The 56,588-nt window shown below is 58.8% G+C and carries 51 protein-coding genes and 1 tRNA gene (2 of these 52 cut by a window edge); 32 read left to right on the top strand and 20 right to left on the bottom strand.

Annotated elements, in window-relative coordinates; genetic code table 11:
• A protein-coding gene (locus tag OKW98_RS00485) for a DUF433 domain-containing protein (protein WP_265389858.1) crosses the window boundary here: on the bottom strand, positions 1-259 show its beginning. Its footprint begins 329 nt before the window's first position; only the first 259 of its 588 coding nucleotides appear in the window; it begins with the start codon at positions 257-259; the stop codon falls past the left edge of the window.
• A 436-nt stretch (positions 260-695) separates the two neighbouring features.
• Here OKW98_RS00485 and OKW98_RS00480 point away from each other — a divergent pair, with 436 nt between their 5' ends.
• Positions 696-1,112: a glycine zipper domain-containing protein gene (locus OKW98_RS00480; protein WP_265387532.1), complete on the top strand. Its 417-nt coding sequence runs from the start codon at positions 696-698 to the stop codon at positions 1,110-1,112.
• 243 nt (positions 1,113-1,355) lie between these two features.
• Here the strand turns inward: OKW98_RS00480 and OKW98_RS00475 are convergent.
• The 4 genes from OKW98_RS00475 to OKW98_RS00460 all read right to left on the bottom strand — a co-directional run bounded on the left by OKW98_RS00475 (position 1,356) and on the right by OKW98_RS00460 (position 5,276).
• Positions 1,356-1,431: transfer RNA gene (locus OKW98_RS00475), tRNA-Phe, on the bottom strand.
• A gap of 102 nt (positions 1,432-1,533) precedes the next feature.
• The gene (locus OKW98_RS00470) at positions 1,534-1,806 is read right to left on the bottom strand and encodes an oxidative damage protection protein (RefSeq protein ID WP_265387531.1); all 273 of its coding nucleotides are present in this window, start codon (positions 1,804-1,806) and stop codon (positions 1,534-1,536) included.
• Complete coding sequence (mutY, locus tag OKW98_RS00465) at positions 1,803-2,870, bottom strand: A/G-specific adenine glycosylase (protein WP_265387530.1); 1,068 nt, start codon at positions 2,868-2,870, stop codon at positions 1,803-1,805. Before mutY ends, OKW98_RS00470 begins: the two co-directional genes overlap by 4 nt.
• Before the next feature lie 177 nt (positions 2,871-3,047).
• Positions 3,048-5,276: an AsmA family protein gene (locus OKW98_RS00460; protein ID WP_265387529.1), complete on the bottom strand. Its 2,229-nt coding sequence runs from the start codon at positions 5,274-5,276 to the stop codon at positions 3,048-3,050.
• A gap of 330 nt (positions 5,277-5,606) precedes the next feature.
• Between OKW98_RS00460 and OKW98_RS00455 the strand changes: the two genes are divergently transcribed.
• The 7 genes from OKW98_RS00455 to OKW98_RS00425 all read left to right on the top strand — a co-directional run bounded on the left by OKW98_RS00455 (position 5,607) and on the right by OKW98_RS00425 (position 11,713).
• Positions 5,607-7,268, top strand: coding sequence for an OFA family MFS transporter (locus OKW98_RS00455; RefSeq protein WP_265387528.1), 1,662 nt, complete (start codon positions 5,607-5,609; stop codon positions 7,266-7,268).
• A 269-nt stretch (positions 7,269-7,537) separates the two neighbouring features.
• Positions 7,538-8,131: an imidazoleglycerol-phosphate dehydratase HisB gene (hisB, locus tag OKW98_RS00450; RefSeq protein ID WP_265387527.1), complete on the top strand. Its 594-nt coding sequence runs from the start codon at positions 7,538-7,540 to the stop codon at positions 8,129-8,131.
• The gene (hisH, locus tag OKW98_RS00445; protein WP_265387526.1) at positions 8,131-8,772 is read left to right on the top strand and encodes an imidazole glycerol phosphate synthase subunit HisH; all 642 of its coding nucleotides are present in this window, start codon (positions 8,131-8,133) and stop codon (positions 8,770-8,772) included. The genes hisB and hisH overlap by 1 nt, the downstream gene beginning before the upstream one ends.
• The gene (locus tag OKW98_RS00440; RefSeq protein ID WP_037016295.1) at positions 8,769-9,029 is read left to right on the top strand and encodes a DUF2164 domain-containing protein; all 261 of its coding nucleotides are present in this window, start codon (positions 8,769-8,771) and stop codon (positions 9,027-9,029) included. The genes hisH and OKW98_RS00440 overlap by 4 nt, the downstream gene beginning before the upstream one ends.
• 92 nt (positions 9,030-9,121) lie before the next feature.
• Positions 9,122-9,859 carry a 1-(5-phosphoribosyl)-5-[(5-phosphoribosylamino)methylideneamino]imidazole-4-carboxamide isomerase gene (gene hisA, locus OKW98_RS00435; protein WP_237253314.1) on the top strand — a complete coding sequence of 246 codons (738 nt, stop codon included), beginning with the start codon at positions 9,122-9,124 and terminating at the stop codon, positions 9,857-9,859.
• Between the two features lie 121 nt (positions 9,860-9,980).
• Complete coding sequence (gene hisF, locus OKW98_RS00430; protein ID WP_265387525.1) at positions 9,981-10,751, top strand: imidazole glycerol phosphate synthase subunit HisF; 771 nt, start codon at positions 9,981-9,983, stop codon at positions 10,749-10,751.
• 206 nt (positions 10,752-10,957) lie between these two features.
• Positions 10,958-11,713, top strand: coding sequence for a substrate-binding periplasmic protein (locus OKW98_RS00425; protein WP_265387524.1), 756 nt, complete (start codon positions 10,958-10,960; stop codon positions 11,711-11,713).
• A 34-nt stretch (positions 11,714-11,747) separates the two neighbouring features.
• On the opposite strand, the gene OKW98_RS00420 is transcribed toward OKW98_RS00425, so the two are convergent.
• The 4 genes from OKW98_RS00420 to gpmI all read right to left on the bottom strand — a co-directional run bounded on the left by OKW98_RS00420 (position 11,748) and on the right by gpmI (position 16,908).
• Positions 11,748-12,548, bottom strand: a complete 801-nt coding sequence (locus OKW98_RS00420; RefSeq protein ID WP_265387523.1) for a divergent polysaccharide deacetylase family protein — start codon at positions 12,546-12,548, stop codon at positions 11,748-11,750.
• Position 12,549: 1 nt separating this feature from the next.
• Positions 12,550-13,881, bottom strand: a complete 1,332-nt coding sequence (locus OKW98_RS00415) for a S41 family peptidase (protein ID WP_108122742.1) — start codon at positions 13,879-13,881, stop codon at positions 12,550-12,552.
• Between the two features lie 30 nt (positions 13,882-13,911).
• A complete protein-coding gene (locus OKW98_RS00410) occupies positions 13,912-15,234 on the bottom strand; it encodes a murein hydrolase activator EnvC family protein (RefSeq protein WP_265387522.1) in 1,323 nt (440 codons plus the stop codon).
• Positions 15,235-15,372: 138 nt separating this feature from the next.
• Complete coding sequence (gene gpmI / locus OKW98_RS00405; protein ID WP_265387521.1) at positions 15,373-16,908, bottom strand: 2,3-bisphosphoglycerate-independent phosphoglycerate mutase; 1,536 nt, start codon at positions 16,906-16,908, stop codon at positions 15,373-15,375.
• A 161-nt stretch (positions 16,909-17,069) separates the two neighbouring features.
• On the opposite strand from gpmI, the gene OKW98_RS00400 reads away from it, so the two are divergent.
• The 3 genes from OKW98_RS00400 (at position 17,070) to secB (ending at position 18,311) form a co-directional block, all read left to right on the top strand.
• A complete protein-coding gene (locus OKW98_RS00400; RefSeq protein ID WP_265389857.1) occupies positions 17,070-17,483 on the top strand; it encodes a rhodanese-like domain-containing protein in 414 nt (137 codons plus the stop codon).
• 1 nt (position 17,484) lies between these two features.
• Positions 17,485-17,739 carry a glutaredoxin 3 gene (gene grxC / locus OKW98_RS00395; protein WP_065987377.1) on the top strand — a complete coding sequence of 85 codons (255 nt, stop codon included), beginning with the start codon at positions 17,485-17,487 and terminating at the stop codon, positions 17,737-17,739.
• A gap of 77 nt (positions 17,740-17,816) precedes the next feature.
• Positions 17,817-18,311 (top strand): protein-export chaperone SecB, encoded by a 495-nt coding sequence (gene secB, locus OKW98_RS00390; RefSeq protein WP_065987376.1) that lies wholly within the window; start codon positions 17,817-17,819, stop codon positions 18,309-18,311.
• 78 nt (positions 18,312-18,389) lie between these two features.
• Here the strand turns inward: secB and OKW98_RS00385 are convergent, their stop codons facing one another.
• Complete coding sequence (locus OKW98_RS00385; RefSeq protein WP_037016260.1) at positions 18,390-18,845, bottom strand: tRNA (cytidine(34)-2'-O)-methyltransferase; 456 nt, start codon at positions 18,843-18,845, stop codon at positions 18,390-18,392.
• Between OKW98_RS00385 and OKW98_RS00380 the strand changes: the two genes are divergently transcribed.
• From OKW98_RS00380 to OKW98_RS00350, 7 genes are all read left to right on the top strand, one after another.
• A complete protein-coding gene (locus tag OKW98_RS00380) occupies positions 18,844-19,284 on the top strand; it encodes a hypothetical protein (protein WP_133773570.1) in 441 nt (146 codons plus the stop codon). The two genes, OKW98_RS00385 and OKW98_RS00380, sit on opposite strands and share 2 nt — an antisense overlap.
• A 994-nt stretch (positions 19,285-20,278) precedes the next feature.
• Entirely contained in the window at positions 20,279-21,670 is a 1,392-nt protein-coding gene (locus OKW98_RS00375) for an OprD family outer membrane porin (protein WP_265387520.1), read from the top strand.
• A gap of 142 nt (positions 21,671-21,812) precedes the next feature.
• Positions 21,813-22,451, top strand: coding sequence for a peroxiredoxin (locus OKW98_RS00370; RefSeq protein WP_265387519.1), 639 nt, complete (start codon positions 21,813-21,815; stop codon positions 22,449-22,451).
• Positions 22,452-22,850: 399 nt separating this feature from the next.
• Positions 22,851-23,816, top strand: coding sequence for a sulfonate ABC transporter substrate-binding protein (locus tag OKW98_RS00365; protein ID WP_265387518.1), 966 nt, complete (start codon positions 22,851-22,853; stop codon positions 23,814-23,816).
• 23 nt (positions 23,817-23,839) lie between these two features.
• Positions 23,840-24,628 (top strand): aliphatic sulfonate ABC transporter permease SsuC, encoded by a 789-nt coding sequence (gene ssuC / locus OKW98_RS00360; protein WP_265387517.1) that lies wholly within the window; start codon positions 23,840-23,842, stop codon positions 24,626-24,628.
• Positions 24,625-25,434, top strand: coding sequence for an aliphatic sulfonates ABC transporter ATP-binding protein (ssuB, locus tag OKW98_RS00355; RefSeq protein WP_265387516.1), 810 nt, complete (start codon positions 24,625-24,627; stop codon positions 25,432-25,434). Before ssuC ends, ssuB begins: the two co-directional genes overlap by 4 nt.
• Positions 25,435-25,485: 51 nt before the next feature.
• Positions 25,486-25,701, top strand: a complete 216-nt coding sequence (locus OKW98_RS00350) for a TOBE domain-containing protein (protein ID WP_037016233.1) — start codon at positions 25,486-25,488, stop codon at positions 25,699-25,701.
• Positions 25,702-26,709: 1,008 nt separating this feature from the next.
• Here the strand turns inward: OKW98_RS00350 and OKW98_RS00345 are convergent.
• Entirely contained in the window at positions 26,710-27,348 is a 639-nt protein-coding gene (locus OKW98_RS00345) for a TetR/AcrR family transcriptional regulator (RefSeq protein WP_265387515.1), read from the bottom strand.
• Positions 27,349-27,506: 158 nt separating this feature from the next.
• Entirely contained in the window at positions 27,507-28,883 is a 1,377-nt protein-coding gene (locus tag OKW98_RS00340; RefSeq protein ID WP_237253295.1) for a glutamine synthetase family protein, read from the bottom strand.
• A gap of 651 nt (positions 28,884-29,534) precedes the next feature.
• Here OKW98_RS00340 and OKW98_RS00335 point away from each other — a divergent pair.
• The 7 genes from OKW98_RS00335 (at position 29,535) to OKW98_RS00305 (ending at position 37,889) form a co-directional block, all read left to right on the top strand.
• Positions 29,535-30,893 carry a glutamine synthetase family protein gene (locus tag OKW98_RS00335; RefSeq protein WP_037016227.1) on the top strand — a complete coding sequence of 453 codons (1,359 nt, stop codon included), beginning with the start codon at positions 29,535-29,537 and terminating at the stop codon, positions 30,891-30,893.
• 92 nt (positions 30,894-30,985) lie between these two features.
• Positions 30,986-32,350 (top strand): aspartate aminotransferase family protein, encoded by a 1,365-nt coding sequence (locus OKW98_RS00330; protein ID WP_265387514.1) that lies wholly within the window; start codon positions 30,986-30,988, stop codon positions 32,348-32,350.
• 73 nt (positions 32,351-32,423) lie between these two features.
• Positions 32,424-33,521, top strand: a complete 1,098-nt coding sequence (locus OKW98_RS00325) for a polyamine ABC transporter substrate-binding protein (protein WP_265387513.1) — start codon at positions 32,424-32,426, stop codon at positions 33,519-33,521.
• A gap of 270 nt (positions 33,522-33,791) precedes the next feature.
• The gene (locus OKW98_RS00320; RefSeq protein ID WP_265387512.1) at positions 33,792-34,886 is read left to right on the top strand and encodes a polyamine ABC transporter substrate-binding protein; all 1,095 of its coding nucleotides are present in this window, start codon (positions 33,792-33,794) and stop codon (positions 34,884-34,886) included.
• Between the two features lie 56 nt (positions 34,887-34,942).
• Positions 34,943-36,085: a polyamine ABC transporter ATP-binding protein gene (gene potA, locus OKW98_RS00315; RefSeq protein ID WP_074889771.1), complete on the top strand. Its 1,143-nt coding sequence runs from the start codon at positions 34,943-34,945 to the stop codon at positions 36,083-36,085.
• Complete coding sequence (locus OKW98_RS00310) at positions 36,082-37,002, top strand: ABC transporter permease subunit (RefSeq protein WP_265387511.1); 921 nt, start codon at positions 36,082-36,084, stop codon at positions 37,000-37,002. Before potA ends, OKW98_RS00310 begins: the two co-directional genes overlap by 4 nt.
• Positions 36,999-37,889 (top strand): ABC transporter permease subunit, encoded by an 891-nt coding sequence (locus tag OKW98_RS00305; protein WP_265387510.1) that lies wholly within the window; start codon positions 36,999-37,001, stop codon positions 37,887-37,889. Before OKW98_RS00310 ends, OKW98_RS00305 begins: the two co-directional genes overlap by 4 nt.
• 441 nt (positions 37,890-38,330) lie before the next feature.
• Here OKW98_RS00305 and OKW98_RS00300 read toward each other — a convergent pair whose 3' ends face one another.
• On the bottom strand, positions 38,331-40,730 hold the full coding sequence (locus OKW98_RS00300) for a penicillin acylase family protein (RefSeq protein WP_265387509.1): 2,400 nt from the start codon (positions 40,728-40,730) through the stop codon (positions 38,331-38,333).
• Between the two features lie 165 nt (positions 40,731-40,895).
• Here OKW98_RS00300 and OKW98_RS00295 point away from each other — a divergent pair, with 165 nt between their 5' ends.
• The gene (locus OKW98_RS00295) at positions 40,896-41,837 is read left to right on the top strand and encodes an alpha/beta hydrolase (RefSeq protein WP_265387508.1); all 942 of its coding nucleotides are present in this window, start codon (positions 40,896-40,898) and stop codon (positions 41,835-41,837) included.
• 135 nt (positions 41,838-41,972) lie between these two features.
• Here the strand turns inward: OKW98_RS00295 and OKW98_RS00290 are convergent, their stop codons facing one another.
• On the bottom strand, positions 41,973-42,713 hold the full coding sequence (locus tag OKW98_RS00290) for a hypothetical protein (protein WP_265387507.1): 741 nt from the start codon (positions 42,711-42,713) through the stop codon (positions 41,973-41,975).
• Between the two features lie 195 nt (positions 42,714-42,908).
• Here OKW98_RS00290 and OKW98_RS00285 point away from each other — a divergent pair, with 195 nt between their 5' ends.
• Both OKW98_RS00285 and OKW98_RS00280 read left to right on the top strand, forming a co-directional pair.
• Positions 42,909-43,547 carry a 2OG-Fe(II) oxygenase gene (locus tag OKW98_RS00285; RefSeq protein WP_265389856.1) on the top strand — a complete coding sequence of 213 codons (639 nt, stop codon included), beginning with the start codon at positions 42,909-42,911 and terminating at the stop codon, positions 43,545-43,547.
• A 179-nt stretch (positions 43,548-43,726) separates the two neighbouring features.
• Positions 43,727-44,164, top strand: a complete 438-nt coding sequence (locus OKW98_RS00280) for a DUF4399 domain-containing protein (RefSeq protein WP_265387506.1) — start codon at positions 43,727-43,729, stop codon at positions 44,162-44,164.
• A 117-nt stretch (positions 44,165-44,281) separates the two neighbouring features.
• On the opposite strand, the gene OKW98_RS00275 is transcribed toward OKW98_RS00280, so the two are convergent.
• The 3 genes from OKW98_RS00275 to OKW98_RS00265 all read right to left on the bottom strand — a co-directional run bounded on the left by OKW98_RS00275 (position 44,282) and on the right by OKW98_RS00265 (position 47,000).
• Complete coding sequence (locus OKW98_RS00275; protein WP_265387505.1) at positions 44,282-44,734, bottom strand: DUF411 domain-containing protein; 453 nt, start codon at positions 44,732-44,734, stop codon at positions 44,282-44,284.
• 203 nt (positions 44,735-44,937) lie between these two features.
• Entirely contained in the window at positions 44,938-46,329 is a 1,392-nt protein-coding gene (locus OKW98_RS00270; protein WP_265387504.1) for a heavy metal sensor histidine kinase, read from the bottom strand.
• A complete protein-coding gene (locus OKW98_RS00265) occupies positions 46,326-47,000 on the bottom strand; it encodes a heavy metal response regulator transcription factor (RefSeq protein WP_265387503.1) in 675 nt (224 codons plus the stop codon). Before OKW98_RS00265 ends, OKW98_RS00270 begins: the two co-directional genes overlap by 4 nt.
• Before the next feature lie 518 nt (positions 47,001-47,518).
• On the opposite strand from OKW98_RS00265, the gene OKW98_RS00260 reads away from it, so the two are divergent.
• From OKW98_RS00260 to OKW98_RS00250, 3 genes are all read left to right on the top strand, one after another.
• Complete coding sequence (locus tag OKW98_RS00260; protein WP_265389855.1) at positions 47,519-48,745, top strand: TolC family protein; 1,227 nt, start codon at positions 47,519-47,521, stop codon at positions 48,743-48,745.
• 66 nt (positions 48,746-48,811) lie between these two features.
• Positions 48,812-50,053 carry an efflux RND transporter periplasmic adaptor subunit gene (locus OKW98_RS00255; RefSeq protein WP_265387502.1) on the top strand — a complete coding sequence of 414 codons (1,242 nt, stop codon included), beginning with the start codon at positions 48,812-48,814 and terminating at the stop codon, positions 50,051-50,053.
• Positions 50,054-50,077: 24 nt separating this feature from the next.
• Positions 50,078-53,215, top strand: a complete 3,138-nt coding sequence (locus tag OKW98_RS00250; protein WP_265387501.1) for an efflux RND transporter permease subunit — start codon at positions 50,078-50,080, stop codon at positions 53,213-53,215.
• A 57-nt stretch (positions 53,216-53,272) separates the two neighbouring features.
• Here the strand turns inward: OKW98_RS00250 and OKW98_RS00245 are convergent, their stop codons facing one another.
• Positions 53,273-54,190 carry a cation diffusion facilitator family transporter gene (locus OKW98_RS00245; protein ID WP_265387500.1) on the bottom strand — a complete coding sequence of 306 codons (918 nt, stop codon included), beginning with the start codon at positions 54,188-54,190 and terminating at the stop codon, positions 53,273-53,275.
• Between the two features lie 192 nt (positions 54,191-54,382).
• Positions 54,383-54,592: a hypothetical protein gene (locus OKW98_RS00240; RefSeq protein ID WP_265387499.1), complete on the bottom strand. Its 210-nt coding sequence runs from the start codon at positions 54,590-54,592 to the stop codon at positions 54,383-54,385.
• A gap of 242 nt (positions 54,593-54,834) precedes the next feature.
• Here OKW98_RS00240 and OKW98_RS00235 point away from each other — a divergent pair, with 242 nt between their 5' ends.
• Entirely contained in the window at positions 54,835-55,164 is a 330-nt protein-coding gene (locus tag OKW98_RS00235; RefSeq protein WP_265387498.1) for a DUF2790 domain-containing protein, read from the top strand.
• A 177-nt stretch (positions 55,165-55,341) separates the two neighbouring features.
• On the opposite strand, the gene OKW98_RS00230 is transcribed toward OKW98_RS00235, so the two are convergent.
• Positions 55,342-56,588: the 3' portion of an OprD family porin gene (locus OKW98_RS00230; RefSeq protein WP_265387497.1), read on the bottom strand. The gene runs 79 nt beyond the window's last position; 1,247 of the gene's 1,326 nt are visible here — the last part of the coding sequence; its start codon lies off the right edge, out of view; it ends in the stop codon at positions 55,342-55,344.

Below are 56,588 nucleotides of genomic sequence, written 5' to 3'. Positions count from 1 at the left end.
CGTCAAAGACGGTGGCGAATATGCTCCTGCCGTCAGTCTGGAATCTTCTGCATGTGAACGGATAGTGCTGGTCAAAAATTTCCTTGGCTTGCCTGGATGCTGCGCGAATAGATTGAAGGCTCACGCCGTGCTTTCGAAAGGCATGGACAAATCTGATCTCGAGCAGGTCGTGGAAGCCAAGCAGCTTGTCGTCGCCGATACCCATTTCAGGAAGCCACAGACCGTAATGCTCCACACCATCCGCCTTATAGCCGAACAGCCATCTGCGAATATCCTTGGCGGGGATGCCCGTGTAGAGGCCAGCTTCTGAGGGGGTATATACGCCGACTCCAATGAGGCGGCTGAACGTATCGATAGTCTTCATGCACGCCTCCCCTGTCCGTGGTTGTTGAAAAAAATGCATTCTGAGGTTGATCAGGGTCTCGTTCAACTGATCTTGGGTGAGCGCTCACGGGAAAATTGTAAAAAAGCCGGTGCGTGGCGAATAGGAACTCCGTGTGGCTCCCCATCCTGGCGCCGGCCACCCGCCAGTAGTTCTACCCTATCAAGATTTACCCACAGCAGCCGATGTATGGGTATGAGCTTCCCGTTGGACATACTCTGAGTTGAATCTCCCTAGCCCAGTCCAGCACCGCCGTTTTAGTCCTGCTCGATGTTCCTCCGAGGGACTACTTCACCCACTTGAGATTGAATCCATGCGAATAACTATACCGGTACTGCTTTTAGGAATGCTTGGCGCTCAATGCGCGCTGGCGGCTGGGGATGGAACATCTGCAGTGGGCGGAGGCATAGGCGGTGCGCTCGGGAATGTCATTGGACAGCAAATGGGTGGAAGCACCGGCGCCGCGGTTGGTGCTGGTGTAGGTGGAGCCGCTGGCGGAGCTTTAGGCGCCAAAAGGGGAAGCAAGACCGAAGCGGCTATCGGCGGGGGGCTGGGATCAGCGGGTGGGTCTGTCATTGGTAACCAGTTGGGTGGCTCAACAGGGTCAACCATAGGTGCCGGCTTAGGCGGCGCTGCCGGAGGTGCAGTGGGTAGCAACCTGGCAGATGACGGCGGCAAAAATCGATCTAACGGCAAGCGACATGGGCACAAGAAAAATAAGCATGATTGATAGCCCGGCGATCTGTTCCCATACCTCCAATCAAGCGATTTGAGCGACGACGCAGGCGTTTGTCGGAAACGTCGGCCACCACCTGGGCGTTTTCACGCAGATCCGGCTCTGAGCTCACAAATCTATTCACATCTATCCGGGCTTACAAGGAAACGGTGGGGAACCGTGAAAAGCAAAAAGCCCGCACGAGGCGGGCTTCTTGTGTGTTTTCAGGTGTGCTTGGCATCACCTGAAAACGAAAGGTGGTGCCCAGAGACGGAATCGAACCGCCGACACGGGGATTTTCAATCCCCTGCTCTACCGACTGAGCTATCTGGGCAACGGGGCGCATTAAACGTGTTTTTCAGGAGGTCGTCAAGCAGGGTGTCTAAAAAAATCTGAATTATTTCCTCCGCTTACGACGAACACGGTCTGAGAAGGGTTATTCGGCAGGTGGAACGTAGCCGTCGGCCTTGGCGTATTCCTCGCCGGACAGGTATTTGTCCATCTCGGTCTGCAGGAATTTGCGATCTTCGGCGTTCATCATGTTCAGGCGGCGCTCGTTGATCAGCAGGGTCTGGTGTTTCTGCCAGTCGCCCCAGGCTTTCAGCGAGACATGGTTGTAGATGTCTTCACCTTTGGCGCCCGGATACGGCGGACGGTCCAGGCCAGGCAATTCTTCTTTGTATTTGCGGCACATCACGGTGCGGGTCATGAGGACTCTCCTGCATTCAATACGTCGGCTGCGTTTTTCAGCAGTTTCTTCACCGGGGCGGCAAGGCCCAGGCGCGGCGGGGTGGCGAGGTTATACCAGAGCCAGTCGTCCTCGGCCACGTGATGGGCGGACGCGCGGACCCGGACCAGCCACGGTTCGATGGTCAGCTGAAAGTGGCTGAACGTGTGAATCAGGCCCGGCAAGGCTTGGTGCTCGCCCATCTCAAGAGCGTGCTGGTTGGCCAGATGCTGCATGTCGTTGAAGTCGTCCAGTTCCGGCAAGCTCCACAGCCCGCCCCACAGCCCGGTCGAAGGGCGGCGATACAGCAGAATCGCGCCTTCGTGGTTGGCGAAGAGGGGCATCAAGGTGCGTCTTTGCGGCACGACCTTGCGCGGTTTCGGGATGGGATAGCGGGTTTCCTGACTGAGCATGTGCGCTTCGCAGCCGCGCTCAAGGGGGCAGAGCAGGCAGCTGGGTTTGGTCCGGGTGCAGAGCGTGGCGCCCAGATCCATCATCGCCTGGGTGTAGTGATTGACTCGGCTTTGCGGCGTGTAGCGCTCGGCCGTGGCCCACATCTGCTTCGCCACCTTGGGCTCGCCGGGGTAGCCCTCCTGCGCAGTGAAGCGGGCGAGTACACGCTTGACGTTGCCATCGAGGATCGGCGCGCGCAGCCCCATGCTGATGCTGGCAATCGCGCCTGCCGTCGAGAGGCCGATGCCCGGTAGCTCAACTAGCTTTTCCACGTCGCGGGGGAATTCACCACCGTGCTCGGCCACCACGATTTTCGCGGCTTTCTGCAGGTTGCGCGCGCGGGTGTAGTAACCCAGCCCGGTCCACAGATGCAGGACCTCATCTTCCGGCGCTTCGGCCAGAGCCTGCACGCTGGGCAGCGCTTCCATGAATTTATCGAAATAGCCCAGCACCGTGCTGACCTGGGTTTGCTGCAGCATGATTTCCGACACCCACACGCGGTAAGGGGTGATGTCGTGTTGCCAGGGGAGATCATGACGGCCGTGGCGGTCGTACCAGTCGAGAACGGCGGAGGAGAATTGCTCGGGTTGCATCAAGGGTTCCGGTGATAAGAGAGAGTCGGGTTGCATCGCCATGTCTGGATTAACGCTTGCCCGCGAGTGCGTTGTGTCAGCCACCACAATGGTTTCTGACCTGACGCATTCGCGGGCAAGGTGGAGCGCCACCCCGGTCGCTCCTACAGTTCGTTCTGCAGCGCCTGTTGAGTGGGGTTAACGCTTGAACAATCCCTTGATCGCATCCTTGAGCTCGGGACTCACCTTGTCCCCCAGCTTTTCATCGATCTTGTCGCCAATCCGGTCGCCTGCCAGTTTCGCGGCGACCTTGCCCAGGCCGTCGTTATCCAGACGGCAGGCCTTGGCGCCCATTTCCAGCGGGCCACGGCAGAGCACCGGCCATTCGATGCCGACAAAACGCGGGTTCACCTCGCAGGCGGGGTCCGGCATGTCGCTCTTGTCGCCTTCGATGATCACGCCGACGCGGTAGTTCATGCCCATGACGCGCAAGTCGATGTCGCCATCGCCGTTGATGGTCAGGCCCGGCGTGCGGACTTTCAGGTCCGGGTTGCTGGCCACGCCGTTGCGGAACACCAGATTGCCATTCAACTGCTGGAAGGGCGTGTCCTTGCCGCGTGGCTCACCACTCAGGCTTTTGCGATTGAGCGTCGAGATGCCCCGGCAAAGTTGTTGTTCGAGGTTGGCATTGACCAGCACACCGTCGTTCAGTGCAAAGCTGGCGGTACCGTTGAGGCTTTCGACCAGCGCCTTCTCGCTGTTGCCCTTGGCGGTCACGTCGCTGGTGAGGTTGAGCAGGCCGCGCAGAGGCGGCGTGGTGCCCTGGCTCTGGATGAAATGCTCCACCGGCACCTTGGCAATATGCGTCTGCACGCTGGCCAACGGCACTTCGGGCCGCGCATCGAGATTGCCTTTGACCTCGAAATTACCGTTGTACAAATCGCCGCGCAGGCTGTTAACCGTGATCACGCCGTCAAGCGCCGACGTTTTCAGCGCCGCGTTCTGGATCGGTAGCTTCTCCAGGGTCAGCTTGCCGAAGCTCAGATCGGCATCGACATCCAGTTTGCGCAAGCGCTCAAGGGGCAGCAGCTTCGCGTCGCTCCAGGCGCCTTGGGTCGGCTGGTTCGGCAGCGGCGAGGTGCCCGACGCCACCATCGCTTCGGCCTCGGCACCCTGAACTTCGGCTCTGCGAGCCGCGCCTGCGCCCTTGGATTGTTCACTCTCTGGCATGCGATAGCGGTCAGCGTTGAACGTATCGGCCTTGAGTTGAAGACGCAGGGACTGTTTGGCGAAGTCTTCAACGGCGACGTGGCCGGTGATGGTGCTGTCGTCGAGTTTCACCGTCAGGTCATCCAGCGAGACGCTATTGGGCGTCGCTGCGATGCGGGTGACCAGTTCCAGTTTGTTCAGGCTGCCATCGCCAAGGGTTGGCGCGGGCTGACCGATGTTGTCGAGGAAGTCGCGCAGGTTGAACTGGGCAATCGAAATGCCGCCCGTGAGCTGCGGCGTCTTGTCCAGATCACGTACATGCAGTTCGCCGATGGCGCGCAGTTGATTGGCTGACAGCTTCAGATTGGTCCATTCGGCGACGTTGGCGGACATGTCTGCCAGCAATTGGCCCTGGGCCGAGAACGTCAGCGTCTTGCCCTGAAGTGGATCGCCCGTCACATCACCCGAGAAACGCATGTCGTCGAGCTGGTAACGCTTGAGCACGCGATCAAAACGCAGCTTGCCGGTCAGTTCGGTTTTGGTGCGCACGACGGGTTGATTGGTGCTGAGGAACGCGGTCAGTTTCAGCGGGATGTCGGTCGCGTTGTGGATCGGTCCGGTGCTCAGCTGAATGCTCTCGGCGCTGAACTGCCGGGCCTTGGGAATATCGTTGAAATCGATGCGCGCGTTGTTCACGGTCAGGCTGTCGATGTCCAGCTTGAGCGGCTGCCATTGCTTATCGGGCTTGGCGGATGCGGTATCGGCTGGCGAAGGCGGTGTAGCGGGTGGCTGGGCAGGAGTGGCCGCAGTGGCGGGCACTTTGCCGATGTCCTCCCAGTTGCCGTGGCCGTTTTCGTCACGGGTCAGCGTCAGGTTCAGGCCCTCGACGCGCACGTCGCTCATCTGCACTTCCTTGCGCAACAGCGGCAGCACGCGTACTGACAGCCCGAGCATCTGCAGGTCGGCGAAGGGTTTGGACGGCTCGCTCAAGGTGGCCACGCTGGCGTCGTGCAGCTCCAGGCCCAGCCACGGAAACAGGCTCCAGCCGATATCGCCATTGAGCGTCAACTCGACATGGGCGCGATCGCGAACCAGTTTTCGAATCTCGTCTTTGTAATCGTTGGGATCAAAAAAGTGGGTCAGGGCAAAGCCAAGAGCCACGATGATCAGCAACAGCCCGAGAAGGGTGAGCCCCAGGATTTTGCCGAACGCTTTCATGGGCGAGTCCTTGTGTCGAGTCGTTCAAAATTTAGCCCGCGAGTATAGCGTTCTCACGCAAGCACCGGGTTTTGGATCGCCACAGACGCCGCCGATCAAATGGGCGGCGCCCTGCACAGTGACAGACGGCGCTAAAAAGGTAGTAGCAGAATGCTTTCTTTTTACTCGCAAATGGTAATCTCGCGCTGTTCACCAGCTTTGCTGCGTCGAATTGTCACGTAAAGAGATGTTCTGCCGATAAACCACCAAGGCCTGCGTGCTTTAAGAGTGGTGGCGGAGCTATATCGCTGTTCTTGCGGGATAAAACTATAAATTGGGGGCAACAATAAGATGACTACGAGCACTGCTCTGGGCGGTACCGCCGCTCAGCCTGCGTTCTTGTCCAAAGAGCGCATTATCGCCAAACGCGGTTTCAACCGTTGGCTGGTTCCGCCAGCTGCATTGGCAATCCACTTGTGTATCGGCATGGCCTACGGCTTCTCGGTGTTCTGGCTGCCGTTGTCCAAGGCAATCGGCATCAAGACTGCTCTCGCCTGCCCGGCAGACATGAGTTTCTTCGAGCAAGTCTTTTCGTCCAGCTGTGATTGGCCGATCTCCATGCTCGGCTGGATCTACACCCTGTTCTTCATTTTCCTGGGTTGCTCGGCAGCCATCTGGGGCGGCTGGCTGGAACACGCAGGCCCACGCAAGGCAGGTGTCGTATCGGCGCTGTGCTGGTGTGGCGGTCTGCTGATCTCGGCGCTCGGCGTTTATACGCACCAGATCTGGCTGATGTGGATCGGCTCGGGCGTGATCGGCGGTATCGGTCTGGGCCTGGGCTATATCTCGCCGGTCTCGACGCTGATCAAATGGTTCCCGGACAAACGCGGCATGGCGACCGGCATGGCGATCATGGGTTTCGGCGGTGGCGCGATGGTTGGCGCTCCGCTGGCAACCGCACTGATGAGCCACTTCGCCACGCCTGACAGCGTCGGTGTCTGGCAGAGCTTCGCGGTGATGGCGGTGATTTACTTCGTCTTCATGATCGGCGGTGCACTGTCCTATCGCGTTCCGCCGACCGGCTGGAAACCTGAAGGCTGGACCGCTCCTGCGAAGAAAGCCAACAGCGCGATGATCACCAACCGTCACGTGCATGTGAGTGTTGCGTGGAAGACCCCGCAGTTCCGTCTGGTCTGGCTGGTGCTGTGCCTGAACGTTTCGGCAGGCATCGGCATCCTCGGCATGGCTTCGCCCCTGCTGCAGGAAGTGTTCGGCGGCAAACTGCTGGGCAACGATCAGCCTTTCGGGCAGTTGGATGCCTCGCAACTGGCGGCCATCGCGGCCATCGCGGCGGGCTTCACCGGTCTGCTGAGCCTGTTCAACATCGGCGGACGTTTCTTCTGGGCATCGTTCTCGGACTACATCGGCCGTAAAGCCACCTACTTCGTGTTCTTCGCGCTGGGCTTCTTGCTCTACGCGTCGGTACCGACCCTGGGTCACTTGGGCAGCGTTGCGCTGTTCGTGGCGGCGTTCTGCGTCGTGCTGTCGATGTACGGCGGCGGTTTCGCGACCGTTCCGGCTTACCTTGCTGACCTGTTCGGTACGCAGATGGTAGGCGCGATCCACGGTCGTCTGCTGACCGCATGGGCTGCCGCTGGCGTGCTGGGTCCGGTGCTGGTGAACTACCTGCGTGAGTATCAGTTGAGCCACGGCGTTGCACGGGCCGACGCCTACGACATCACCTTGTACATCCTCGCGGGTCTGCTGGTGTTGGGCTTCATCTGCAACCTGCTGGTGCGTCCGGTAGCCGACAAGTACTTCATGACCGACGAGCAATTGAAGGCTGAGCAAGCCTTCGGTCACGATGCCGGCGCCGATCACAGCACTTCGCTGGAATGGAAAGCTGATCCGAGCACCAAGCCACTGGCGATTCTGGCCTGGCTGGCAGTGGGCATTCCGTTGGCATGGGGCGTGTGGATCACTCTGCAGAAAACTGCGGTGTTGTTTCACTAAAACCCTCGCGGAGTTGGCCTGAAGATTTCAGGCTGACCCCGCACCCTGTAGGAGCCAGCTTGCTGGCGAACCTTGATGCGTCAGGCAAAGTATTGAGCTGACGCACCGCGTTCGCCAGCAAGCCGGCTCCTACAGTCCATTTGTACAGACATGTACATCCCCGTCAGTGCCATTCCCCCCGGTCCGGCATTGCTCGCTTCATGTTTCTGTTTCCCCGCCACACGCCTATAATGGCCGCCTTTTCGCCCAATGATTTAGCGGAGCTGGTGATGGCCGAACGTATGGTGTTCGTCGAGCGCGACACTCTGGAAACCCAGATCAAAGCCTCGATCAACCTGGATGGCACCGGAAAGGGCCGATTCGATATCGGCGTCCCTTTTCTTGAACACATGCTCGACCAGATCGCCCGTCACGGGCTTATCGATCTGGATATTGAATGCAAAGGCGACCTGCATATCGACGATCACCACACCGTGGAAGATGTCGGCATCACGCTGGGTCAGGCGTTCAGCAAAGCCATCGGCGACAAAAAGGGCATCCGTCGCTACGGCCACGCCTACGTCCCGCTGGATGAAGCGCTGTCACGCGTGGTCATCGACTTCTCCGGTCGGCCTGGCCTGCAAATGCACGTCCCGTACACCCGCGCCACCGTCGGCGGCTTTGATGTGGACCTGTTCCAGGAGTTCTTCCAGGGCTTCGTCAACCACGCCAACGTCACGCTGCACATCGACAACCTGCGCGGCCACAACACCCACCACCAGATCGAAACCGTCTTCAAGGCGTTCGGCCGTGCGTTGCGCATGGCGGTAGAGCTTGACGACCGCATGGCTGGCCAGATGCCGTCGACCAAAGGCGTGCTGTAATGCAGACCGTTGCCGTTATCGACTATGGCATGGGCAATCTGCACTCAGTGGCCAAGGCGCTGGAGCACGTCGGCGCCGGTCGCGTGCTGATCACCAGCGATGCCGACGTGATACGTGAGGCTGATCGTGTCGTGTTCCCCGGTGTCGGTGCGATTCGCGACTGCATGGCGGAAATTCGTCGCCTGGGCTTCGATACCCTGGTGCGTGAAGTCAGTCAGGACCGTCCGTTTCTCGGAATCTGCGTGGGCATGCAGGCGCTGATGGAGCGCAGCGAAGAGAGCGGTGGCGTCGATTGCATCGGCGTATTGCCCGGTCAGGTGCGCTTCTTCGGCAAGGATCTTCACGAAGACGGCGAGCATCTGAAAGTCCCGCACATGGGCTGGAATGAAGTGGCGCAGGCCGTGGATCACCCGTTGTGGGCCAACATTCCGGACATGGCGCGGTTCTATTTCGTACACAGCTACTACATCGAATCGCCGAACCCGCAGCAGATCGTCGGTCGTGGCCACTACGGTCATGACTTCGCCGCCGCATTGGCCGACGGCTCGCGCTTCGCCGTGCAATTCCACCCCGAGAAGAGCCACACCCACGGCCTGCAGTTGCTGCAGAACTTCGCGGCGTGGGACGGCCGCAGGTTATGAGCAAGAAAACCAAGCCGCCGATCCTGACCCTCACTCCCGAGCAGGAGAGCGAGGCATGTCACACGATCAAGCGGTTCATGGAAGACCGTTTCGAGCTGGACCTGGGTTCGTTCGAAGCGGCTGAAATTCTGGAATTGTTCACCCGCGAGATCGCGCCGCATTACTACAACCGGGCGATCTTCGATGTTCAGACGCACCTCAAGGAGCGTTTCGAAAGCATCGAGAGCGATCTGTGGGCGTTGGAGAAGAGCAGCTAGAAGCGGCAAGTTTCAAGCTGCAAGAATTGTTAGATGCGCAGACTTGCAGCTTATAGCTCGCGGCTCGCAGCTCTTTTGACGAAGGAAAAAGAATGCTCATTATTCCCGCGATCGACCTCAAAGACGGCGCCTGTGTACGCCTGCGCCAGGGTCGGATGGAAGATTCCACGGTGTTCTCCGATGATCCGGTGAGCATGGCTGCCAAATGGGTCGAAGGCGGTTGCCGCCGTTTGCACCTGGTCGATCTGAATGGCGCGTTCGAGGGTCAGCCGGTCAATGGTGACGTCGTGACGGCGATTGCACGTCGTTACCCAAACCTGCCCATCCAGATCGGCGGCGGTATCCGCTCGCTGGAAACCATCGAGCACTACGTCAAAGCCGGCGTGAGTTACGTGATCATTGGCACCAAGGCGGTCAAGGACCCTGACTTCGTTGCCGAAGCCTGCCGCGCGTTCCCGGGCAAAGTGATTGTGGGTCTGGATGCCAAAGACGGCTTCGTCGCCACCGACGGCTGGGCTGAAGTCAGCACCGTGCAGGTGATCGATCTGGCCAAGCGCTTTGAAGCCGACGGCGTCTCCGCCATCGTTTATACCGACATCGCCAAAGACGGCATGATGCAGGGCTGCAACGTCCCGTTCACCGCCGCGCTGGCCGCCGCGACCCGCATTCCGGTAATCGCCTCGGGTGGCATTCACAACCTGGGCGACATCAAGGCGCTGCTCGACGCAAAAGCACCCGGCATCATCGGTGCAATCACCGGCCGTGCGATCTATGAAGGCACGCTGGATGTGGCTGAGGCCCAGGCGTTTTGTGATCAGTACTCGGTCTGACTTGTAGGAGCGCGCTTGCCCGCGATGGCGGTGTGTCAGGCGCTCTAAATAGAGGGTCTGCCGACGCAATCGCGGGCAAGCGCGCTCCTACAGGTGGACAATATTTCGGAGATTGACCCTCATGGCCCTCGCCAAACGCATCATCCCTTGCCTCGACGTCGACAACGGCCGCGTGGTCAAGGGCGTGAAGTTCGAGAACATCCGCGACGCCGGTGATCCGGTGGAAATCGCCCGTCGTTATGACGAGCAGGGCGCCGACGAAATTACCTTCCTCGACATCACGGCCAGCGTCGATGGCCGCGACACCACGCTGCACACCGTCGAGCGCATGGCCAGTCAGGTGTTCATCCCGCTGACCGTGGGTGGCGGCGTGCGCACGGTGCAGGACATCCGCAATTTGCTCAACGCCGGTGCGGACAAGGTATCGATCAACACCGCAGCGGTGTTCAACCCCGAGTTCGTCGGTGAAGCCGCTGCCCGCTTCGGCGCGCAGTGCATCGTCGTGGCCATCGATGCCAAGAAAGTCTCGCTGCCCGGCGAAACCCCACGCTGGGAAATCTTCACCCATGGCGGTCGCAAGCCGACCGGCCTGGACGCGGTGATGTGGGCCAAAAAGATGGAAGAGCTCGGTGCCGGCGAAATCTTGCTGACCAGCATGGACCAGGACGGCATGAAGAACGGCTTCGACCTGGGTGTCACCCGCGCGATCAGCGATGCCCTCGGCATCCCGGTGATCGCCTCGGGCGGCGTCGGCAATCTTGAGCATCTTGCTGCCGGCGTGCTGGAAGGCCACGCCAGCGCGGTGCTGGCGGCGAGTATTTTCCACTTCGGCGAATACACCGTGCCCGAGGCCAAAGCGTACATGGCGGCGCAAGGGATCGTGGTTCGCTAAGCCTCCGGCCGCTCCGCCACTGAATCTCCAGCGGCTGAGCCTTCGTGAGCAAGCTCACTCCCACAGGGGCGGTGTTCGCGTTGCGACGAGAGGATCCGGCGCGTCGCAGCAACCTGCGTTGAAAACGACCATGCCCGCCGCCGAACTGGACTTTGCAGAGCGTTAGCGGCACTCTCATGCCGTCGTCAGGATCGGGTGCCAGGGATATGTTCAAAGGTGTTTTTCTCGCACTGGTCAGCGTCGCGACATTGCTGTCAGGAGCCGTCCGGGCCGACGATACGTCGGCCTATTCAATGGTGCTGCTGACCGAAAACTTCCCCCCTTACAACATGGCCACCGACGGCAAGAATTTCGCCCAGGAAGCCAATATCAAGGGCATCGCCGTCGAGGTGGTGCGCGAGACTTTCAAGCGCGCCGGTATCGGCTACAGCATGACCCTGCGCTTCCCCTGGGACCGCATCTACAAACTGGCGATGGAAAATCCCGGCTACGGCGTGTTCGTGACCGCGCGATTGCCTGAGCGCGAAAAGCTCTTCAAGTGGGTCGGACCGATCGGCCCGGACGACTGGATTCTGCTGGCGCGCGCTGACAGCCCCATCCAGTTGAGCACGCTTGAGGCCGCGCGGTCTTACCGAATCGGCGCCTACAAGGGCGACGCCATTGCGGTGGAGCTTGCGCGTCAGGGCATGAAGCCGATCACGGTGCTCAGCGACAAGGACAACGCCAGGAAGCTGGTCGACGGTCAGCTCGATTTATGGGCCACCGGCGATCCGGCAGGGCGGTTCCTGGCGCGCCAGGAAGGCATCACGGGATTGAAAACCGTGCTGCGTTTTAACAGCGCCGAGCTGTTCCTGGCATTGAACAAAGACACCCCGGACGCAGTGGTCCAGCGGCTGCAGGGTGCGCTGGATAAACTGCGCAAAGAACGCGTGGTCGATTCGATTTTCGCCAAGTACCTCTAATTGCCTCTAGCACCTCTGCCGAATCGCCTTCGGCCTAGCGATAACGCCCGTTCTTGCCATGGCCGGCCATTGCCTCATTTCCGCGCTCAGTGACCATGTGGCGGATCTCGATCAACTCTATCCCTTGGGATTTAAGCGTGGGCAGCTCGCGCTCAAGCACATCCAGTGTTACCGGATAGGGATGGCCGATCATCACGGCCGAGCCTTGCTTATGCGCCAGTTTAATTGCCGTCTGAAGCTGGCCGCTAATGGCCTCTGCGGTGCGCTCGTCGTCGAGGAAGACATCGCGGGAGACACTGGCCAAACCGATTTTCTGAGCCTCGGCGGCGGCAACGGTTTTTGCGCTGGTGCGGCTGTCGACCAGGAACAGATGGCGGCGCTGCAATTCACCCACCAACCAGCTCATGGCCACCGGTTCAGCCGTCATGCGGCTGCCCATGTGGTTGTTGATGCCAGCGGCATAGGGGACTTTCAGCAGCGCGGCGTTCAGACGCGATTCGAGTTCAGGCAGCGGCAGTTCGGGATGCCAGGCGTACGGCCCGGTCGCCGGGTCCATGGGCATGTGCAGCATGACCGTCTTGCCAGCCTTGTGCGCCTGACGGGCAAACTCGGTGGCGTGGGGCGTGTCGGGCATGATCGCCAGCGTCACGGGGCCAGGAAGGGCCAGCGCGCGGCTGTCCCTTTCAGGATTTTGTCCGAGATCGTCGATGATCAAGCTGAGATAGGCGAGCTTCGGCGCTTTGCCGCCGGACGCCGCAGATTCGGCGGGCGCTGCGTGTGCAGCACCCGTTGTGACGGCAAGGGCCCAGATGAGCCCGGTCAACCAGACGCGCATCTCAATTGCCGCGCGTGACACTCAAACCCTTGAGCAAGCTCAGCGCCTGGTTCATCTGGTAGTCATCGTCCTGCGGACGCGCCTTGCCAGCCTTGGCCTTGGTGGTCGGCTTGTCCGCGCCGCCGTTGCCGTTGCCCAAGTGACCGAGCAGATCGGCCTCTTTGTAGTTGTCGCCGTCGGCTTCGGCGGTGAGCTTCGCGCGTTTGACTTCGATGTCCGGGTTGATGCCCTGGGCCTGGATCGAGCGGCCGTTCGGCGTGTAATACAGCGCCGTGGTGATCTTCAGCGCGCGGTCGTTGGCCAGCGGCAGAACGGTCTGCACCGAGCCTTTGCCGAACGTGTCAGTGCCCATCAGGATGCCGCGCTTCTGGTCTTGCAAGGCGCCTGCGACGATTTCCGACGCCGAGGCGCTGCCGCCGTTGATCAGCACAACGAGCGGCACGCCTTCGCTGGCGTCCGCCGGGTCTGCCGAGAAGCGCAGTTCGGAGTTGGCGATGCGGCCTTTGGTGTAAACGATCAGGCCCTTGGTCAGGAAGTGGTCAGCCACTTCAACCGCCGCCTGCAAGACACCGCCCGGGTTGTTGCGCAGGTCGAGGATCAAGCCGCTCATCTTCTTGCCGTTGTCTTTGCGCAGCTTGGCCAGTGCCTTGCCGACTTCCTCACCGGTCTTGACCTGGAACTGGGTGATGCGGATGTAGCCATAACCCGGCTCCAGCATCTGCGCTTTCACGCTCTTGACCTGGATGGTCGCGCGCGCCAGCGTCACGTCGAACGGTGTGCCGCCGTCACGCACCAGCGTAAGGGTGATCTTCTCGCCGAGCTTGCCGCGCATCTTGTCCACGGCTTCCTGCATCGTCTGGCCCTGGGTCGGCGTGCCGTTGATCTTCACGATCAAGTCACCTGCCTCGATACCGGCCTTGGATGCAGGGGTGTCATCGATGGGGGAGACGACTTTGACAAAGCCGTCTTCGACGCCCACTTCGATACCCAACCCGCCGAACTCGCCGCTGGTGCTTTCCTGCAGCTCCTGGAAATCTTCCGGGCCCAGATAAGCGGAGTGCGGGTCGAGGTTGCTGAGCATGCCTTTGATGGCATTTTCCAGCAGGGTCTTGTCATCAACAGGTTCGACGTACGCGGCTTTAATCCGGTCCATGACCTCGGCGAAGGTGCGCAGCTCGTCGAGCGGCAGCGGCGCCTTGATGTTCGCGGCATTGGCGGGCGCAGTGGCGGCGGGCGCAGGAGCAGGGGCGGCGCCGGCAGCCTGGGCCAGAGGAGCGCCGATAACAACGGCGATAGTCAGGGCCAGCGAGGTGAGGCGGGACGAAAACAGCATGTCTTACGAACTCCTGAGTGAGGTGTCGACTTATCCTTGAGTGCGACACCATTGGGCCGGATCACTAGGGCGACCCTGCTGACGAATAGCGAAATACAACGCCGGAGTGTCCTGACCACCACCACTGCTACCGACAGTGGAGATCGCTTCTCCGGCTTTTACGACGTCACCGGCCTCTTTCAACAGGCTCTGGTTGTGACCGTACAGACTCAAATAACCATTGCCGTGGTCGAGGATGACCAGAAGCCCGGCGCCGCGCAACCAGTCGGCGAAGACCACCCGACCACCGTGCACCGCGCGGACCTGGCTGCCTGCAGCAGCACTGATCATCACGCCATCCCACTTGGTGCGTTCGTCATCGCCACGGCTTTCGCCGAATCGCGCCAACAATCGACCATCGACCGGCCAAGGAAGTTTTCCCTTCGCTTGTTCAAAAGCACCGCCGTACGACTGACCGGCACTGGAAACCATCGCGCCAGGCGATTTGATCGGGCGACGCGGGGCTTCATCGTTGTCGTCCCTCGCATCGTCTTTGGCACGGTTTTTCGCCAACGCTTCCTGCTCGCGCTGCCGTTTCTCGGCCTCTTGCTGCGCCAACAGTGCTTTCTGGCGAGCCTCTTCGGCTTCGCGGGCCTGGCGGGCGAGGGTTTCTTCGATGGTCTTGAGGACCTTGGTCAGGTCGGCTTGATCCTGCTGCCGCGACTGCAGCTTCTGGTCGCGCACCTTGTAGTCCTGATTCAGCTTGGCGAGCGCGACCTGACGCTCTTGGCGGACGGTGTCGAGCTGGGCTTTCTGGTCATCCAGCGAACTCTTCTGCACCAGGAGCTGCGCCTGCTGCAGGTCGATGTTTTTCTCGACACCGGCCAGCTGGCGCAGGGTTTCATTGAAGCTGCGCAACTGCTCCAGGCGGGCCTTGCTCAGATAATCGTAATAGGTAAGGGTACGGGCGAATTTCTCGGGGTTCTGCTGGTTGAGCAGCAGTTTGAGGTATTCCTGGCGGCCGCTCTGGTAGGCAGCGCGGGCCTGAATGGCGATCAGTCGTTGTTGTTCAACGCGTGCGCTCTGGAGTTTTTTTTTCTCCTGGTCGAGCCGTTGCAGCTCGCTTTCACTCTTTTTTAGTTCCTTTTGCAGGGCCTCCACCTGCTTTTCCAGCTTGCCCATTTCCGTTTCAGTGGAGCGCAGGTCTTTCTGGACGCCGGATTTTTCTTCCTGCAACTGGCCCAGCGCTTTCTTCAGTTCGGTGATGTCCTGACGCGTAGCATCCAGCTGTTTCTGCGTTTGTGCACGATCATCGTCGGCGAAGGCCGGATTGAGCATACAAATCAAAGCGAGGGTGATCAGGGCGCGAAGCATGAGGTTGGGCGATACCAGGAGTGAAGACGGGCCTAGTATGCCCGGCGGTGGCTGCAAAAAAAACGCTCGGACGACGTGGCCGTCAGACATTTCATACAAAACCGGCCCGCCAGCGACTGGCGGACCGGTTCGAGGGGCTTACTTGGCGACCAGAATCGGCGTACCGGTCATTTCTGTCGGGATTTCCATCCCGAGCAACATCAGCATGGTCGGCGCCACGTCTGCCAGCACGCCGCCTTCGCGCACCTTCAGGTCACGCTTGCCTACATAAACGAACGGCACCGGCTCGGTGGTGTGAGCGGTGTGAGGCTGGTGGGTCTGCTCGTTGGTCATCTGTTCGACGTTGCCGTGGTCGGCCGTGATCAGCGCTTCGCCGCCGACTTTTTCCAGCGCTTGAGTGATCCGGCCAACGCACACGTCCAGGCACTCAACGGCTTTGACCGCTGCTTCCATGATCCCGCTGTGGCCCACCATGTCGCCGTTGGCGTAGTTGACGACGATCACGTCGTAACGCTGATGCTCGATGGCGTCGACGATTCTGTCGGTCACTTCCGGCGCGCTCATTTCCGGCTGCAGGTCGTAGGTCGCGACTTTCGGAGACGGGATCAGGATGCGTTCTTCGCCGGGGAACGGTTCTTCACGGCCGCCGGAGAAGAAGAACGTTACGTGAGCGTATTTCTCGGTTTCGGCGATGCGCAGCTGCGTTTTGCCGTTGTTCGAGAGGTATTCGCCGAGCACATTGTGCAGGCCGGCCTTTTCGAACGCCGCCGGTGCGTCGATGGTGGCTGCGTACTTGGTCAGCGTGACGAAGCCGGCCAGTTTGGCCTGACGACGACGGGCGAAGTCTGCGAAATCGTCTTCGACGAATACGCGGGTCAGTTCGCGGGCACGGTCGGAGCGGAAGTTCATGAACACGACTGCGTCGCCGTCTTCGACACTCACCGGTGCGCCGATGCTGGTGGCTTTGACGAATTCGTCGTTTTCCCCACGTGCATAAGCGGCGTCCAGCGCAGCTTTGGTGTTGTCGGCGTGGAATTCCGAAGTGCCGTCGACGATCAGGTTGTAGGCGGATTCGACACGGTCCCAGCGATTGTCGCGGTCCATGGCGAAGTAACGGCCGATGATCGTGGCAGTGCGACCCTTGCCCAGGCGCGCGTAGGCCGCTTCCATGGTCTGCAGGTATTGATGGGCGCTGCGCGGTGGCGTGTCGCGACCATCGAGGAAGGCGTGCAGGTAAATCTTGTCGGCACCACGTTTGACTGCCAGCTCGACCATCGCCACCAGGTGATCTTCATGGCTGTGCACGCCGCCGTCGGACAACAGGCCGAGGATGTGGACGGCCTTGCCAGCGCCAACGGCCAGATCGACTGCTTTGCAGATGTTGGGGTTTTCGAAGAACTCACCGTCGCGGATCGCTTTGGTCACGCGGGTGAAGTCCTGATACACCACGCGGCCGGCGCCCAGGTTCATGTGGCCGACTTCGGAGTTGCCCATCTGCCCGTCAGGCAGCCCGACATCCATGCCGGACCCGGAGATCAAGCCATTAGGCATGGTTTGGTACAAGCGATCGAAGACCGGCATCTTCGCTGCGTAGACCGCATTGCCGTGGTGGCTGTCGCTGTGACCGAAGCCGTCAAGGATGATCAGAACCAGAGGTTTAGGCGTGGTAGTCATGAATCCCACTCTTGGCTAATAGGTGAAGTAGAAAAAAGATCGACAGTTTAGGGACAAGTTCAAATCAGCAACAAGCTAAACGACGTCACTGCCGTACGGGCTTTGGCCGACCTTGGGTGCTGTGTATACTGGCCGACATTTTAACGCCCTGGAACCTGATGATGGTTGCTCACCTGATTGAATTTGCCACGAATCACTATTTGCTGACGGGTGCTTTCGTCATCCTGCTGGGCCTGCTGATCGCAACGGAGCTTAGCAAAGGTGGCCGCAGCCTGAGCACCGGCGAATTGACCGCTCTGGTCAACCGCGATGAAGCCATTGTCATCGACGTCCGCACCAAAAAAGACTTCACTGCCGGCCACATCGTCGGCGCCGTGAATTTCCCCCAGGACAAAATCCTGACCCGCACAGCGGAGCTGGAGAAATTCAAGCCTAAAACCCTGATCATCGTTGACGCCGCTGGCCAGCACGCCGGCCATACCGCCCGTGAACTGCTGAAGGTGGGCTTCAACGCCGCCAAGCTGTCCGGTGGTATTTCGTCGTGGCGCGGTGACAACCTGCCGCTGGTGAAGTGAAATGACCGACGTCGTCGTCTACTCCAGCGATTACTGCCCTTATTGCTCCCGCGCCAAGTCGCTGCTGGCGGGCAAGGGTGTCGGCTTCCAAGAGATCAAGGTCGACGGCAAGCCACAGATTCGTGCTGAAATGACCAAAAAATCCGGGCGTACCTCGGTTCCGCAGATCTGGATCGGCTCGGTCCATGTTGGCGGTTGCGATGACCTGTTCGCGCTGGAGCGCGCCGGCAAGCTGGATAAGCTGCTGAGCGCCTGAATTCGAACCGGGCTGTGGGAAACGATCGTTTTTTGCACAGCCCGGAAGCCTACAAGACCCCAATGTAAGGATCTGAGATGACTGATCAACCGAATAACGGCGCCATTTCCAACGAAGAAGAAGCACCGCAGTTTTCCCTGCAACGCATCTACGTCCGCGACCTGTCGTTCGAAGCGCCAAAAAGCCCGGCGATCTTCCGTCAGGAATGGACCCCGAGCGTCAGCCTGGACCTCAACACCCGCCAGAAGCAGCTGGAAAATGACTTCTACGAAGTCGTGCTGACCCTGTCGGTCGAAGTGAAGAACGGCGAAGAAATCGCCTTTATCGCTGAAGTCCAGCAAGCCGGTATTTTCCTGATCAAGGGCCTGGATGCCAGCTCGATGAGCCACACCCTGGGCGCGTTCTGCCCGAACATCCTTTTCCCGTACGCTCGCGAAACCATCGACAGCCTGGTTGTCCGTGGTTCGTTCCCTGCGCTGATGCTGGCCCCGGTGAACTTCGACGCCCTGTACGCGCAAGAACTGCAACGCATGCAGGAAAGTGGCGAAACGCCAACGCCTACCGTTCAGTAAGCGTTGTCGCTGCAATAAAAAAGCGCCTGTGATGGGCGCTTTTTTGTGGGCGGCGTATGACTTTCTGCAGCGTGGCTGCTACTTGAACCCCAGCTGCCGCCAGCCTTCATACACCGCCACCGCCACGGTATTCGACAGATTCAGACTGCGGCAGCCTTCGCGCATCGGCAGGCGCAGGCGTTGGTCGCTCGACAGCGGATCCAGCACCTCCGGCGGCAACCCTCGGCTTTCCGGGCCGAAGAGGAAGGCATCACCTTCCTCGAATTGCGCATCGTGGAAAACCCGCGAGCCCTTTGTGGTAAAAGCAAACAGCCGCGGGTGGCCGATGCTTTCAAGGCAGCTTGGCAGGTCGGCGTGACGATGCAGCGTGGCGTATTCGTGGTAATCAAGGCCGGCTCGACGCAGGCGCTTGTCATCCAGCTCGAAGCCCAGCGGCTCGATCAAATGCAGGCTGCAGCCGCTGTTGGCGCAGAGCCTGATGATGTTGCCGGTATTCGGCGGAATTTCTGGTTGAAAAAGGATCACGTGAAACATGCACGGCTCCGAACGAAAGGACGGGATGCATTCTACCCCTGAAGAAGACCCCAGACCGAAGCTGTGGCCCAAGTTTCTGGGCTCGGTGGCGATCGTTGGCGTGATGGTCGGTCTGATGATCGGCCGCGTGACAACCCCGGACCCCATTCAGCTGCAAACCATTGAAGTGCTGCCGGATGGCGTTGCCGTGTGGTTCAACCGCGAGCCGCAGCTCCACGGCGAACACATCGACGGCGCGGTCGCACTTCTATTCAACGCCCAGGGCCAGCCGCAAAAAGGCGAGCTGAAGCTCAACGGCAAAGACGTGCGCTGGAGGGTGCAACGAAGCGATAAGGGGTTGTTGCTGAACCTGCTGGCGGCCCGTCCTCTGCACGGCGACTGGCGCGGTGCAACCCAGGACGGGCGCTGGAGACTGGAGGTCAGTCTCCGGGAGGAATAAAAGAGGGGAATCCCCGGCCTGCCTGTACCAAGGTCCCCAAAACTGGTGATGTATAACCTATTGCAGCGTGCGTGCCAGTTTTGAGAATTATCCGTAGGAATATTTGTAATGTCCTGCAAACGGCGGATTTAGGGCCTTGTAGATCGCGCCATTTCCCTGCCTACCCCAAGCTGAGGTTCGAATCTGCTTTCGGAGTTGGATATTTAGTGAGCATTTTTGCACGTTATTCGCGCATCCGATGGTGGCGAGTGACCAAAGTGATGCACGTACCTCTGAAATCACTGACCTCCTGATTTGATTGGCGTGGTTCGCACCTAGCGCTTCACGCTGTGCTTCATCGAAAGAATATATTCCCTCGCTGGCGTTTCATCGAAACGTCACAATTTGTAAATACGATCGCGACGCCCGCTCAAAGATGCATCTGGCCTGATTGGAGGCTGCCCTGCGGGCAGATCTGGAGCGGGGCAGGTATCAAGCGGCGAATGTGCGGTTCGATTCGCACGCGGAAGACATTTTTCGAGCCGTTTTTAGAAAACAGACGGACTGCAGGGTGACAACTGCAATATTTCCGACTACCAAAGTAGAAATATCAGTGCTTTCAGTAGGTTAGAACTGCATTTCTCACCCGGTTTCGCATGCGGACCGTGACTTGCCGGTCAAGTTCCGGTTGTACGACAGCTCTAAACGTATCGATCTGACGAACGGCACTGAAATATGATTTGGGAATTACGGATTAGGGCCGATACACTCCGCAACGGACGGCTGAAACGGCTTGTGACATATAACTGCCTGGCATAAAGGCAGGTCTTAAAAGTCGTTTTGGGTTTAAAGGATTTACCTTACCTCGCAGCCAGTTGTAACGCGGTCTAGTCAATTAGTCTTGGGGCCATTGACTCACCGAGTCAGGTCCGGCGCTAATCGCGCATCCTCGGTTTTGAGCCTTAGGCTCGGGCCCGGGAACTACAAAAATTAGATTCATGAGGAGCGATACACAATGAAGAAGTCCACCCTGGCCTTGGCCGTATACGCAGGTGTCTTGGCTACTCAGGCTGGTGCAGCTGGTTTCCTGGATGACAGCAAAGCGACACTCAGTTCCCGTACTTTGTATTTCGAACAAGATCCGCGTCAGGCTGCGTCCAACGGTACGAAGGCGCAAGATCAGCGCCAGACCACCCAAGGCTTTCTGTTCAACTTTATCTCCGGCTACACCCCTGGCACCTTCGGCTTCGGTCTTGACGTGCAGGGCATGTACGGCATTAACCTGAGCGGCGGCATCGACAATCGTCAGGCAAACACGGTGAACACTGTTTCGCCTATGAGCTCCGACGGTACTCCTGACCACGATTGGGCTCGCGCCGGTGCCAACGCCAAGGTCAAGATCTCCAAGACCGAGCTTAAAGTCGGTAATGCCCTGCAGCCTAACCTGCCAATCCTGGTGTCGAACGACGGTCGTCTGCTGCCGCAGACCTTTGAAGGTGGCATCATTACCTCCAAGGAATTTGACGGTCTGACCCTGACCGCCGGTAAGCTGACTCAGGCTGCTGGCCGTGCTTCCACTAACTACGCTGACCTGTCGGTTCAAGGTGGCACCAAAGGCTCCAACAACTTCCAGTTCGCGGGTGGCGACTATAAAGTCACCAAAGACCTGACCGTTCAGTACTACTACGCCAACCTGGAAGATTATTACAAACAGCAGTTCCTCGGTCTGGTGCACGTCCTGCCAATCGCTGAAGACCAGTCCTTCAAGACTGACCTGCGTTACTTCCATAGCACCTCCGACGGCAAAAACGGCGACGCTAACAACACAGGCTACAAGCTGATCGGCAACGGTTATGCAGGTACCGGTAGCGACAACGGCGAAGTTGATAACGATCTCTGGACCGCAATGTTCACCTATACCCTGGGTGGCCATGCGCTGATGTTGGGTTACCAGTCTTCCAGCGACAGCGGCGCCATGCCGATCATCAACAGCGGTAACGTGACCAAGAACGGTAACGCGTTTGTTGCGAACAGAAACAGCTTCGAAGGGGAAGGTGGTAACTCCGTTTACCTGTTCACCGACAGCATGATCACCAACTTCACCCGCGCAGGTGAGCAGACCAAGTTCGGTCAGTACTCGTACGACTTCGCACGCCTGGGCGTTCCAGGTTTGAAGGCTGCGATCGCTTACCTGTACGGTGATCAGATCCGTCTGCAGACCGGTGGCCGCGGTTCCGAGTGGGAACGCGACATGCGCATCGACTACGTGTTCCAGGACAGCCTCCTGAAAGGCTTCGGCGTTACTGTTCGTCGTGCCAACCTGCGTTCGGATGACGATCTGTACTCGCTGCAACAGAACATCGACCAGACCCGTGTGGTCCTCAACTACACCTACGCCTTCAAATAAGCGTGATGTGTTGAACAGAGCCCCGCTTCGGCGGGGCTTTTTTATGCCTGAAACCCTGCCATTCAGCACGAATCGTTCCTTTTGTTTTCAGATGTCGGGATGCACAGTGATTGATAACTCATTATCCAAGGAGCACGACTAAATGGGCCTTAAACTCGGCGACATCGCACCCGACTTCGAACAGAACTCCAGCGAAGGACCGATCAGGTTTCACGAGTGGCTGGGCGGCAAATGGGCGGTATTGTTTTCGCACCCCGCTGACTTCACCCCCGTCTGCACCACCGAGCTGGGCTTCACCGCAAAACTGAAAGACGAATTCGACAAGCGCAACGTCAAGGCGATTGCCCTGTCCGTTGACTCGGCCGAATCCCACACCAAGTGGATCGGCGACATCAACACCACGCAGAACACCATCGTGAACTTCCCGATCCTGGCGGACGAGGATCGCAAGGTCTCCGAGCTGTACGACCTGATTCACCCCAATGCCAGCGAAACCCTGACGGTGCGTTCGCTGTTCGTGATCGACCCGAACAAGAAGATCCGCCTGACCATCACCTACCCGGCCAGCACCGGCCGCAACTTCCACGAGATCCTGCGGGTAATCGACTCGCTGCAGCTGACCGACAACTACAAAGTCGCGACGCCGGCTAACTGGAAGGATGGCGAAGACGTTGTGATCGTGCCGTCGATCAAGGACGAAGCAGAGATCAAAGAGCGCTTCCCCAAAGGCTATAAAGCCGTTACGCCTTACCTGCGTCTGACGCCACAGCCGAACCGCTGACACACACGTTTCAACCACGACATGAGGGCCGACTTGTCGGCCCTTTTTCATGAGTCCTGTGTTCGATCAACTGCGTTCAATTAAAGAAGCCGCGTGATGCTCTCACCTGTAGGAGCGCGCTTGCCCGCGATTGCGGTCTTCCTGTGACATGAGCATCGTCTGGAAAGATGCGTTCGCGGGCAAGCGCGCTCCTACAAGGTAAAGGCGTCTAATCACGACAATTCTTATATTCTTTTTGGTGCTAACCAAATGAATAAATATGATTTTATAGAATAACCATCCCCTGTTATGGTCTTTCCGTCCTGGCGAGATCGCCGGCCATGAATCCCTTTCTGCCTTACTGGTCCGCCATCGGACGAGCAGGTGCCACCTCTTAGCTACACACCAAAGGAGCGTGCCATGGGCACCGTTATTTTGCGTCGAGGCCTGGTCGCTCTGTTTGCTGCGGCGGTTTCCTTCGGCGTCCTTGCTCAGGCGCAGGCAGACACCTTGCGCATCGGTTATCAGAAATACGGCACGCTGGTGCTACTCAAGGCCAAAGGTTCGCTCGAGAAAAAACTCGCCGATCAAGGCGTGCAGGTCCAGTGGACCGAGTTTCCCGGTGGGCCGCAGCTGCTTGAAGGCCTGAACGTGGGCTCGATCGACTTCGGCGTAACTGGCGAAACCCCGCCCGTGTTTGCCCAGGCTGCCGGCGCTGATCTGCTGTATGTCGCCGCCGAACCGCCAGCGCCCACCAGCGAAGCGATCCTGGTGCCCAAGGATTCGCCGATCACTTCGGTTAAAGACCTCAAAGGCAAGAAAGTCGTCCTCAACAAAGGCTCCAACGTGCACTACCTGTTGGTGCGCGCCTTGGAAGAAGCCGGCTTGAAGTACACCGATATCCAGACCGTTTTCCTGCCGCCCGCCGATGCCCGTGCAGCCTTCGAACGCGGGAGCGTCGATGCCTGGGTGATCTGGGATCCTTACCAGGCCGCCGCCGAGCAGCAACTTCAGGCCAAGACCCTGCGCGACGGCAAAGGCATTGTCGACAACAACCAGTTCTACCTGGCGACCAAACCCTATGCGCAGCAGCACCCCAAGGTGATCCAGACCCTGGTGGAAGAAGTGCGCGCTGTCGGCGAATGGTCCAGGGCCAACCCGGAAGAGGTCACCCAACAGGTCGCGCCGCTGCTCGGCCTGCCGGAAGACATCGCTCGCACGGCGGTGACACGTCAGGGCTACGGCGCCTCGTTCATCACGCCAGAGACCGTCGCGGCGCAGCAGAAAATCGCCGACACCTTCTACCAGCTCAAGCTGATCCCTAAACCGTTGCGCATCGCTGATGTGATCTGGACGCCATCCGCTGCTGTCGCGAAAGCGCAGTAAGCGCATAGGAAGGAGACAACTCCATGAGCGTGGAAAGAATTATCCACAGACTGGCGCCCTGGTTGCTACCGGTCCTGCTGTTGGCGATATGGCAACTGGCGGTCAGCGCGGGCTGGCTGTCGACGCGCATTCTGCCGGCGCCGAGCGCTGTGATCGAGGCTGGCGTCACGCTGGTACGCAGCGGCGAAATCTGGACCCACTTGGCGATCAGTGGCTGGCGTGCCGGGATCGGCTTTGCTATCGGCGGCGGGATCGGCCTGGCCCTCGGCTTTATCACCGGGCTGTCGAAATGGGGCGAACGCCTGCTCGACAGCTCTGTGCAGATGATCCGCAACGTGCCGCACCTGGCGCTGATTCCTTTGGTCATCCTGTGGTTCGGCATCGACGAGACCGCCAAGATATTTCTGGTCGCGCTGGGCACGCTGTTCCCGATTTACCTGAACACCTATCACGGCATTCGCAACATCGACCCGGCGCTGGTGGAAATGTCCCGCAGCTACGGCTTGAGCGGCTTCGGGCTTTTCCGGCACGTGATGCTGCCGGGCGCGATGCCTTCGATTCTGGTCGGCGTGCGATTTGCGCTGGGCTTCATGTGGCTGACCCTGATCGTTGCGGAAACCATCTCGGCGAGTTCCGGCATTGGTTATCTGGCGATGAACGCCCGGGAGTTTCTGCAGACCGACGTCGTGGTACTGGCGATCGTGCTCTACGCCGTCCTCGGCAAATTGGCAGACCTCGCGGCGCGCGGTCTGGAGCGGGTCTGCCTGCGGTGGCACCCGGCGTATCAAGTGGCTAAAGGTGGCGCGCAATGAGCAATCTCCAACAACCGGCAAACCTGTTGCGCGGGATTCCCTTGCAGGTCCGCAAGCTGAAAAAGACGTTCGGCTCGCGGGAAGTCTTGAAAGACATCGATCTGCACATCCCGGCCGGTCAGTTCGTCGCCGTCGTGGGCCGAAGCGGCTGCGGCAAGAGCACCTTGCTGCGCCTGCTGGCGGGCCTCGATCAACCGTCGAGCGGCCAACTGCTGGCCGGTAATGGCTCGTTGGCGGATGCGCGGGAAGACACGCGACTGATGTTCCAGGAAGCGCGTTTGCTGCCTTGGAAAAAGATCATCGACAACGTCGGTCTTGGCCTCAGCGGCGACTGGCGCGGTAAAGCGTTGGAAGCGCTGGAGGCCGTAGGTTTGGCCGAGCGCGCCAATGAATGGCCGGCGGCATTATCGGGTGGGCAAAAACAACGCGTGGCGCTGGCCCGCGCGCTGATTCACCAGCCGCGCTTGTTGCTGCTCGACGAGCCCCTTGGCGCGTTGGATGCCCTGACCCGAATCGAGATGCAGCAGCTGATCGAAAACCTGTGGAAGAAGCACGGTTTCACCGTATTGCTGGTGACGCACGATGTCAGCGAGGCGGTCGCCATTGCCGACCGGGCCTTGCTGATTGAAGAGGGCCGCATCGGTCTTGATCTGCAGATTGATCTGGAACGTCCGAGGGCGCGCGGCTCTTACCAACTGGCCGCGCTGGAAACCGAAGTGCTCAACCGCGTGTTGTCGCTGCCTGGCAACCCGCCCGAACCCGAACCCACTTCACCGCTGCCCACGCAACTGCGTTGGGCGAACTAACTCCAGAGGCAATCTTGCCCCCGGAACTGATCTCACAAAGGAAGCCTTACCATGACCATCAAAGCCATCAACGTACGTAACCAGTTCAAAGGCACCATCAAGGAAATCGTCACCGGCGACGTGCTGTCCGAGATCGACGTGCAGACCGCGTCGGGTGTCGTCACGTCCGTCATCACCACCCGCTCGGTGAAAGAGCTGGAACTGGTCGTCGGCAGCGAAGTGATCGCCTTCGTGAAATCCACCGAGGTGTCGATCGCCAAGTTGTGATCGATGCTGGTTCGCAAGCGACGTCCCTACGTTTCGGAGCGCGCTTGCCCGCGAATGTGGAGTGTCAGCGACTGGATATCAGGCTGACCCACCGCAATCGCGGGCAAGCGCGCTCCTACAGTGGATCTCGGCAGCCCGCGCAATCGTCGGTGCACACAAAAATTCGTAGGAGCCGGGTTGCTGGCGAAGGCGGTGGGTCTGAGACGAAGAGGTCGACTGACACACCACCTTCGCGGGCAAGCGCGCTCCTACAGTGGATCTCGGCAGCCCGCGCAATCGTCGGTGCACACAAAAATTCGTAGGAGCCGGGTTGCTGGCGAAGGCGGTGGGTCTGAGACGAAGAGGTCGACTGACACACCACCTTCGCGGGCAAGCGCGCTCCTACAGTGGATCTCGGCAACGCACGCAATCGTCGGCGCACACAAAATCCGTAGGAGCCGGGTTGCTGGCGAAGGCGGAGGGTCTGAAATGAAGATGTCGACGGACCCACCTCAATCGCGGGCAAGCGCGCTCCTACAGTGGATCTCGGCAACGCACGCAATCGTCGGCGCACACAAAATCCGTAGGAGCCGGCTTGCTGGCGAAGGCGGAGGGTCTGAAATGAAGATGTCGACTGACCCACCGCAATCGCGGGCAAGCGCGCTCCTACAATGGATCTCGGCAACGCACGCAATCGTCGGCGCACACAAAAATTCGTAGGAGCCGGCTTGCTGGCGAAGGCGGAGGGTCTGAAATGAAGATGTCGACTGACCCACCGCAATCGCGGGCACGCGCGCTCCTACAATGGATCTCGGCCACGCACGCAATCGTCGGCGCACACAAAATCCGTAGGAGCCGGCTTGCTGGCGAAGGCGGAGGGTCTGAAATGAAGATGTCGACTGACACACCACCTTCGCGGGCAAGCGCGCTCCTACAATGGATCTCGGCCACGCACGCAATCGTCGGCTCCTACTGATCCAGTTATCCACAGCCTCTGCGTTGTTTAACCAGCTTTCGATTTGCCGGGGCCTACAGGTTTTGTGGGCGCTTCAGCAAATACGGCGGCAGGTACAACCCCAGATACGCATCAAACACCCGCAGCCCTTCCTCGGCCATGCGCGGGGTAATCGCGTTGTGCAGTTGCACCGAGCGCGCATAGACCCGATCCGCAAGTTCCAGCGCCAGGGCAAACACCTCAACATCGTCGGGCAGCGTTGGCAGTTGGAAATGCCGGGCGAACAGCGCGTGCATGAGGTTGCCCAGTTCCACGTCGTGCTGACGATCCGCCTGAGTGACTTCGGTCAAACCGTGCTGGGCGAGGATCAACTGGCGCGCGGCAGCGTCGTCGCTGTAGATCGCGAGCATGCGCGACTCCACCAAATGGGACAGGTCACGCCACTGGTTCAACCGATCATGATCGATGGGCTGCTGCAGGCTTTCGCGAAACGCTTCGTGGACATCGGCCGTGAGCGCTTCGAGCAGCGCCGGAACGCTGGCGAAGAAGTGATACACCGAAGAGGGCGGGATCTCGGCTCGCTCGGCGACGCTGTAGATGGAAAGGCTCGCTACGCCGTCCGAGGCCAACAACGCACGTGCGGCATCGAGGATCGAGTCGATCCGCGCCTGACTGCGTGCACGAGGTTTGCGGGGTGGGGCGAGGCGGGTCATCAGTGCTCTCTCGGTCGGGGCCGCCGGCATTCTACAGTGGCAGCGGGGAGATTGCCTTCCCGGCTGAAGCCGGTCCCACAGAGTGTCCGCGCAGCTCATGAATGAAAAACGCCACCGATTCTCTCGAAAAGGTGGCGTTTTCTTAACTCATGCAGCCATCAAACCGTGTGCAGATACCAGTTGTACTCAAGGTCGGAGATGGAGTGCTCGAACTCCTCCAGCTCACTTTCCTTGCACGCAACGAAGATATCGATGTACTTCGGATCGATGTACTTGGCCATGACTTCGCTGTCGTCCAGCTCGCGCAGTGCATCACGCAGGTTGTTCGGCAGGCTCTGCTCGTTCTGCTCGTAGGAGTTGCCTTCAACGGGCGGACCGGGCTCGATCTGGTTGGTCAGGCCGTGGTGAATGCCTGCCAACACCGCTGCCATCAACAGATACGGGTTGGCATCCGCACCGGCAACCCGGTGCTCGATACGTACCGAATCGGCCGTCCCGGTAGGTACGCGCACGGCGACAGTCCGGTTATCCAGACCCCAGCACGGCGAGTTTGGAACGTAGAACTGAGCACCAAACCTGCGGTACGAATTGACGTTCGGGCAAAGGAACGCCATCTGCGCAGGTAGGGTCTCGAGCACACCGCCGATCGCATGGCGCAATGCGGCGTTCTGCTCGGGATCCTCGCTGGTGAAGATGTTTTTGCCATCGCGATCGAGGATCGAAATGTGCACGTGCAGACCGTTACCCGCCTGGCCTGGATAAGGCTTGGCCATGAAGGTGGTGTCCATCTCATGGTCGTAGGCGATGTTCTTGATCAGGCGCTTGAGCAGCACCGCGTAATCACAGGCTTTGAGCGCGTCGGCGGTGTGGTGCAGGTTGACTTCGAACTGCGCCGGGGCACTTTCCTTGACGATCGCGTCAGCAGGGATGCCTTGTTCTTTCGCGCCTTCCAGAATGTCCTGGAGGCAGTCGACGTACTCGTCCAGATCGTCGATCAGGTAAACCTGTGTCGAGTGCGGACGTTTGCCGGAAATCGGCGAACGCGGCGGCTGTGGACGGCCGTTCACGTTTTCCTGATCGATCAGGTAGAACTCAAGTTCGAATGCAGCGCAGATGGTCAGGCCCATCTCGTCGAACTTGCTGACAACCTGGCGCAGGACTTCGCGCGGATCTGCGAAGAAGGGCGTGCCTTCCAGCTCGTGCATGGTCATCAGGAGTTGTGCGGTAGGACGCTTCTGCCAGGGCTCATTGCAGAGAGTGTCGGGGATTGGATAGCAGATTCGGTCAGCGTCACCGATGTCCAGACCCAGACCGGTGCTTTCCACCGTCGAGCCGTTGATATCCAGTGCGAATAGGGAAGCTGGGAGGTTGATGCCTTTCTCGTAAACCTTATGAAGGCTGGTGCGTTCGATGCGCTTGCCGCGCACCACTCCATTCATATCTGCAATCAGAAGGTCAACGTATAGAACCTCAGGATGTTCCTTAAGGAACGCGTTCGCTTCGTTGAGCTGAACGGCACGCGGGGGTACCGACATGATGCAACACCTTTGTTGTTGAAAATATCAATCATCGAGCATTACGGGTTTCAGTCAATCCGAAAGGCCAGACGAAGTCAAGGGAGCCCTGTTTTGCCCTAAAAGGGCGCCAAAAAGCCATTTTCGCCGCACTTTAGGGCAAATGTTGTGCGCCGAACCTCATGCAAACTGCGGGTTTGAGCAGGGCGTGTTTTATTTTTTACGGGCGTGTTGTGGAAAAAAATGAACAACGCTAAGCTCGATTGCAACCCATAACAGCAATAATACCGGGGGTCTCATGCTTCGCCTTCCGCTGATCGGCCTTACCGCCTGCACTCAGCCATTCGGGCACCTGCTTTTCACATCACACGCTTTCAGTGTAGCGGCTCAGCCAGCACGCCGGGCACTGCGCATGCCTCAGCGCGGCACCTCGACACCTTACTCTCTATCCGCGCAGCGGTTCCAGCGGGCGCGTCTTTTGCTTCGGCTGACCTACCCGGCCCAGGCCGTCTGCGGCATCCACCGCCGCGCGTTTTGCACGAGCACGACTATCGTTGAGTCTTCCAGGCATTTGGCGATGCCTGCTGAAAACGAGCAGCATCGTAACGCCAGCGCTTCAAAGAACGCCTGACCGCCATGACGGCGACCAGGAATTAAAACCCTGAGGTATTTATGAGTACCAACCTCGACCAGCTCACCGATTGGTTGAAAGAACACAGGATTACCGAAGTCGAATGCATGATCGCCGACCTCACCGGTATCACACGGGGCAAGATTTCACCGACCAACAAGTTCATTGCCGAAAAGGGCATGCGCTTGCCGGAGAGCGTACTGCTCCAGACCGTGACGGGCGATTACGTCGAAGACGACATCTACTACGAATTGCTGGACCCTGCAGACATCGACATGTTCTGCCGTCCTGACCAGAGCGCGGTGTTTCTGGTGCCCTGGGCCATCGAGCCGACTGCGCAGGTGATTCACGACACCTACGACAAGCAAGGCAATCCCATCGAGCTGTCCCCGCGCAACGTCCTCAAGAAAGTCCTCAAGCTCTATGCCGATCAAGGCTGGCAGCCGATCGTGGCGCCGGAGATGGAGTTCTATCTGACCAAGCGCAGCGACGACCCCGACTACCCGCTGCAGCCGCCGGTGGGTCGCTCGGGTCGTCCGGAAACCGGCCGTCAATCGTTCTCCATCGAAGCCGCCAACGAATTCGACCCCCTGTTCGAAGACGTCTACGACTGGTGCGAACTGCAAAACCTCGACCTGGACACGTTGATTCACGAAGACGGCACCGCGCAGATGGAAATTAACTTCCGTCACGGCGACGCGCTGTCTCTGGCCGACCAGATTCTGGTGTTCAAGCGCACCATGCGCGAAGCCGCCCTCAAACACGATGTGGCCGCAACCTTCATGGCCAAGCCCATGACCGGCGAGCCCGGCAGCGCGATGCACCTGCACCAAAGCATCATCGACATCGAGACCGGCAAGAACATCTTCTCCAATGAAGACGGCACGATGAGTCAGCTGTTCTTGCAACACATCGGTGGCCTGCAGAAGCTGATCCCCGAGCTGTTGCCGCTGTTTGCGCCCAACGTCAACTCGTTCCGCCGCTTCCTGCCGGACACCTCTGCGCCGGTGAACGTGGAGTGGGGCGAAGAAAACCGCACCGTTGGCCTGCGTGTGCCGGATGCCGGCCCACAGAACCGTCGCGTGGAAAACCGCCTGCCCGGCGCCGATGCCAATCCGTATCTGGCCATCGCCGCGAGCTTGTTGTGCGGTTTCATCGGCATGGTCGAGGGACTCAATCCCAGCGCCCCCGTGGTCGGCCGTGGCTACGAGCGTCGCAACCTGCGCTTGCCGTTGACCATCGAAGACGCCCTGGAGCGCATGGAAAACAGCAAAACGGTCGAAAAGTACCTCGGCAAGAAATTCATCACCGGCTACGTCGCGGTCAAGCGCGCCGAGCACGAAAACTTCAAGCGTGTGATCAGCTCGTGGGAGCGGGAATTCCTGCTCTTCGCCGTCTGACGTCACGGGGCGTCGCCATATCCGAGCCAGATTCGAGTGGATCACCAGCGGATCCACGGCGCCCCACACGCGATACCTGAATGGAGTGATTCATGAGTTCCAGCAACCCGCAAACCCGAGAATGGCAAGCCCTCAGCAGTGATCATCACCTGGCGCCGTTCAGCGACTTCAAGCAACTGAAAGAGAAAGGCCCGCGGATCATCACCCACGCCAAGGGCGTTTACCTCTGGGACAGCGAAGGCAACAAGATTCTCGACGGCATGGCCGGGCTCTGGTGTGTCGCCATCGGGTACGGTCGCGAAGAGCTGGCCGACGCTGCCAGCAAACAGATGCGCGAGCTGCCTTACTACAACCTGTTTTTCCAGACCGCTCACCCGCCGGCATTGAAACTGGCCAAGGCCATTTCCGACATCGCCCCTGAGGGCATGAACCACGTGTTCTTCACCGGTTCAGGCTCCGAAGGCAACGACACGGTGTTGCGCCTGGTGCGTCACTACTGGGCGATCAAGGGCCAGCCGAGCAAGAAAGTCATCATCAGCCGCGTCAACGGTTACCACGGGTCAACCGTCGCCGGCGCGAGCCTGGGTGGCATGACCTACATGCACGAGCAGGGCGATTTGCCGATCCCGGGCATCGTGCATATTCCGCAGCCTTACTGGTTCGCTGACGGCGGCGACATGACGCCCGAGGAGTTCGGCGTCTGGGCAGCGGAACAGCTGGAGAAGAAGATTCTCGAACTGGGCGTGGACAATGTCGGCGCGTTCATCGCCGAGCCGATTCAGGGCGCCGGCGGCGTTATCGTTCCGCCCGACACCTACTGGCCGAAGATCAAAGAGATCCTCGCCAAGTACGACATCCTCTTTGTGGCCGATGAAGTGATCTGTGGTTTTGGCCGCACCGGGGAATGGTTCGGCAGCGATTACTACGACCTCAAGCCTGACCTGATGACCATTGCCAAGGGCCTGACCTCGGGCTACATCCCCATGGGTGGCGTCATCGTGCGCGACGAAGTGGTCAAGGTGTTGAACGAGGGCGGCGACTTCAACCACGGCTTCACCTACTCCGGTCACCCGGTAGCGGCAGCGGTGGGTCTGGAGAACATCCGCATTCTGAGTGAAGAAAAGATCGTCGAACGGGTGAAGTCTGAAACGGCACCCTATTTGCAAAAGCGTCTGCGCGAGCTGAGCGATCACCCGCTGGTGGGTGAAGTGCGGGGCGTCGGCATGCTGGGCGCGATCGAACTGGTGAAAGACAAGGCCACTCGGGAGCGTTATGTCGGCAAAGGCGCAGGCATGATCTGCCGCACTTTTTGCTTCAATAACGGCCTGATCATGCGGGCCGTTGGCGACACCATGATCATCTCGCCGCCACTGGTGATTACCTTCGCCGAGATCGACGAGCTGATTGAAAAGGCGCGCAAGTGCCTGGACCTGACGTTTGAGTCATTGCAGGGCTGAATTTTTACCGGGAAATTGCCAGACTGTCCGCCGTCTAGACGCCGCTTACATAAAAAACACTGGAGCCGTACGAATGAAGAAATTTGGCAAAACCCTCCTGGCCTTGTCCCTCATGGGCGCAGTGGCCGCCGCTGCACACGCCGATGACAAAGTCCTTCACGTCTATAACTGGTCCGATTACATCGCACCGAACACCATCGCCGACTTCGAAAAAGAGTCGGGCATCAAAGTGGTGTACGACGTGTTCGACAGCAACGAGACCCTGGAAGCCAAGCTGCTGGCCGGTAAATCGGGTTACGACATCGTCGTTCCGTCCAACAACTTCCTGGCCAAGCAGATCAAGGCCGGCGTCTATCAGGAACTGGACAAGTCCAAGCTGCCAAATTACAAAAACCTCGACCCTGCCTTGTTGAAGGCTGTGTCGATCAGCGACCCGGACAACAAGCACGCCTTCCCGTACATGTGGGGCTCGATCGGCATCGGCTTCAACGCTGAAAAGGTCAAAGCTGCGTTGGGCGCTGATGCACCTGTCAACTCGTGGGACCTGCTGTTCAAGCCAGAGAACGCTGCCAAGCTGAAAGGCTGCGGGATCAGCTTCCTCGACTCGCCAACGGAAATGCTGCCCGTGGCGCTGCATTACCTGGGCCTGCCGACCGACAGCCAGAAGAAGGAAGACCTGCAGAAGGCCGAGGATCTGTTCAAAAAGATCCGTCCTTCGATCACCTACTTCCACTCGTCCAAGTACATCTCGGACCTGGCCAACGGCAACATCTGCGTAGCCGTGGGTTATTCGGGTGACGTCTACCAGGCCAAGGCGCGCGCTGAAGAAGCGGGCGGCAAGGTCAAAGTCAGCTACAACATTCCGAAAGAAGGTGCAGGCAGCTTCTACGACATGGTCGCCATCCCGAAAGATGCCGAAAACGTCGAAGGCGCCTACAAGTTCATGAACTTCATCCTGCAACCGAAGGTGATGGCTGAAATCACCAACTCCGTTCACTTCCCGAACGGCAACAAGGCGGCAACCGAGTTCGTCGACAAGGACATCACCTCTGACCCGGGCGTTTACCCGCCAGCGGACGTTCTGGCCAAGTTGTACGCGATCGCCGACTTGCCAGCGGCGACTCAACGCCTTATGACCCGCAGCTGGACCAACATCAAATCGGGTAAATAAGCCTGACCGGGTGCGTCGTCCTTTACGGCGCACCCTGTAGGAGCGCGCTTGCCCGCGATTACGGTGTCTCGGCCGACATCAATGTCGTATGTGCCCAAGTCATCGCGGGCAAGCGCGCTCCTACAGTTCACGCTTCGAGATGGCATTCACAAAAAGTTTTTTTGCGAGAAGGGTTTATCGAAGGTAAGTTGCGCGCCGGATGTGTCACAGGCAGTCGTCACTGTCATCGGTACGGGCAACAGGCCCACCTACTAAAAAAGGACTGCACACGTGTCTATTTCTTTATTTTCAAAAGGCTTGCTACTCGGCGCCGGGCTTACCCTCGCTGCCGGTGCCTACGCGGATTCTACCGTTCGCATTTATAACTGGTCCGATTACATCGGCACCACAACGCTGGAGGACTTCACGTCCACCACCGGGATCAAAACCAAGTACGACGTTTTCGACTCCAACGAGACCCTGGAAGGCAAGCTGCTGGCCGGCCACACCGGGTATGACGTGGTTGTGCCGTCCAATCATTTCCTGGGCAAACAGATCAAGGCCGGGGCGTTTCAGAAGCTCGATAAATCGCAGCTGCCCAACTACTCCAACCTCGACCCTGAACTGCTCAAGCGCCTGGAAAAGAACGACCCGGGCAACCAGTACGCCGTGCCGTATCTGTGGGGCACCAACGGCATCGGCTACAACGTCGACAAGATCAAGGAAGTGCTGGGCGTCGACACCATCGACTCGTGGGCCATTCTGTTCGAGCCCGAGAACATCAAGAAGCTGCAAAAGTGCGGTGTTGCGTTTCTCGACTCGGCTGACGAGATGATCCCCGCAGTCCTGAATTACATGAAGCTGAGTCCGAACAGCACCGACGAGAAAGACTACAAAGCCGCCGAAGCCAAGCTGCTCAAAGTCCGCCCGTACGTGACCTATTTCAACTCGTCCAAATACATCACTGACCTGGCCAACGGCGACATCTGCATCGCGGCCGGTTTCTCCGGTGACGTCTTCCAGGCCAAAGCCCGTGCCGCAGAAGCCGGCAAGGGCGTCAAGATTGCCTACTCGATTCCGAAAGAGGGCGGCAACCTGTGGTTCGACATGCTCGCCATCCCGTCGGATGCGCCGGACGTGAAGGCCGCCCACGCGTTCATCAACTACATCCTCAAGCCCGACGTGATCGCCAAGGTCAGTGACCAGGTGGGTTACGCCAACCCGAACCCGGCTTCGGGTGCGCTGATGGATCAGGACATTCGCAACGACGAGGCGGTTTATCCTTCGAAGGAGATACAGGCGCGCCTGTACGTCAACTCTGAGCTGCCGCCGAAGATCCAGCGCGTCATGACGCGCAGCTGGACGAAGATCAAAACCGGTAAATAAAGACCTTGGCGCCCGGCCGCATTGGCCGGGCGCAAAAACAGTTGGGAGTTTCACCCATGGCAGTTGCCTCCGGCGCCTACAAGAAATCCCTTGAGGGTGGTCAGCAACCGAAACAGGTGCTGGTCAAAATCGATCGGGTCACGAAGAAGTTCGATGAGACGATTGCTGTGGACGACGTGTCTCTGCAGATCAACAAGGGTGAAATCTTCGCCCTGCTTGGCGGCTCCGGCTCGGGGAAATCGACCCTGCTGCGCATGCTCGCCGGCTTTGAACGCCCGACCGAAGGCCGCATTTACCTCGACGGCGTCGACATCACCGACATGCCGCCGTACGAACGTCCGATCAACATGATGTTCCAGTCCTACGCGCTGTTTCCGCACATGACCGTGGCGGACAACATCGCCTTTGGCCTCAAGCAGGACAAGTTGCCCAAGGCCGAAGTCGAGGCGCGCGTGGCCGAAATGCTCAAGCTGGTGCAGATGACCCAGTACGCCAAGCGCAAGCCCCATCAGTTGTCCGGCGGCCAGCGTCAGCGTGTGGCGCTGGCGCGTTCGCTCGCCAAGAAGCCGAAGCTGCTGCTGCTCGACGAACCCATGGGCGCACTGGATAAAAAACTGCGCTCGCAGATGCAGCTGGAACTGGTGGAAATCATCGAGCGCGTCGGCGTGACCTGCGTGATGGTGACCCATGACCAGGAAGAGGCCATGACCATGGCCGAGCGCATTGCGATCATGCACCTGGGCTGGATCGCGCAGATCGGCAGCCCGATCGATATCTACGAAACGCCCACCAGCCGCCTGGTCTGCGAATTCATCGGCAACGTCAACCTGTTCGACGGTGAAGTCATCGAAGACATGGAAGGCCACGCGCTGATCAGCAGCCCTGAGCTCGAGCGCAAAATCTATGTCGGCCACGGCGTCACCACGTCGGTGGAAGACAAGCGCATCACCTACGCGCTGCGTCCCGAGAAGTTGCTGGTGACCACCGAGCAGCCGTCGTTCGAGCACAACTGGTCCCGGGGCAAGGTTCATGACATCGCCTATCTGGGCGGTCACTCGGTGTTCTACGTGAAGCTGCCGTCGGGCAAGCTGGTGCAGTCGTTTGTCGCCAACGCCGAGCGTCAGGGCACCCGTCCGACCTGGGACGACGAAGTCTTCGTCTGGTGGGAAGATGACAGTGGCGTGGTATTGCGCTCATGAAAATCCGAAAAATAAAACGGGCTTTCAATCGAATAAAACCCACCGGGCGCCAGGCGGTTATTGGCGTGCCGTTCCTGTGGCTGTTTCTGTTTTTCGCGCTGCCGTTTCTGATCGTTATCAAGATCAGCTTCGCTGAAGCGGACGTGGCGATTCCGCCGTACACCGAGATCTTCACCTTCGTCGAGCAGAAGCTCGACATCGTCCTCAACTTCGCCAACTACGCGCTGCTGACCAGTGACGATCTGTACATCTCGGCGTATCTGGGCTCGTTGAAGATGGCGTTCATCAGCACCCTGCTGTGCCTGTTGATCGGTTATCCGATGGCGTATGGCATCTCCATCGCCCGCAAAGAAATGCAGACGGTGCTGTTGCTGTTGATCATGATGCCGACCTGGACCGCGATCCTGATCCGCGTTTACGCGTGGATGGGCATCCTCAGCAACAACGGCCTGCTCAACGCTTTCCTGATGTGGCTGGGCGTGATCAGCGAGCCGTTGCAGATCCTCAACACCAACCTGGCGGTGTACATCGGCGTGGTCTATTCGTATCTGCCGTTCATGATCCTGCCGTTGTACGCGAATCTGGTGAAGCACGATCAAAGCCTGCTTGAAGCCGCGTCGGACCTGGGTTCGAGCACTTTCAACAGCTTCTGGAAAATCACCGTGCCGCTGTCCAAGAACGGCATCATCGCCGGCTGCATGCTGGTGTTCATTCCGGTGGTGGGCGAGTTCGTCATCCCGGAACTGCTGGGCGGCCCCGAGACGCTGATGATCGGTAAGGTGCTCTGGCAGGAATTCTTCAACAACCGTGACTGGCCGGTAGCGTCGGCGCTGGCGGTGGTGATGCTGTTGATCCTCATCGTGCCGATCATTCTGTTCAACCGCAGTCAGGCCAAAGAGCTGGAGGGCAAGGCATGAGAGGCTTCCGATTCTCGAACCTGATGTTGGTATTGGGCCTGATCTTCATCTACGCGCCCATGGTCATTCTGGTGATCTACTCGTTCAACGCCTCCAAGCTGGTGACGGTCTGGGGTGGATGGTCGGTGAAGTGGTACGTTGGCCTGCTCGACAACACCCAACTGATGAGCGCGGTCATGCGCTCGCTGGAAATCGCCCTGTACACCTCCGTTGCGGCGGTGGCGCTGGGCACCATGGCGGCCTTCGTGCTGACGCGCATCACCCGCTTCAAGGGCAAGACGTTCTTCGGCGGTCTGGTCACCGCGCCACTGGTGATGCCTGAAGTGATCACCGGTCTGTCGCTGTTGCTGCTGTTCGTGGCGATGGCGCAGTTGCTCGGCTGGCCCGAGGAGCGCGGGGTCGTCACCATCTGGATCGCTCACACGACGTTCTGTGCGGCGTATGTGGCGGTGGTGGTGTCGGCGCGCCTGCGTGAGCTGGACATGTCCATCGAAGAGGCGGCAATGGACTTGGGTGCGCGCCCATGGAAGGTGTTCTTTTTGATCACCATCCCGATGATCGCGCCATCGCTGGCGGCGGGGGCGATGATGTCCTTCGCGCTGTCGCTGGATGACCTGGTGCTGGCGAGCTTCGTCTCCGGTCCGGGCTCGACGACCCTGCCGATGGAAGTGTTCTCGGCGGTGCGCCTGGGCGTGAAGCCGGAGATCAACGCGATTGCCAGCTTGATTCTGCTGGCCGTGTCGATCGCGACCTTCCTGGTCTGGTTCTTCAGCCGCCGCGCAGAAAACAACCGCAAACGCGCGATCCAGCAAGCCATCGAAGAAGCCGCGGCAGACGGCTGGAAACAGCCCGACATACGCCGTGCGAAGGTGGTCGAGTCGGTTTGATCCAGCGCTGCATCAGGTGGGATGTTCAGCTATTCCGATGGATGTACGCGATGCTGTTAGTGGGACCGGCTTTAGCCGGGAAGAGGCCGGTGAGTGCGCTGTAGATGCTGCGGTGTAACGCCTGACGCCTTCCCGGCTAAAGCCGGTCCTACAGTCGAGTTCACTCTCGCTGCATGATCTCACTGGACGGATGCATTCCTCTGTAGGAGCCGGCTTGCTGGCGAACGCGGTTGATCATTCACCGCTGCGGTGTCTGGTCCAATGCATTCGCCAGCAAGCCGGCTCCTACGGGGCTGATACCGGCCGTTGATCGTTCCCACGCTCTGCGTGGGAATGCATCTCCTGACGCTCCGCGTCACAGCGATTGACGCGGAGCGTCCCGGGCGGCATCCCCACGCGGAGCGTGGGGACGATCATCACTGCCACAGTCCTGCCGGGGGGTTATCGCCCCGGCACTAACCTCAACACTTCTTTGCTGTTCCCCGCCACATCCCCTTCACTGAACCGCTCCGGCACGTAGTCGCCTTTGATGTAGCGCTGCGCCTGGTCGGCGTAGTGCTTGTCGAACAGCACGCCGCTCTGGCCCACCGGGTTGATCCCCAGCGCGTGGGCCGGGTCGGCGAAGTCGATGAGGCGGCGCGTCGATGGCCCGTAAGTCACCGGCCACGGCGCGGGGCCCATCCCCGCTGACAGGTTGTTCGGCACCTCATGGGTACCGGGCGCCGCGAACGGCCCGACATTGAACAGCATGTCCAGCGGCGGCTGCTTGCCCAGCGGATGTTCGTGGGTGAGCGTGTGCGCCTTGCCCCACGTCCATTCATCAGGGTTCTGCCCGTACAGCGATTTCAAATGCGAGACCGCTGCATGCCAGGCGACCTTCACCGTGTTGTCGCGGCTCTCGGGCTCTCGAGAATGGCGATTGTTCCACCATGGCGAATTCGCGTCGGCCGCCAGTCGCGGCAGCGCCAGGTCAATGAGGCGGGTCGACAGCAGCGTGGTGAACAGCCCGTCGCTCAGCTCGTCATGGAAAACCTCATCGGTCAGGTTGAACAGGAACTGATTGAACAGCGTCGCCCCCACCGAATCCACGGAGTACTCACCGTTCCACGCCGCCATCCGCTCCAGCAGATCGTGCTCCTCCGGCTCGCTCACCACCCGGCGCAGTACCGGAATCAACGGCGTCAGAATCTGCGTGGCGTAATCCGTCCGGGTGCCGAGCTGCAGCGCCTTGCTGTTCTCCAGATTCCATTTCACCTTGGCATCGCTCAACTGACGATCCAGTTGGCGGCCGCGCTCGGGAAGATTGTAATAGCCCGGAATCTCCATTCCCGTAGGCGACACCGGCTGGAAGTTCGCCGAGACGATGTAACCCCGCGCCGGGTTTTCTTCCTGCGGGTTGGCGGTGAAAGGGTAGAAGCCGTTCTTGTCAGCCTGTTCGGAGCTGCCATCGAGAATAAACGTCGGATTCACCCCCGCAGGCCGCTTCGGCAGTTGCGCCGCAGCCCACCAGCCGATATCGCCCTTGGCGTTGGCGTAGACGATGTTCAGGCCCGGCGACTGGATCTTCTCGGCGGCGCTGCGCATCTTCTCGAGCGTGTCTGCGCGGTTGGCTTCATAGAAGCCCTGCAGGATCGGGTTGTCCGACTCAAGGAACGACCACCACATCGCAATCGGCGTACCGCTCGGCTGTTGCGCAGCAGGGGCGCCCAGCGCGTCATTGACGATCGGGCCGTGGGGAGACTGGCGCAGGGTGAGCGTGACGGGGGATTCGCCCTTGACCTCGATCTGCTCGGTACTAGACGTCATGTCCACCCAGGCGCCGTGGTACCAGACTTGATTGGGATTGTCGGGGTTGGTCTTCTCGGCGATCAGGTCCAGATCATCGTTCTGGAACATGGTCAGGCTCCATCCAAAGTCCAGGTTGTGGCCGAGCAGCGCGAAGGGGTTGAGCGCCTGAAAATGCCCGTACAGCTCAAAACCCGGGGCGGTGAGCTGCGCTTCGTACCAGACCGACGGCACCGAAAAACGAATGTGCGGATCACCCGCCAGCAGCGGTTTGCCACTCTGGGTGCGGCTGCCGGACACCGCCCATGCATTGCTGCCCTCGAACTGCGGCAGGCCGGCTTTCTCCAGCGCCTGCTGGCTGAGCAGTGCCAGGTCATTGAGGCCTTTCCAGTCGTTGCTCGTCAATGCAGGAGACTGGCCAAGGCCCCCTTGCGGCTGCCAGCCCATGTCGAAGATTTTCAGGTATTCCGGGCCCAGTTGATCCCGCACATAGGTCATCAATGGCTCAGTGCGAAACGCCGCCGCGAAGCTGTAAGCCAGATAACCGCCGACGCTGAGGGTGTCCTGCGCCGTGAACGGTCGCTCGTGAATGCCCAGCACGTCGAACTCGATCGGTTTGGGATGCGTGGCCTGATATTGATTGATGCCATCGAGATACGCTTGGAGCGCCTTCCACGCCGGCGTGTTTTTGTCCTGGCGTGCGACGTAGGCATCGGCGTGCTCGCGGATACGCAGGCTGCGGAACAGCTTGTCGGTGTTGACCAGCTTGGGGCCAAGGACTTCAGCCAGCTCGCCGCGTGCCAGCCTGCGCAGGATTTCCATCTGGAACAGGCGGTCCTGGGCGTGAACATAGCCCAGGGCGCGATACAGATCGTCCTGGTTGTCGGCACGAATGTGCGGCACGCCGCGTTCGTCGTAACGCACGTTGACCGTGGCCTGCAGCCCGGTGAGGGGCATCTCGCCATTGCGGACCGGCTGCTTGCTGTGGATGTACCAGGCGCCCGCGCCCCCGATGAGCACCAACACTGTGACGACGACGTAAAGGCTGCGTTTCATCCGGGGGCTCAAATGAGAATCGTGAAGGTTTTGCAGGCTACAGATTTGTCTCGCGACTGGGTAGACGGGCCGCCCATGGATTTAGGCCGCGTACCTTGCCACGCCGCAGCGGACAGATGACACTTCCGTGCGGCCGCTTCCTACACACCCTCATCTGGAATTCCGATGTCCGACACGTTCGACCCCGATCACCTGCGTGCTGAGCTGTTGCCGCTGAGCGCGTCGCAAGCGCCCTCTGCAGAGGCGCAGGCTTATCAGCGTTTCTACGGTTTGAACGCGCTCGGCCCGAATGGCGCGATCAGCAGTCGGATCGGGCGCGTTGAGGTGGGCGGTTACGACATCGTCACGCAGCTGTGGATGCCCGATCAGCCGGTCGGCACGCTGGTGCTGATGCACGGCTTTTACGATCACGTCGGGCTGTATCGGCACGTCATTGACTGGGCGCTGGGGCTTGGGCTAGCGGTGATTGCCTGCGACTTGCCGGGCCATGGGCTGTCCAGTGGAGCGCGGGCGAGCATTACCGACTTCGCGGAATATCAGGCGGTGCTGGATCGGCTTTTTGTCGAAGCCGACATTCTAAATCTGCCCAAGCCGTGGCACCTGTGCGGACAAAGCACCGGCGGCGCGATTGTCATCGACCACGCGCTTCATCACGGCGACGCCAGCCCGGCGCAGGGTCAGATCATCCTGCTGGCGCCGTTGGTGCGGCCGCGTGGCTGGGCCCTGTCGAAACTCAGCTATTACCTGCTGCGCGGCTTCGTCAAAGCCATTGACAGACGCTTTAGCGAAAACTCAAACGCCCCGACCTTTCTGCCTTTCCTGCTGGCGGATCCGTTGCAGCCGCGACGCCTGCCCACAGTCTGGGTGGGCGCGCTGGCGAAATGGATCGAGCGCATCGAACGCGCGCCGCGAAGCCGCCGCAGCCCGTTGATCGTGCAGGGCGAGTCGGACATGACCGTGGACTGGAAACATAATCTGCCGGTGCTCAAGGACAAGTTTGATGAGCCGCAGATCTTCATGCTGCACGAAGCGCGGCACCATCTGGTCAACGAGTCACCCGAGTTGCGCGCACGGTTTTTTGAGTTTCTGACGCAGCGGATGGGGTAGGGCGCCAAGGGCAGGCTTGCCGGCTGACAGAACGAATGTAGGACCGGCTTTAGCCGGGAAGGCTTGAGTCGTCACACCGCAAGATGGAGGGTGTTCAAACAGTCCCCTTCCCGGCTGAAGCCGGTCCTACTGACGTCATTTGACAGTCTGCCCAACCGCCAATCCCGCGCGAACTGCTGCCAGCGCCGCCTTGTAATAGGCCTTGCCTTCGTTGGACTCGGCGAAGGTGGCGAACTCGTCCAGCTCGCCATCCGACAGGTCGCGGTACACATAAAGCAGCGTGTTGTTCACGTCCTTGCCGATCTGCCCCATGAGCCGCTGACGCTGACTGTCGAGCATCGCCTGGGTCGTGCCACCGCCCATCAGTCCCGGAATCATCGAACTCAGGCTGTCGGCGGCGACGCCCGCAATCGCCATGCTGACCTCGGCGCCGGCTTCCTTGGCGGGGAGGGCGTTGGCCAGGTGGCCGATGATCAGCAGACGGTTGTCGTCCGCCTGAATGTGCGGCAGGCCTTGGACATTTTTGGCCAGTTGGTCCGGGCGTGTCGCAGTGAGTTCGGCATTGACGATCTTGCGGCCCAGGGCCGACTGAAAAAACTGCAGTGCAGGGTTCGGGTCCTGCAGCGTCTGGCGCAGCATTTGCTCCCCGCGCTGGTCCATCGCCTGCGGGGCAAAACGCTGATTGCTGTTGCTCACCAGAGCGTCGAACACGGCGGGCGGAAGGCTGTTGCGGTAACGCTGCTGAGCGGCTTTGAGGGCATCGACAAAATGAGCGCGTTGTTCCGGCCAGCCGGCGAGCTTGTACAGCTGATCGTGGCCGTCTGCCCAGGCGGGCAAAGTGCAGAACATCAACAGCAGGAAAAACAGACGGCGCATTAGAGACTCCTGTCGGCAGGCCGCCATTCTCGGTGGGGCAGCGGGGATTTGTCGAGTTAACACTTGCCAGACCCCGCTAAAAACCGTGGGTTCGATCAGTGAACGGGCAAAACCGCCGGGCGTATTCAAACCCGTGGAAATATTCCTCATTCGCCGGACTGCAGGCCCTGTCGGATTAATCGGCGTATGGATACTATGCGCGCCATGCGCATATCCCCTGATCACCCGCTGCTGTTGCGAATCGTCGACGACCTGGCCGAGCGTGGCTGGTCGCAGCAGAACATTTTCCTGCCCGACACCCTGACCCGCGAGCTGGCCCTTGAATGCCGCACGCGTGCCGTTCAGGGCGAGCTCGCGCCTGCTGCAGTCGGGCGCGGGCCGGCGCAGGAGGTTAGGGAGGGGATTCGCGGCGATCACATCCAGTGGCTGGAAGCGGGGCAGGCCGAGCCGTGCGATCGCTATCTGGACCTGATGGACAGCCTGCGCCAGGCGCTGAACCGAGGCCTGTTTCTGGGCCTCGAGGATTACGAAAGCCACTTCGCGCTCTATCCGCCGGGGGCCTTCTATCTCAAGCACGTGGACCGCTTTCGCGATGACGACAAACGCATGGTCTCAGCGGTCGTCTACCTTAACGACGGCTGGTTGCCGGAGCACGGCGGCCAACTGCGGATGTACCTCAAGGACGGCGTCGAGTATGACGTGCAACCCACTGGCGGCTGCCTGGTGGTGTTCCTCTCGGGCGACATGCCCCACGAAGTCATGCCCTCGACCCGCGAGCGCCTGTCGCTAACCGGATGGTTCAGGCGGCGTGGGAATGAACCGTTCGAGTTGTAACTGGCTTCCTCTCCGTCTGCATCGGCCCAACATGAAATCTTCTACATCAAACCACTCAACGAAATACTTGGCGGCTAACCGCAGCTAAGGTAAAGGTCGTTCCTGAGCGATTGTCTGTCGGGATGAAGAGGCTTCAATCCCCGATCCCGCAATCGCACATCGATAAAAACGGAGAGATCATGAAGACGTTATTCGCTAGAACTGCCCTGACCGGCCTGCTGTTGGGGGCGAGCTTCCTGGCCCAGGCCGCCGACATGCCGCGCACGGCTTCGCCCGCAGGCGCTGAGGTTTACATCATCTCGCCGAAGGATGGCGCGACCGTCAACGGCGCATTCAAGGTGCAATTCGGCCTCAAGGGCATGGGCGTTGCCCCGGCCGGCGTTGACGTGCCGGAGACCGGTCATCATCACCTGCTGATCGACGTCAAGGATCAGCCCGACATGAACGCGCCGCTGCCGAACACCGACAACATCCGTCACTTCGGCAAAGGCCAGACCGAAACCGAGCTGAATCTCACGCCGGGCCAGCACACCCTGCAACTGCTGGTGGGCGACAAGAACCACGTGCCACTGAACCCGCCGGTCGAATCGCAGAAAATCACCATCACGGTCAAATAACGCGTATCCGCAGATGCCATGGATGGTGTGGACTCCGCCGTCGCATGGCTGGCGTGAGATTCGTAGGGGCCGGCTTGCTGGCGAAGGCGTCAGTGTTTGGCGTATTTTCCGGAGCCGCTAGCGGGCCGGAAAGTCAGCCAGAACCGCTTCTTGCCCCGATTTGGTCACGCCAATGATCTGGTGAGCGCTACGCCGGTCACCTGACTCCATTCCTGGCGATCCCATGGGCATACCAGGGGCCGCCACTCCCACCAGATCAGCTCGTTGGCTTAGTTCGGCAATTTGCGCGACTGGAACATGGCCTTCAACAAACTTTCCATTTACAACCCCGGTGTGGCACGAGCCTAGATTACCGGGCACACCGAGCTTTTCCTTTACAGCGCTCATGTTGTCTTCGAGGTGGTCGACCACTGAGTAGCCGTTCTCCTTCAGATAAGCGATCCACTTGGTGCAGCAGCCACAATTAGGGTCTCTGTACACGTCTATTGATAGCGCGGCCTGCACCAATGAGGCGGCACTTAGCGCTGTAGCGGCTGCAATGACTTGGACGGTCTTTCTAAATGAGTTCATGGCTGATGCTACTCAAGGCGGAAAAGGGTAGAGGGGATCGCGCGCGTAGCCTTACCGAGGGTAGACCTGATGGGCAAATCGAATGTGTTACCAAATAAATGCCGGATAGCATCGAGTTGCTTCCAGGCGTGTGCATCAGCGTGCTCGCCTACCGAGCGCGGTGCCCGGTTGGTCTCTACTGCCCCAAAAAGGGCAGTAATGATCTAAGCGGGAATAGGAAAGATCAGGCTGAATGTTGTGACATCCCCAGGTTTGCTTTCAACCGCTACGCGTCCTTCGTGCAAGCTCATGATCGAGCGCACGATGGCAAGTCCTAACCCTGTCCCACCTTGCTGGCGGGAGCGGCTTGCATGAACCCTGTAGAAGCGATCAAACAGACGAGGAAGGTGTTCCGCTTCAATCCCTTCGCCTGTATTGCGTACAGCCAGCGAAACTTGCTCTTTCAGGGTTGAAAGGCTGAGCGTAACGGGAGTGCCGGCTGTCCCGTGTCTGATGGCATTCGAAAGTAGATTTGAAATGGCGCGCTGGATCATCAGACGATCACCGGAGACCTTTGCATCTCCCTGCACCACAACGGCTATCTTCTTTTCTTCCGCTGACATCGCAAAAAGCTCCGCGACCTTTTCTGCTTCTTCTCGCAGATCAATTGAACTGAAAGTCAGCGGCGCAGACGGTTGGCTGACGCTGGCTAAAAACAGCATCTGGGAGACCATGCGAGACAGGCGCTCAAGCTCTTCGGTACACGATTCGAGTACTTGCTTGTATTCCGCCGGAGGCCTCTCCCTGGACAGAGTCACTTGAGCCGTGCCCATCAGATTATTCATCGGCGAGCGCAGTTCATGTGCCAGATCGTCCGAGAACTGGGCGAGCTGCTGAACGTCGCCGTCCAATCGATGCAGCATGAAATTGACCGCATGGGCCAGGTCACTCAGCTCTTCAGGCAGACCGTGTACCTTCATCCTGTGCGAGAGGTCGCGGGCGGATACCCTCTCTGCAACCTTGCGCAATGCCCTGAGTGGTTTGAGTCCGCGATGAACCACCCACCATGCGCAGCCACCCACGAGAAGCAAAATGACAGGCAATGCGATCAGCGTGGACTTCACATAAGCGGTGAGTAAGGTGACATCACTTTTTCTATCGAGAGTGAGCATCACCAGAATCTGTTGATCATTTTTGAGGCGAATCAGCTTGTGCGCCATCAACAAGTCATGGCCATCGGAGGAATCCAGTCGCTGGAACTCCAGTGATCGGCTCCCTGTTTTGGGTATCGGTAACTCGACCGCGTCATCGCTTCCGAGGATCAGCAGCTGCTTTCGTGGAATGCTCGAGTCCATGATGGTGAGGGTCAAATTGTCGTGACCGACGATTTGATCACGCAGGTTATGCGGATGAAGCACGATGTCCGCTGCCGTTGCGGAGCTTTCGGCGAGACTGTGTTCAACCTGCGCTAACTTCTCTGTCAGTCCATCTTTTGCCTGGACATCCAACTGGCGCGAAATGGACGCGTAGGCGAACGTCGCCATGACCAATGCCAATACAGCACTCATCGCTGTGACAGTGATGCCGAGCTTTGTCGAGAGTCGCGAGGGTCTCATTCGCGAGCTTCCAACACGTAGCCAACCCCGCGAAGGGTATGAATCAGCTTCTGATCAAACGGATCGTCAATCTTGGCCCTTAGCCGCCTGATCGATACCTCGACGACATTGGTATCGCAGTCAAAATTCATGTCCCACACCAGGGAGATGATCTGAGTCCGCGACATCACCTCTCCGGTATGTCGCATGAGCAGGTGCAGCAGAGCGAATTCTTTAGTCGTCAGATCGATGCGCTGAGTGCCCCTGAATGCTCTATGTCTGCCTTGATCCAGCTCAAGGTCGCCGACGCGCAGCACTTCGGGTAGCCCGGCTTGTTCACTCCGGCGCATCAAGGTTCGAACCCGTGCGAGCAGTTCTGGAAACTCGAAAGGCTTGACCAGATAGTCGTCGGCTCCCATTTCCAGGCCACGGACTTTTTCATCGAGACGCCCGCGAGCGGTCACCATCATCACTCGGGTGTTACTTGTTTCTCGCAGCCGGGCCAGTACCTCCCAGCCCTCCATTTCTGGCAAGTTTACATCCAGTATCACAATATCGTATGCCTGGTGCTGAGCGAGACAAAGACCATCGAGCCCCGTAGTGGCGACATCAACTACATAGCCGCTTTCCGTGAGTCCCTGATGCATATACTCGGCAGTTTTCGGCTCGTCCTCTACAACAAGGATTCGCATGGCAGGATTTCCTGTTTGAATTAAATAGTCAGTTGCCAAATACGTCGCTGGTTCACTATTTTTCTATAGTTTTATTGACGAATTTTTCACAACCCTTTGGATGTAAGGCAAATTGTTATCCCTGTAGTTGCTACAGGGTCAAGCGTGACCAGCCGAAAGGCTCAGGTTATCGGGGTATGGCGACGTTATGTCGCATCTCCTACTCAGCGCTGACTTCAGTAATTCAACACTCACGAGGCTCCGTAAAAAAGTGCAAGGGTGTACATGTTGCAGCACGTTTCAGCTCAGGCTAAAACATAGTGGTTCGAGATTGTAGTTTCAAAAGGTTTTTCATTTTTGTAGATAACGTAATTGTAATTTTCCAGTAATCCCTCTGATAGCTCCTATTGCATAAAGTCCGCCCATCAAACCCCGGCTTTAAAGCTGGCGTTATACCTGTTTATTTTTAATTGGGTGGTTTATGCAACTGGAGAAGTGCGACTGTGCTCGGACATAGACGATTTTCCATGACCTCTTCCATGAGGCTGGGTGCATTTTGCGTGTTGTTGCTGCCTTTCGCTGCACCTGGTGTTGTCGCTGCTCAGAGCCTGAGCTTGCCCCAAGCCATTGAATCGGCATTTGCTGAAAACCCTGATCTTGCTGCCGCTCGAAGGGAAATAGGGATCGCCGAAGGTGACAGGCAGCAGGCTGGGCTCATGCCCAACCCGGTGGTTTCCTGGGAAGCTGAAGACACACGTCGTAGTACCAGCACCACGACCGTCATGCTGAGTCAGGCTCTGGAGCTCGGCGGCAAGAGAGGGGCGCGTATCGATGTCGCGAGCCGTGGCCAGGACGCTGCTCAAATCGAGCTGGAGCGTCGGGGCAACGAGTTACGTGCCGAAGTGGTTCAGGCGTTTTACGCAGCGGTTCGGGCTCAAACGGGGCTGGAGCTGGCGCAACAATCTCAGTCTCTGGCTGAGCGAGGTCTTGAGATCGCCGAGGGCCGTGTGCGTGCCGGTAAATCATCGCCGGTAGAGGCCACCCGTGCGCAAGTCCAGTTGTCCGAGACCAACCTGCTGGTTCGACGCGCACAAACGTTGAAAGCTAATAGCTATCGCGACCTCGCCCGTGCAACCGGCTCCGCATCGGCAACCTTCGATAGCCTGGAATACGCCGATCTGTCCCCGGGCAACGCGCCACTCGCTGCGAAAATGCTCACCGCAATCGATCGGTCTGCCGAGCTGCGCCTGGCCCAGGCTCAGATTGAACAGCGAGACGCATCATTGGGTTCGGAGCGTGCGCAGCGCATCCCGGATCTCACGGTCAGCATTGGTAGCCAATACACCCGCGAGGATCGGGAGCGTGTCAACGTGGTTGGTTTTTCGATGCCCCTTCCGCTTTTCAACAGGAATCAGGGAAACGTGCTTGCAGCTTCGCGTCGCGCTGACCAGGCCCGCGACCTGCGTAATGCGGTGGAGCTGAGACTGCGTACCACCACTCAGTCTGCCCTTGCCCAATGGGAAACGGCCACACGCGATGTTGAGTCTTTCAATCAGGTCATCTTGCCGTCCGCCAAAAGCACGGTCGATGCGGCGACCCGAGGCTTTGAGATGGGCAAGTTCGGCTTTCTGGAAGTCCTCGATGCTCAGCGCACGCTGATCGATGCCCGAAGCCAATATCTGGAGTCGTTAGCCATCGCCACTGACGCCAGGGTCACTGTCGAGCGCATCTACGGCGATCTCAGCCCATTCAGCACTCATCCTTAAAGCCATTTTTACGCACTTATTGGGCGCATCGCACTGTGTTCAAACACATGATCGCCGGGAGCATTCATGAACAAGAAACGGAGCATTACCATCGCGCTGGTGGTGATAGCCATCATCGGTTTGACCAGTCTGACGGTCACCCGTCAAGGACTCCCCGTTGCCGCAGAGTCCCAGCCTCCTGGCAAGGAACAAGGCAAAGAAAGCAACGAGGCGCACGCCGAAGGGGATGGACACAGTGACGAAGATTCTGACGAGGGCAAGGGTGAATCCCATGAAGAGGAAGGGCAGATTGAACTGACCCCGGAGCAAATAAACGCAGCCGGCATCGAGCTTGCTCTGGCGGGGCCGAGGTTGATGAGTACGTCGGTCACTTTTCCAGGGGAAATCAGATTCGACGAAGACCGCACGACCCATGTAGTCCCACGGGTGAGTGGCGTCGTTGATGAAGTCAGAGTCGAGCTGGGCCAATCAGTAAAGAAAGGTCAGGTACTCGCTGTGATCGCAAGCCAGCAAATCACGGACATGCGCAGCGAACTGAATGCTGCGCAGAGAAGAACCGAGCTGGCTCGCTTGACCATGCAGCGCGAAAAAAAGCTGTGGGAGGACAAGATTTCCGCCGAGCAGGATTACTTGCTCGCGCGCCAGTCGTTCCAGGAGGCAGATATCAGCCGGTCGAACGCTCGGCAAAAACTGAGCGCGATTGGTGCCAGCGTCAACGCAGCCGCCGGCAATCGCTATGAGTTGATCGCCCCATTTGACTCTGTGGTTGTGGAGAAGCATCTCGGCATTGGCGAAGTGGTGAACGAAGCCACGGCAGCCTTCACGCTTTCTGACTTGTCGCGTGTCTGGGCAACGTTTGGTGCGACGCCAAAGGATTTGCAGCGTGTGGTAGTCGGGCGAGCGGTGACGGTCAGCGCACCTGATCTTAACGCTCAGGTCGAAGGCCGGATCAGTTACGTAGGAAGCCTGCTTGGCGAGCAAACCAGGGCTGCCACTGTACGGGTGATCCTTAGTAACCCCGAGGGCGCATGGCGTCCCGGATTGTTCGTCTCCATTGATGTGACGGCGGATAAAGCCAATGCCTCGGTCAGCCTCCCCGAATCGGCCATTCAGACGGTGGAAGATAAGCCGTCAGTGTTCGTTCGCAATGCTGAAGGCTTCCAGCTGCGTGCCGTGGAGGTCGGTCGCCGAGATGGTGGCTTCGTGGAGATCGTCCAAGGCCTGGACGCCGGCGCCCAAGTGGCTTCTGCCGGCAGCTTCATCCTCAAGTCCGAGCTGGGTAAGAGCTCTGCCGAGCATGCCCATTGACCTGCGTCGCAAGAGTACAACGCCATGTTTGAACGGTTGATTCAATTCGCGATTGAGCAGCGCATTGTCGTGATGCTCGCTGTCTTGCTGATGGCGGGGCTCGGTATTGCCAGCTATCAGAAACTGCCTATTGATGCGGTACCTGACATCACCAACGTTCAGGTTCAAATCAATACCGCCGCTCCAGGCTTTTCACCTTTGGAGACGGAGCAGCGGGTTACCTTTTCTATCGAAACGAGTATGGCCGGGTTACCCGGGCTGAAGCAGACCCGCTCGCTGTCGCGTTCGGGTCTTTCCCAAGTGACGGTCATTTTCGAAGACGGCACCGATCTGTTCTTCGCCCGTCAGTTGGTGGGTGAGCGTCTCCAAACTGCCAAGGAGCAGTTACCTGAAGGTGTTGAGGCCGTCATGGGGCCGATTTCCACGGGCCTGGGCGAGATCTTTCTCTGGACTGTCGAAGCCGAAGACGGCGCCAGGAAGGAGGATGGAAGTGTCTATACACCCACCGATCTTCGAGTCATTCAGGATTGGATCATCAAGCCACAGCTGCGCAACGTTCCCGGCGTTGCCGAGATCAACACGATCGGCGGTTTCGCCAAGCAGTACCAGATCGCGCCTGATCCCAAAAAGCTTGCTGCTTATAAGCTGACGCTGAACGATCTCGTCGCCGCCCTCGAGCGTAACAACGCCAACGTCGGGGCTGGCTACATTGAGCGTGGTGGTGAACAGCTGTTGATTCGTGCACCTGGCCAGCTTGGCACGGTGAAGGACATCGCGAACATTGTTATCGCGAACGTACAGGGCACGCCGATCCGGGTCAGCAGCGTCGCTGATGTGGGTATCGGCCAGGAACTGCGTTCGGGAGCCGCTACCGAAAACGGGCGTGAGGTTGTTCTGGGCACGGTTTTCATGCTGATCGGAGAAAACAGCCGAACTGTCTCGCAGGCAGTTGCTGCAAAACTGGCTGATATCAACCGCTCGCTGCCTCAGGGTATCCACGCGGTGACGGTGTATGACCGTACCAATCTCGTCGAAAAGGCCATCGCCACCGTCAAGAAGAACCTGATTGAAGGCGCCATTCTTGTCATCGCAATTTTGTTCCTGTTCCTGGGTAACATCCGCGCTGCCTTGATCACCGCCATGGTGATCCCGCTCGCCATGTTGTTCACGTTTACCGGCATGTTTGCCAATAAGGTCAGCGCAAACCTGATGAGTCTGGGTGCGCTGGACTTTGGCATCATCGTGGACGGGGCTGTGGTGATCGTCGAAAACGCGATTCGAAGGCTTGCTCATGCGCAGAGCAAATATGGCCGGATGCTCACGCGCACCGAGCGTTTTCACGAAGTGTTTGCCGCTGCCAAGGAAGCTCGCCGACCGCTCATTTTCGGCCAGTTGATCATCATGGTCGTTTATCTGCCGATTTTTGCCCTCACCGGTGTGGAAGGCAAAATGTTCCATCCCATGGCGTTTACCGTGGTCATCGCATTGTTGGGCGCCATGATCCTTTCCGTCACCTTTGTACCTGCCGCGATCGCGATGTTCGTGACTGGCAAGGTGAAGGAAGAAGAAGGTTTCATCATGCGCACGGCTCGCGTGCGTTACGCGCCGGTTCTGGCGTGGGTGCTGCAGCATCGTGCGATCGCCTTCAGCACGGCCTTTGTGCTGATCGTGTTGTCCGGTTTCACCGCCAGCCGAATGGGCAGTGAGTTCGTACCCAGCCTGAGCGAGGGCGACTTTGCGCTGCAGGCCCTCCGGGTGCCGGGCACGAGCCTTACTCAGTCTGTGGAAATGCAGAAGCGGCTTGAAAAAGCCATCGTTGAAAAGGTGCCTGAAGTAGAACGTATGTTTGCTCGAACAGGTACCGCAGAGATTGCTGCCGACCCGATGCCGCCAAACATCTCTGATAGCTACGTCATGCTGAAACCGCAAAGCCAATGGCCCGATCCAGGAAAGTCTCGTGAGTCGCTCATTGCGGAGTTGCAGCAGGCGGCAGCCGGCGTACCAGGGAGTAACTACGAGTTCTCCCAGCCTATCCAACTGCGCTTCAACGAGCTTGTTTCAGGGGTACGAAGCGACGTTGCGGTAAAAGTCTTCGGCGACGACATGGGCGTGCTGAATCAAACGGCCAGTCAGATCGCGGCCACTCTGCAAAAAGTGCCGGGCGCGTCTGAGGTCAAGGTCGAGCAGACGACGGGCTTGCCTGTGTTGACCATCAACATCGATCGGGACAAAGCCGCACGTTACGGCCTGAACGTGGGCGACGTGCAGGACGCTATTGCTACAGGTGTGGGAGGTCGTCGGGCCGGCACTCTTTATGAGGGCGACCGCCGGTTTGACATGGTTGTGCGGCTGTCGGATGAGATGCGAACCGATGTCGCCGGGCTTTCCAGTTTGCTGATTCCGATTCCGGCTACCGCGGGCAGTAGCGATCAGCAAATCAACTTCATCCCGTTGTCGCAAGTGGCGACGCTGGATCTGATACTCGGGCCTAATCAGATCAGTCGCGAAAACGGTAAGCGCCTGGTGATCGTAAGCGCCAACGTTCGCGGACGTGACCTGGGTTCGTTCGTCCAGCAAGCAGGTGCAAGCATTGATAGCGCAGTAAAAATTCCACCCGGCTATTGGACTGATTGGGGCGGTCAGTTTGAACAGCTTCAGTCGGCTGCCAAACGTCTCCAGATTGTGGTGCCGGTGGCTTTGCTGATGGTTCTTGCACTGCTGTTCATGATGTTTAACAACCTCAAAGATGGGTTGCTGGTGTTCACGGGCATTCCCTTTGCCTTGACCGGGGGCGTGCTTGCGCTTTGGCTACGGGACATCCCGTTGTCGATCTCGGCAGGGGTTGGATTTATTGCCTTGTCCGGCGTGGCTGTACTGAACGGCCTGGTAATGATCGCCTTCATTCGCAACTTGCGTGAAGAAGGGCGCTCCCTGGGCGACGCGATCAATGAGGGGGCGCTCACTCGTTTGAGGCCGGTGTTGATGACTGCGTTGGTCGCGTCACTGGGGTTCATCCCCATGGCCTTGGCAACGGGGACAGGCGCTGAGGTTCAACGACCGTTGGCAACGGTCGTCATTGGAGGAATCCTTTCCTCCACGGCGCTGACGCTGCTAGTTCTGCCAGCGCTTTATCAATGGGCTCACAGAAAAGAAGAGGACTGACAGCCCGCTCAGTTCCCCACTTACAACGCTCGCGCCGGGAGACTGGCGCGAGCGTTTTCATGCGTGGTGTTCATGCCCTTCTGCGCTGTGCTCGTCATCATGGAAGCCATCATGTTCGAGCTGAATGGTGCAGTGGTGGATTTCGAAGCCCTGGCTGACAGAGGTGGTCACGTTGGCCAGGATTTCCTGCCCGTTCCGGGACGCCTGCGCTATCACCACATGCACGCTCATGACGTTCTTTCCGCTGGTGACTGACCACACATGGAGATCATGGATCGCCTTTACACCCTCGACCGCCAGAATGTTTTGCTCAACCTCTTTGAGCTCAATGCCGTTGGGCACACCCTCCAACAGTACGTTCATGCTTTCGCGTAGAAGCGTCCAGGTTCTTGGCAGCACCCAGAGTCCGATACCGGCTGCCACGAGTGAGTCCACCCAGGCCCACCCGGTGAACCAGATGACGACAGCCGCTACGATCACGCCGATCGAGCCGAGCATGTCACTCCAGACCTCCAGATAGGCCCCCTTTACATTCAGACTTTCTCCGCTGGCACTTCCCAGCATCCGCATGGAGATCAGATTGACGACGAGCCCCAGCGTGGCAATGACCAGCATGCCGACCGACTGGATGGGAGCTGGCGTTAGGAGTCTTTGGTAGGCCTCGTACAAGATGTAGATGGCGACGAAGAACAGCAGAATGGCATTGACTGAAGAGGCGAGGATTTCAAACCTCGCATAACCAAATGTTCGATTTCGGTCGGCGGGTCGCTTGGCAATCTGGAACGCTAACAGCGAGATACCTAAAGCAGCCGAGTCAGTGAACATGTGTGCGGCATCAGACAGGAGCGCGAGACTTCCTGTGATCCAGGCGCCTATGACCTCGGCGATCATGAAACCTGTCGTGAGAAGAAGCGCCATGAAAAGCATTTTTTCATGGCCTGCGCGCACTTGGCCGTGGCTGTGACCTGAGCTCATCGGGAGATCCTTGGGATTTATGGACAGGGAGAGGTAATGGTTGAACTGACTATGACATGCAGTCTGGCAGGGCCGTTCATCCATGGGCCGTCGAAAAACAAGCAAAAAAAAGCGCCCAATGGGCGCTTAAAGATTCACCTTAACCAAAGGAGCCCGGGAGCTTCCAAAGGTGAATAGGGTTGCCGGAGGGTATTAGCCTTCGGACTTCTTCACGTCGTCAGCGCGGGACTTTTCCTCGACGCGAACATATTCAGTGGCCGCCTTTTGATCGTCGAATCGTACTTCTTGTGCGATTCGCATTTTCTGAGCTGCATGATTTGAGCGCTCACTGCCGTCTTGGGCGAATAGAGAAGTGCTAGAGAGAGCGGCGACCGTCAGAACCAACGATTTGATGAGATTCATGGTTGTTACCGTATGGAGTGGAATGGCAGTACCTGATCAGCGTCTGGGCTCATCAGGAGTTGAGGCAATAGTAAGTCGCGGTGGCTAACAGGAACGTGAGGGAACAATTACAATTCTGTCAGGAAAGAGCAGCGCCGCTAAATCCCATGCCCGCGACAAGATTTCCAAATGGTAATGTTCGCGCAACGTTCCAGTAAGTGCTGATTGGTTAAGTTAGGTCATCACTTAAACGGAGACAAAAAATGCGCATTGCCAAATCATTGATTTTTGCCCTTGCAATCCTTTCGCCCGTCGCTTCTTACGCCTTTGCGAATGATGACTCGGTGGCGAATACCATCATCAAAGAGCATCAGGAAGTTGTCAGTCGGTATGCCGCTAAAGAAAACAAACCGGTGCCAGCTATTGTTGAGTATAAATATGGGATGAAGCTGGATATTGCGAAAGTCGTCCGGGTTTCCCCGGAGGCGAGGGTGTGTAAGGTGATGCCTAAGCTAATGACCTACGAAGACGCCAAGGGTGAGTTAAACACGTTGCAATACCAGGTCATGAGCGGTTGCCGAGGCAAAAATTGACACTGTTTGCTGATGCATCATTACCCTGTTTGAATTCAGCATCGGAGCGGCCTTCATGGCCGCTTTTTTTTCGCAAAAAAACCGTACTGTCGGGATAAATGCGCCTTTGTTGCGGCACAGAAAAAGGTGCCCGTCAGGGCACCTAAAGACGCTTTGGCTGGGGCTGCCCATTAGCCCTCAGAGGACGCTGATAGGGTATTCGACGATCAGCCTCACCTCGTCAAGGTCCGACTCAAATGCGGTAGCCCTTGTGGTTGCCTGGCGCAGGCGCAGTGACAGATCTTTCAAGGTGCCGGTCTGGACGACGTATTTTGCTTCGATATCCCGCTCCCAGCGTTTTTGATCTTTGAGCGGATTCCCGTCCGAGTCTCGTCGCATGTAGGTGCTGTTGGCATTGGAGTAGTCCGCATCTGTACCCTTGCCATAGCGGGTCATGAACGAGAGACCCGGCACTCCAAAGTTGCTCATGTCCAGGTTGTACGTCGCCATCCAGGACCTTTCTTTCGGCGAGTTGAAGTCGCTGTATTGAATGGAGTTGGCGACGTAGATCGAGTCTGACTGTCTCAGGTAGTCAAAGTCGTCATCGCCCTGATTGCGTTGGTGCGACAATGCGAAAGTGTGCGAGCCATATTTCAGGGCGACCTTCACGCTCCAGATATCGTTGTCGAACTTACCGAGGAGCTTCTTGCCTTCGTCGGTTGCGTTGTAGTAGTTGACGCTACCGGTCAAAGCCATTTGATCGGAAAGGGGAAGTATGTAGGAGGCAGCGGCGTACTTCTGGTCCCACGCATCTTTCAGGCGGCTTCCGTACAGGCCCAGGGTCAGCCGATCGGTTGCATCATAGTCACCACCGAAGTAACCAATCCATGGAGAGTTGACCGGACCCGCGTAGAACGTAGCGAAGCCGTCGCGGATTGAAGTTGACTGGGGCTGACTCATCGAATGAAGTCGACCGCCTTGAACGGTCAACCCGCTGATGCTTTTGTTCGTGGCTGTGACACCCCTAAAACTTTCGGGAAGGACACGCGAATCACCAAAGGATACGACCGGGGTCGACGGGAATACATCGCCGACGTTAACCACCGTGTCGAACGCCCGTGCCTTCACGGAGCCACCCAGCTTGGTGTATTCGTCCTCGGCCTCGCCGTCGTTATCGACAGGCAGAACGTCGAAAGAACTCCGAAATCCGTTTCGGCCTCCGCCGGTATCAAGCTTGATCCCCATCAACGCAAAAGCATCGACCCCCACGCCGAATGTACCTTGTGTAAAGCCGGATTCGAATTTGGCGATAAAGCCTTGCGCCGTTGCTTCGGAATAGCCGTTCCCGGTAGCAGTCGATTGCCCTTTACGGCTATCACGGTTCATATAAAAGGTGCGGCTTAGAACGTTGAACGTGCTGCCGTCGATAAACCCTTCTTTTTGCT

Origin of the sequence: Pseudomonas sp. KU26590, from assembly GCF_026153515.1 — a bacterium.
In the GTDB taxonomy this organism is placed as follows: domain Bacteria; phylum Pseudomonadota; class Gammaproteobacteria; order Pseudomonadales; family Pseudomonadaceae; genus Aquipseudomonas.
Note: the sequence above shows the minus strand (reverse complement) of the source record. Positions and strands in the feature narration are given on the sequence as shown.

Coding starts and splice junctions, on each gene's coding strand:
- OKW98_RS00480 (WP_265387532.1), top strand. CDS start 696: ATGCGAATAACTATACCGGTACTGCTTTTAGGAATGCTTGGCGCTCAA.
- OKW98_RS00470 (WP_265387531.1), bottom strand. CDS start 1,806: ATGACCCGCACCGTGATGTGCCGCAAATACAAAGAAGAATTGCCTGGC.
- mutY (WP_265387530.1), bottom strand. CDS start 2,870: ATGCAACCCGAGCAATTCTCCTCCGCCGTTCTCGACTGGTACGACCGC.
- OKW98_RS00460 (WP_265387529.1), bottom strand. CDS start 5,276: ATGAAAGCGTTCGGCAAAATCCTGGGGCTCACCCTTCTCGGGCTGTTG.
- OKW98_RS00455 (WP_265387528.1), top strand. CDS start 5,607: ATGACTACGAGCACTGCTCTGGGCGGTACCGCCGCTCAGCCTGCGTTC.
- hisB (WP_265387527.1), top strand. CDS start 7,538: ATGGCCGAACGTATGGTGTTCGTCGAGCGCGACACTCTGGAAACCCAG.
- hisH (WP_265387526.1), top strand. CDS start 8,131: ATGCAGACCGTTGCCGTTATCGACTATGGCATGGGCAATCTGCACTCA.
- OKW98_RS00440 (WP_037016295.1), top strand. CDS start 8,769: ATGAGCAAGAAAACCAAGCCGCCGATCCTGACCCTCACTCCCGAGCAG.
- hisA (WP_237253314.1), top strand. CDS start 9,122: ATGCTCATTATTCCCGCGATCGACCTCAAAGACGGCGCCTGTGTACGC.
- hisF (WP_265387525.1), top strand. CDS start 9,981: ATGGCCCTCGCCAAACGCATCATCCCTTGCCTCGACGTCGACAACGGC.
- OKW98_RS00425 (WP_265387524.1), top strand. CDS start 10,958: ATGTTCAAAGGTGTTTTTCTCGCACTGGTCAGCGTCGCGACATTGCTG.
- OKW98_RS00420 (WP_265387523.1), bottom strand. CDS start 12,548: ATGCGCGTCTGGTTGACCGGGCTCATCTGGGCCCTTGCCGTCACAACG.
- OKW98_RS00415 (WP_108122742.1), bottom strand. CDS start 13,881: ATGCTGTTTTCGTCCCGCCTCACCTCGCTGGCCCTGACTATCGCCGTT.
- OKW98_RS00410 (WP_265387522.1), bottom strand. CDS start 15,234: ATGCTTCGCGCCCTGATCACCCTCGCTTTGATTTGTATGCTCAATCCG.
- gpmI (WP_265387521.1), bottom strand. CDS start 16,908: ATGACTACCACGCCTAAACCTCTGGTTCTGATCATCCTTGACGGCTTC.
- OKW98_RS00400 (WP_265389857.1), top strand. CDS start 17,070: ATGGTTGCTCACCTGATTGAATTTGCCACGAATCACTATTTGCTGACG.
- grxC (WP_065987377.1), top strand. CDS start 17,485: ATGACCGACGTCGTCGTCTACTCCAGCGATTACTGCCCTTATTGCTCC.
- secB (WP_065987376.1), top strand. CDS start 17,817: ATGACTGATCAACCGAATAACGGCGCCATTTCCAACGAAGAAGAAGCA.
- OKW98_RS00380 (WP_133773570.1), top strand. CDS start 18,844: ATGCACGGCTCCGAACGAAAGGACGGGATGCATTCTACCCCTGAAGAA.
- OKW98_RS00385 (WP_037016260.1), bottom strand. CDS start 18,845: ATGTTTCACGTGATCCTTTTTCAACCAGAAATTCCGCCGAATACCGGC.
- OKW98_RS00375 (WP_265387520.1), top strand. CDS start 20,279: ATGAAGAAGTCCACCCTGGCCTTGGCCGTATACGCAGGTGTCTTGGCT.
- OKW98_RS00370 (WP_265387519.1), top strand. CDS start 21,813: ATGGGCCTTAAACTCGGCGACATCGCACCCGACTTCGAACAGAACTCC.
- OKW98_RS00365 (WP_265387518.1), top strand. CDS start 22,851: ATGGGCACCGTTATTTTGCGTCGAGGCCTGGTCGCTCTGTTTGCTGCG.
- ssuC (WP_265387517.1), top strand. CDS start 23,840: ATGAGCGTGGAAAGAATTATCCACAGACTGGCGCCCTGGTTGCTACCG.
- ssuB (WP_265387516.1), top strand. CDS start 24,625: ATGAGCAATCTCCAACAACCGGCAAACCTGTTGCGCGGGATTCCCTTG.
- OKW98_RS00350 (WP_037016233.1), top strand. CDS start 25,486: ATGACCATCAAAGCCATCAACGTACGTAACCAGTTCAAAGGCACCATC.
- OKW98_RS00345 (WP_265387515.1), bottom strand. CDS start 27,348: ATGACCCGCCTCGCCCCACCCCGCAAACCTCGTGCACGCAGTCAGGCG.
- OKW98_RS00340 (WP_237253295.1), bottom strand. CDS start 28,883: ATGTCGGTACCCCCGCGTGCCGTTCAGCTCAACGAAGCGAACGCGTTC.
- OKW98_RS00335 (WP_037016227.1), top strand. CDS start 29,535: ATGAGTACCAACCTCGACCAGCTCACCGATTGGTTGAAAGAACACAGG.
- OKW98_RS00330 (WP_265387514.1), top strand. CDS start 30,986: ATGAGTTCCAGCAACCCGCAAACCCGAGAATGGCAAGCCCTCAGCAGT.
- OKW98_RS00325 (WP_265387513.1), top strand. CDS start 32,424: ATGAAGAAATTTGGCAAAACCCTCCTGGCCTTGTCCCTCATGGGCGCA.
- potA (WP_074889771.1), top strand. CDS start 34,943: ATGGCAGTTGCCTCCGGCGCCTACAAGAAATCCCTTGAGGGTGGTCAG.
- OKW98_RS00310 (WP_265387511.1), top strand. CDS start 36,082: ATGAAAATCCGAAAAATAAAACGGGCTTTCAATCGAATAAAACCCACC.
- OKW98_RS00305 (WP_265387510.1), top strand. CDS start 36,999: ATGAGAGGCTTCCGATTCTCGAACCTGATGTTGGTATTGGGCCTGATC.
- OKW98_RS00300 (WP_265387509.1), bottom strand. CDS start 40,730: ATGAAACGCAGCCTTTACGTCGTCGTCACAGTGTTGGTGCTCATCGGG.
- OKW98_RS00295 (WP_265387508.1), top strand. CDS start 40,896: ATGTCCGACACGTTCGACCCCGATCACCTGCGTGCTGAGCTGTTGCCG.
- OKW98_RS00290 (WP_265387507.1), bottom strand. CDS start 42,713: ATGCGCCGTCTGTTTTTCCTGCTGTTGATGTTCTGCACTTTGCCCGCC.
- OKW98_RS00285 (WP_265389856.1), top strand. CDS start 42,909: ATGCGCGCCATGCGCATATCCCCTGATCACCCGCTGCTGTTGCGAATC.
- OKW98_RS00280 (WP_265387506.1), top strand. CDS start 43,727: ATGAAGACGTTATTCGCTAGAACTGCCCTGACCGGCCTGCTGTTGGGG.
- OKW98_RS00275 (WP_265387505.1), bottom strand. CDS start 44,734: ATGAACTCATTTAGAAAGACCGTCCAAGTCATTGCAGCCGCTACAGCG.
- OKW98_RS00270 (WP_265387504.1), bottom strand. CDS start 46,329: ATGAGACCCTCGCGACTCTCGACAAAGCTCGGCATCACTGTCACAGCG.
- OKW98_RS00265 (WP_265387503.1), bottom strand. CDS start 47,000: ATGCGAATCCTTGTTGTAGAGGACGAGCCGAAAACTGCCGAGTATATG.
- OKW98_RS00260 (WP_265389855.1), top strand. CDS start 47,519: ATGAGGCTGGGTGCATTTTGCGTGTTGTTGCTGCCTTTCGCTGCACCT.
- OKW98_RS00255 (WP_265387502.1), top strand. CDS start 48,812: ATGAACAAGAAACGGAGCATTACCATCGCGCTGGTGGTGATAGCCATC.
- OKW98_RS00250 (WP_265387501.1), top strand. CDS start 50,078: ATGTTTGAACGGTTGATTCAATTCGCGATTGAGCAGCGCATTGTCGTG.
- OKW98_RS00245 (WP_265387500.1), bottom strand. CDS start 54,190: ATGAGCTCAGGTCACAGCCACGGCCAAGTGCGCGCAGGCCATGAAAAA.
- OKW98_RS00240 (WP_265387499.1), bottom strand. CDS start 54,592: ATGAATCTCATCAAATCGTTGGTTCTGACGGTCGCCGCTCTCTCTAGC.
- OKW98_RS00235 (WP_265387498.1), top strand. CDS start 54,835: ATGCGCATTGCCAAATCATTGATTTTTGCCCTTGCAATCCTTTCGCCC.